We start from the raw sequence: 55,463 nt of genomic DNA on the forward strand, positions 1-55,463 counted from the left end.
GTAGAGCACTGTCATGGTTGGGGGTCTATTGCTGATTACCCCGCCATAGCAAACTCCGAATACCGAAGAGTGCAATCACGGGAGACAGACATCGGGTGCTAACGTCCGGTGTCAAGAGGGAAACAACCCAGACCGCCAGCTAAGGTCCCCAAGATTGGCTAAGTGGGAAACGAAGTGGGAAGGCTAAAACAGTCAGGAGGTTGGCTTAGAAGCAGCCACCCTTTAAAGAAAGCGTAATAGCTCACTGATCGAGTCGTCCTGCGCGGAAGATGTAACGGGGCTAAGCCAGTCACCGAAGCTGCGGGCGCACCTTGTGTGCGCGGTAGGAGAGCGTTCCGTAAGCCTGTGAAGGTGTCTTGTAAAGGATGCTGGAGGTATCGGAAGTGCGAATGCTGACATGAGTAGCGATAAAGGGGGTGAAAGGCCCCCTCGCCGTAAGCCCAAGGTTTCCTACGCAACGTTCATCGGCGTAGGGTGAGTCGGCCCCTAAGGCGAGGCAGAGATGCGTAGCTGATGGGAAGCAGGTTAATATTCCTGCACCGTCGTATGATGCGATGGGGGGACGGATCGCGGAAGGTTGTCCGGGTGTTGGAAGTCCCGGTCCCTGCATTGGAGAAGGCGCTTAGGCAAATCCGGGCGCGTAATTCAAGGATGTGGGGCGAGCGGCCTAGTGCTGCGAAGCAATCGGAAGGGGTCCCAAGAAAAGCCTCTAAGCTTCAGTCATACGAGACCGTACCGCAAACCGACACAGGTGGGCGAGATGAGTATTCTAAGGCGCTTGAGAGAACTCGGGAGAAGGAACTCGGCAAATTGGTACCGTAACTTCGGGATAAGGTACGCCCTGGTAGCTTGACTGGCCTGCGCCAGAAGGGTGAAGGGGTTGCAATAAAATGGTGGCTGCGACTGTTTAATAAAAACACAGCACTCTGCAAACACGAAAGTGGACGTATAGGGTGTGACGCCTGCCCGGTGCCGGAAGATTAAATGATGGGGTGCAAGCTCTTGATTGAAGTCCCGGTAAACGGCGGCCGTAACTATAACGGTCCTAAGGTAGCGAAATTCCTTGTCGGGTAAGTTCCGACCTGCACGAATGGCGTAACGATGGCCACACTGTCTCCTCCCGAGACTCAGCGAAGTTGAAGTGTTTGTGATGATGCAATCTCCCCGCGGCTAGACGGAAAGACCCCATGAACCTTTACTGCAGCTTTGCATTGGACTTTGAACCGATCTGTGTAGGATAGGTGGGAGGCTTTGAAGCGAGGACGCCAGTTCTCGTGGAGCCGTCCTTGAAATACCACCCTGGTTTGTTTGAGGTTCTAACCTAGGCCCGTGAATCCGGGTCGGGGACAGTGCATGGTAGGCAGTTTGACTGGGGCGGTCTCCTCCCAAAGTGTAACGGAGGAGTTCGAAGGTACGCTTGGTACGGTCGGACATCGTACCTAAAGTGCAATGGCAAAAGCGTGCTTAACTGCGAGACCGACAAGTCGAGCAGGTGCGAAAGCAGGACATAGTGATCCGGTGGTTCTGAATGGAAGGGCCATCGCTCAACGGATAAAAGGTACTCTGGGGATAACAGGCTGATACCGCCCAAGAGTTCATATCGACGGCGGTGTTTGGCACCTCGATGTCGGCTCATCTCATCCTGGGGCTGTAGCCGGTCCCAAGGGTATGGCTGTTCGCCATTTAAAGAGGTACGTGAGCTGGGTTTAAAACGTCGTGAGACAGTTTGGTCCCTATCTGCCGTGGGCGTTGGAATCTTGACGGGGGCTGCTCCTAGTACGAGAGGACCGGAGTGGACGTACCGCTGGTGTACCTGTTGTCTCGCCAGAGGCATCGCAGGGTAGCTATGTACGGAAGAGATAACCGCTGAAAGCATCTAAGCGGGAAACTCGCCTGAAGATGAGGATTCCCTGGAGCCTCGAGCTCCTTGAAGGGTCGTTCAAGACCAGGACGTTGATAGGCTGGGTGTGGAAGCGCAGTAATGCGTTAAGCTAACCAGTACTAATTGCCCGTAAGGCTTGATCCTATAACCAGTGCGTTTAGCGCGTTCGACGCGCACCGCTGGTATCCGCATACGTGCCATACAGCACAACCCGACGCTACATCCCAATACGCCCGATTGGCCCAGCCAGTCCGGCAACCCTTTATGCCTGGTGACCATAGCAAGTCGGAACCACCCCTTCCCATCCCGAACAGGACCGTGAAACGACTTCGCGCCGATGATAGTGCGGACTACCCGTGTGAAAGTAGGTCATCGCCAGGCTCTCCTTTGAAAACGCCCCAGATCCTCAAGGTCTGGGGCGTTTTGCTTTGCGGCGGCGGAGACACCCGCTCCGCAGGTGCCTCGCTGTCCCTGCCCAGGTTGCTGAACCGGCATATCCTGGCCTCTGTAGAGGCATTCCAGGCCGTTCTGCGAGTCCCTATAGGGTGAGAGGACATCGTTTCCGATGTTCGCGAAGATGGTTCGCCACGGGCCGCCGCAGCCCGATGCCGCCGACGATCGAACAAGCCGTTTTCCTGCAAGGTAGCCGGAAAGCGCTTGACAGGCGGGGGCGATTACACCATAATCGCAAGTTCTCTGCGGAGAGGTGCCCGAGTGGCTAAAGGGGGCAGACTGTAAATCTGTTGGCTTACGCCTACGTTGGTTCGAATCCAACCCTCTCCACCAGAATGCAATGCAGCAGCAGTCCGGCAATGTCGGTGAAGTGAAGTAACCCGGGCGGGTGTAGCTCAATGGTAGAGCAGAAGCCTTCCAAGCTTACGACGAGGGTTCGATTCCCTTCACCCGCTCCAGCAGGATTGCTGCAACGCAGTCATCAAGTTTCGCCCATGTGGCTCAGTGGTAGAGCACTCCCTTGGTAAGGGAGAGGTCGGCAGTTCGATCCTGCCCATGGGCACCAAATACCGCACTGGCAATATCGCTACCGAGACAGGAGTCGCGAAATGGCAAAGGAAAAGTTCGAGCGGACCAAGCCGCACGTGAACGTTGGTACGATTGGTCACGTTGACCACGGCAAGACGACGCTGACGGCGGCGATTGCGACGGTGCTGGCTTCGAAGTTCGGCGGTGCCGCGAAGAAGTACGACGAAATCGATGCGGCGCCGGAAGAGAAGGCACGCGGTATTACCATCAACACCGCGCACGTCGAGTACGAGACGGCCAACCGCCACTACGCGCACGTTGACTGCCCGGGCCACGCCGACTACGTCAAGAACATGATCACGGGCGCCGCGCAGATGGACGGCGCGATCCTGGTGTGCTCGGCCGCTGACGGCCCGATGCCGCAGACGCGCGAACACATCCTGCTGGCCCGTCAGGTGGGCGTGCCGTACATCATCGTGTTCCTGAACAAGTGCGACATGGTGGACGACGCCGAGCTGCTCGAGCTGGTGGAAATGGAAGTGCGCGAGCTGCTGTCGAAGTACGAGTTCCCCGGCGACGACACCCCGATCATCAAGGGTTCGGCCAAGCTGGCGCTCGAAGGCGACAAGGGCGACCTGGGCGAAGAGGCGATCATGCGCCTGGCCGAGGCGCTGGACACCTACATCCCGACGCCGGAGCGCGCCGTGGACGGCACGTTCCTGATGCCGGTCGAAGACGTGTTCTCGATCTCGGGCCGCGGTACCGTGGTGACCGGCCGTATCGAGCGTGGCGTGATCAAGGTCGGCGAGGAAATCGAAATCGTCGGTATCCGCCCGACGGTCAAGACCACCTGCACCGGCGTGGAAATGTTCCGCAAGCTGCTGGACCAGGGCCAGGCTGGCGACAACGTCGGTCTGCTGCTGCGCGGCACCAAGCGTGAAGACGTCGAGCGCGGCCAGGTGCTGTGCAAGCCGGGTTCGATCAAGCCGCACACGCACTTCACCGGCGAGGTGTACATCCTGTCGAAGGACGAAGGCGGCCGTCACACCCCGTTCTTCAACAACTACCGTCCGCAGTTCTATTTCCGTACGACCGACGTGACCGGCTCGATCGAGCTGCCGAAGGACAAGGAAATGGTCATGCCGGGCGACAACGTGTCGATCACCGTCAAGCTGATCGCCCCGATCGCGATGGAAGAAGGCCTGCGCTTCGCCATCCGTGAAGGCGGCCGCACCGTCGGCGCCGGCGTCGTCGCCAAGATCCTGGACTAAGCAGTCACGACAGCAAGCGCGGCACCAACCGGCCGCGTTTGCCGCCAGTGGGGTTGGCTCCAGCCGACCCCAAAGTTGTTTTAGGGGTATAGCTCAACTGGCAGAGCGTCGGTCTCCAAAACCGAAGGTTGGGGGTTCGATTCCCTCTGCCCCTGCCAATTCAATCAGCCGCGTCGGGCGGATCCACAGAGGATCCATCGTGACGCGGCTTAGTCTCGTTTGCGAAACATGGCCAATCCCAACGTCGAAACCGTCAACACCTCCAGTGGCAAGTGGCTGCTGGGCGTGGCCGTGCTGCTCGTGGTGGCCGGCGTGATCGGTTTCTACGCGCTGGCACAACAGCCTGCCTACGTGCGCGGCGCCGCGCTGTTCGCGGGCATCGCGCTCGGCGTGATCGTCGCGCTGGTGTCCGCGCCGGGCAAGGAATTCGTGGGATTCGCCAGGGAATCGTACCGGGAAGTCCGCAAGGTGGTGTGGCCGACCCGCAAGGAAGCCGGACAGATGACGGGCCTGGTGTTCGTCTTCGTGGTCGTGATGGCGCTGTTCTTGTGGTCGGCCGACAAACTGATCGAGTGGGTGATCTTCTCCCTCGTGCTGGGCTGGAAATAAGGGAAAGGACATGACGGACGACGCAAAGCAGGAATCCACTCCTACGCAGCCGCCTTCGAAGAAGCGCTGGTACGTGGTCCACGCTTACTCCGGCATGGAGAAGAGCGTGCAGCGCGCACTGCAGGAACGCATCGAGCGCGCGGAGATGCAGGACAAGTTCGGACGCATCCTGGTGCCGTCCGAGGAAGTGATCGAAATGAAGGGCGGTCAGCGTTCGGTGACCGAGCGGCGCTTTTTCCCGGGCTACGTGCTCGTGGAAATGGAGATGACCGACGAGACGTGGCACCTGGTCAAGAACACCAGCAAGGTCACCGGTTTTGTCGGCGGCGCGCGCAACCGTCCGAGTCCGATTTCCCAGAAGGAAGTCGACAAGATCATGACGCAGATGCAGGAAGGCGTCGAAAAGCCGCGGCCCAAGACGCTGTTCGAGGTGGGCGAAATGGTGCGCGTCAAGGACGGCCCGTTCACCGACTTCAACGGCAACGTGGAAGAGGTCAATTACGAGAAGTCGCGCCTGCGCGTCTCGGTGACCATCTTCGGTCGTGCCACCCCGGTCGAGCTCGAGTTCGGCCAGGTCGAGAAGGTCTGATCGTCACAGGATTCGCAGGGTCGCGCCGTTTTCGGGCGGTGCGGCCGGCGACGCTCCGCAAGGGGCACAAGAGGAGCGTGAGGCCGGTCCCGCCGCAGGCGGACGGCGACAGCGCGTTACGACTCAACAGGACCGATTGCCCAAGGTGCAGCGGTCCGGATTGGAGTAAAGATGGCCAAGAAGATTATTGGCTTTATCAAGCTGCAGATCCCGGCTGGTAAAGCGAACCCCTCCCCGCCCGTGGGCCCGGCACTGGGTCAGCGCGGCCTGAACATCATGGAGTTCTGCAAGGCGTTCAACGCGCAGACCCAGGGTATGGAGCCCGGCCTGCCGGTGCCGGTGGTGATCACCGCCTACGCCGACAAGAGCTTCACCTTCGTGATGAAGTCGCCTCCGGCCACCGTGCTGATCAAGAAGGCTGCCGGCATCACCAAGGGTTCGGCCAAGCCGCACACCGACAAGGTTGGCAAGATCACCCGCGCCCAGGCTGAAGACATCGCCAAGGCCAAGAACGCCGACCTGACCGCCGCCGATCTGGACGCGGCAGTGCGCACCATCGCCGGCTCGGCCCGCTCGATGGGTATCACCGTGGAGGGTCTGTAAATGGCTAAGGTTTCGAAGCGCGTAGCGGCCAACAAGGCCAAGATCGAGCGCACCAAGTTCTACCCGATCGACGAGGCGCTGGGCCTGGTCAAGGAATGCGCGTCGGCCAAGTTCGACGAGTCGATCGACGTCGCCGTGCAGCTGGGCATCGACGCCAAGAAGTCGGACCAGGTGGTTCGTGGCTCGGTGGTGCTGCCCGCCGGTACCGGCAAGACCGTCCGCGTGGCGGTGTTCGCCCAGGGCGACAAGGCTGAAGCGGCCAAGGCCGCCGGCGCCGACGTGGTCGGCATGGAAGACCTGGCCGAACAAGTGAAGGCCGGCAACCTGAACTTCGACGTCGTGATCGCTTCGCCGGACACGATGCGCATCGTCGGTACGCTGGGCCAGATCCTGGGCCCGCGCGGCCTGATGCCGAACCCGAAGGTCGGTACCGTGACTCCCGACGTGGCCCAGGCAGTCAAGAACGCCAAGGCCGGTCAGGTCCAGTTCCGCGTCGACAAGGCCGGTATCATCCACGCGACCATCGGCCGCCGTTCGTTCGAGGACGCCGCGCTCAAGAGCAACCTGTCGGCGCTGATCGACGCGCTGGTCAAGGCCAAGCCGGCCACCAGCAAGGGTGTCTACCTGCGCAAGATCGCGGTCTCGTCGACCATGGGCGTGGGCGTTCGCGTCGACCAGGCTTCGCTGGCCGCCTAAGCGGTTGGCATCGCGCTGACCGGACCCGATAACACCGGTCGGCGAAAGCATTCGAGGTTCCGGCCCTGCGCCGGAACCGGTCCGCCACGGCGGGCCAGAGAAAGGCTTTGGGCAGTGGTGCCGGCGTCAGACGCCGGTCCCGCTGGTTATCAAAGACCGCTGGCGGTCATTGTTCGCGCGCAAGCTGCGGCATGGCCTTAATCGGTGGGACCGTACACGGCAGCAAGGTGACGGCAACCTGCCCGCCAGCGTAGATGGCGAACCCGAAGGTTGGAATGGTCCGGGGCGAGACCCCCGGGTGATTCGGGCCAATCGGACGCCGTTCGTTTGGACTGATGCAAGGTCCTCCGTCGCCGGAGTACCACGCATCGTTTTGGAGCTTAACCGTGCCACTCAATATTGAAGATAAGAAGGCCGTCGTTGCTGAGGTGTCGGCGCAAGTCGCCAAAGCCCAGACCATCGTCGTGGCCGAATATCGCGGCATCACGGTTGGCGATCTGACCAAGCTGCGTGCCACCGCCCGCGAGCAAGGCGTCTACCTGCGCGTTCTGAAGAACACGCTGGCCCGCCGCGCCGTGGAAGGTACGCCGTTTGCCGCGCTCGCGGAGCAACTGACCGGTCCGCTGATCTACGGGATTTCCGAAGATGCAGTGGCCTCGGCCAAGGTTCTGAACGACTTCGCCAAGACCAACGACAAGCTGGTCCTGCGCGCCGGTTCGTTCGACGGCAAGGTGCTCGACGTCAACGCCGTCAAGGCGCTGGCCTCGATCCCGAGCCGCGACCAACTGATTGCTCAGCTGCTTGGCGTCATGCAAGCGCCGGTGTCGGGCTTTGCCCGCCTGCTGGCCGCGCTGGCCGAGAAGAAGAGCGAAGGTGCCCCCGCCGAGGAAGGCGCCGCGGCCTAAGGTCAGGCTCGTCCCGATCGCAATACCGATACCGAATCAAATCTAGGAGTATTTCCAAATGGCAATCACCAAAGACGACATCCTCGAAGCCGTTGGCGCGATGTCCGTGATGGAACTGAACGACCTGGTCAAGGCGTTCGAAGAGAAGTTTGGCGTGTCCGCCGCTGCGATGGCCGTGGCCGCCGCTCCGGGCGCTGCTGGCGCTGGCGCCGCTGCTGAAGAGAAGACCGAATTCAACGTCGTGCTGGCCGAAGTCGGCGCGAACAAGGTCGGCGTCATCAAGGCAGTTCGCGAAATCACCGGCCTGGGCCTGAAGGAAGCCAAGGACCTGGTCGATGGCGCACCGAAGCCCGTCAAGGAAGGCGTGGACAAGGCTACCGCCGACGAGGCCAAGAAGAAGCTGGAAGAAGCCGGCGCGAAGGTCGAAGTCAAGTAAGTGGTACTCGCGTGCCCTCCGGCACGCGAATGGGGCTGGCAAAGGGGAAATCCCGGCGCCAGCCTTTTTGCGCTTCTGTGATGTGTGTTTTATAGGACACCCCATAGCGCATGAAGTGATGCATTGCCTACTCGGCGCCGGGGTGAACCTCGGGGCCGCAGCAGAGGCCAAACATCAGTGGCACACTAAGCGGTTGCTGCTGATGTTTGTCTTCTGAACCGACTGCAGAAGACAAGTTTGGTCGGGTGTTCCCCGGACCGGCGCGCGTGGATGATGGCGCCGGTTCGCAGCGTGCGGACACCGTCAGCCAGAGGTTGGTAGCGGCCAACCGCCAAATCCCCTCCCAGTCGCTGAACACCTCAGGCGCCGGTCAGGTCCAGCCAGCCCTGCGATGATTCGGAGATCCCATGGCGTACAGCTTCACCGAAAAGAAGCGCATTCGCAAAAGCTTTGCGAAGCGCGCGACGGTTCACCAGGTTCCATTCCTGCTAGCCACCCAGATCGAATCGTACACCCAGTTCTTGCAAGCGGATACGCCACCCGCGCGTCGCAAGAGCGAAGGCCTGCAAGCGGCCTTCAACGCAATTTTCCCCATCGTCTCCCATAACGGGCTCGCCCGTATGGAGTTCGTGTCGTACCACCTGTCCAACCCGCCGTTCGACGTCAAGGAATGTCAGCAGCGCGGCCTGACCTTCCACTCGGCCCTGCGCGCCAAGGTTCGCCTGATCATCAACGATCGCGAGAATCCGGGCAAGGTCAAGGAGGTCAAGGAGCAGGAAGTCTACATGGGCGAGATCCCGCTGATGACCTCGACCGGCTCGTTCGTGATCAACGGCACCGAGCGCGTGATCGTCTCCCAGCTGCACCGTTCGCCGGGCGTGTTCTTCGAGCACGACAAGGGCAAGACGCACAGCTCGGGCAAGCTGCTGTTCTCGGCACGGATCATTCCGTACCGCGGCTCGTGGCTGGACTTCGAGTTCGACCCGAAGGACATCCTGTACTTCCGCGTCGACCGCCGCCGCAAGATGCCGGTGACGATCCTGCTCAAGTCGATCGGCCTGACGCCGGAACAGATCCTCGCGCACTTCTTCGTGTTCGACAACTTCACGCTGCAGGCCGAAGGCGCGCAGCTGGAGTTCGTGCCCGAGCGCCTGCGCGGCGAAGTCGCGCGCTTCGACATTGCCGACAAGAACGGCCGTGTCGTGGTCGAGAAGGACAAGCGGATCAACGCCAAGCACATCCGTGACCTGGAGTCCGCCGGCACCAAGCTGATCAGCGTGCCGGAAGACTATCTGCTGGGCCGCGTGCTGGCCAAGAACATCATCGACCCGGATACCGGCGAGGTGATTGCCAACGCCAACGACGAGCTGACCGAAACGCTGCTCGAGTCGCTGCGCGAAGCCGGCGTCAAGCAGATCCAGACGCTGTACACCAACGATCTGGATCAGGGTCCGTACATTTCGCAGACCCTGCGCACCGACGACACCGCCGACCAGACCGCGGCCCGTATCGCGATCTACCGGATGATGCGTCCGGGCGAGCCGCCCACCGAGGACGCCGTCGAAGCGCTGTTCCAGCGCCTGTTCTACAGCGAAGAGTCGTACGACCTGTCGCGCGTGGGCCGCATGAAGGTCAACAGCCGCCTGGGCCGCCCGAGCGGCGAGGGCAGCATGGTGCTGCAGGACGAGGACATCCTCGAGACCATCAAGATCCTGGTCAACCTGCGCAATGGCAAGGGCGAAGTCGACGACATCGACCACCTGGGCAACCGTCGCGTGCGTTGCGTCGGCGAACTGGCCGAGAACCAGTTCCGCGCCGGCCTGTCGCGCGTGGAGCGCGCCGTCAAGGAACGTCTGGGCCAGGCCGAGACCGAGAACCTGATGCCGCACGACCTGATCAACTCGAAGCCGATCTCGTCGGCGATCCGCGAGTTCTTCGGTTCGTCGCAGCTGTCGCAGTTCATGGACCAGACCAACCCGCTGTCCGAGATCACGCACAAGCGCCGCGTGTCCGCTCTGGGCCCGGGCGGCCTGACGCGCGAACGCGCGGGCTTCGAAGTCCGCGACGTGCACCCGACCCACTATGGCCGCGTGTGCCCGATCGAAACGCCGGAAGGTCCGAACATCGGTCTGATCAACTCGCTGGCACTGTACGCCCGCCTGAACGAGTACGGCTTCCTGGAAACGCCGTACCGCAAGGTCGAGAACGGCAAGCTGACCGACCAGGTCGACTACCTGTCGGCGATCGAGGAAGGCAAGTACGTGGTGGCGCAGGCCAACGCGACGGTCGATGCCGAAGGCAACCTGATCGACGAACTGGTGTCGGCGCGCGAAGGCAGCGAGCGCGAGACCCGCATGGTCACGCCGGACCGCGTGCAGTACATCGACGTGGCGCCGTCGCAGATCGTGTCGGCCGCGGCCTCGCTGGTGCCGTTCCTCGAGCACGATGACGCGAACCGTGCACTGATGGGCGCGAACATGCAGCGTCAGGCCGTGCCTTGCCTGCGTCCGGACAAGCCGCTGGTCGGCACCGGCATCGAGCGCACCGTCGCGGTCGACTCGGGCACCGCCGTGCAGGCGACCCGTGGCGGCGTGGTCGACTATGTCGACGCGAACCGTATCGTTATCCGTGTCAACGACGACGAAGCCGTGGCCGGCGAAGTCGGCGTGGACATCTACAACCTGATCAAGTACACGCGTTCGAACCAGAACACGAACATCAACCAGCGTCCGATGGTCAAGGTGGGCGACCACGTGGCCCGCGGCGATGTGATTGCCGACGGCGCCTCGACCGATCTGGGCGAGCTCGCGCTCGGCCAGAACATGCTGGTCGCGTTCATGCCCTGGAACGGCTACAACTTCGAAGATTCGATCCTGATCTCGGAACGGGTCGTTGCCGAAGACCGCTACACCTCGATCCACATCGAGGAGCTGTCGGTGGTCGCCCGCGACACCAAGCTCGGACCCGAGGAAATCACGCGCGACATCTCGAACCTGGCTGAAGCGCAACTGGCCCGTCTGGACGAGTCCGGCATCACCTACATCGGTGCCGAGGTCGAGGCCGGCGACGTGCTGGTCGGCAAGGTCACGCCCAAGGGCGAGACCCAGCTGACGCCGGAAGAGAAGCTGCTGCGCGCGATCTTCGGCGAGAAGGCGTCCGACGTGAAGGACACCTCGCTGCGCGTGCCCTCGGGCATGAGCGGCATCGTGATCGACGTGCAGGTGTTCACCCGTGAAGGCGTGACCCGCGACAAGCGCGCGCAGTCGATCATCGACGACGAACTGAAGCGCTACCGCCTGGACCTGAACGACCAGCTGCGTATCGTCGAGGGCGATGCCTTCCAGCGTCTGGAGCGCCTGCTGATCGACAAGACCGTCAACGGCGGTCCGAAGAAGCTGGCCAAGGGCGCGAAGCTGACCAAGGAGTACCTGGACGATCTGGACAAGTACCACTGGTTCGACATCCGTCCGGCCGACGAGGAAGTCGCGGCCCAGCTCGAGGCGGTCAAGGAAGCCATCGAGCAGAAGCGCCACGAGTTCGACCTGGCCTTCGAGGAAAAGCGCAAGAAGCTGACCCAGGGCGACGAGCTGCCCCCGGGCGTGATCAAGATGGTCAAGGTGTACCTGGCCGTCAAGCGCCGCCTGCAGCCTGGCGACAAGATGGCCGGCCGTCACGGCAACAAGGGCGTGGTGTCGAAGATCGTGCCGATCGAGGACATGCCCTACATGGCCGACGGCACGCCTGCCGACATCGTGCTGAACCCGCTCGGCGTGCCGTCGCGGATGAACGTGGGTCAGATTCTCGAGACCCACCTGGGCTGGGCCGCGCGCGGTCTGGGCCAGCGCATCGGCGACATGCTGAAGGCACAGGCCAAGGCGCAGGAACTGCGCGCCCTGCTCGCTCAGATCTACAACGAGAGCGGCAAGCCCGAAGACCTCGACAGCCTGACCGATGCCGAAGTGCTGGAGCTGGCGAACAACCTGAAGAAGGGCGTGCCCTTCGCGACCCCGGTGTTCGACGGCGCGCATGAAGCGGAAATCCGCCGCATGCTGGACCTGGCCTATCCGGACGACGTCGCCAAGGAGAAGGGCCTGACGGCGTCGAAGCAGCAGGTCACGCTGTACGACGGCCGCACCGGCGAGGCGTTCGAGCGTCCGGTCACGCTGGGTGTGATGCACATGCTGAAGCTGCACCACCTGGTCGACGACAAGATGCACGCCCGTTCGACCGGTCCGTACTCGCTCGTCACCCAGCAGCCGCTGGGCGGCAAGGCGCAGTTCGGCGGCCAGCGTTTCGGCGAGATGGAAGTGTGGGCGCTGGAAGCGTATGGCGCCTCCTACGTGCTGCAGGAAATGCTGACGGTCAAGTCCGACGACGTGAACGGCCGTACCAAGGTGTACGAGAACATCGTCAAGGGCGAGCACTCGATCGATGCCGGCATGCCGGAGTCGTTCAACGTGCTGGTGAAGGAAATCCGCTCGCTGGGTATCGATATCGACCTGGATCGCTATTGATCGACAGATCGAAACGGAGACGGCAGTGAAGCCGTCTCCGGCGGATTTCCCACAGGATGAATGCCGGCGGCCCGTTACCTCGGGCCGGCGGCGAAACAAGGAGTTGCAATGAAAGCATTGCTCGATCTCTTTAAGCAGGTACAGCAGGAAGAGCAGTTCGACGCGATCAAGATCGGGCTGGCCTCGCCCGAGAAGATCCGTTCGTGGTCGTACGGCGAAGTCAAGAAGCCGGAAACCATCAACTACCGCACGTTCAAGCCCGAGCGCGACGGTCTGTTCTGCGCCAAGATCTTCGGTCCGATCAAGGACTACGAGTGCCTGTGCGGCAAGTACAAGCGCCTGAAGCATCGCGGCGTGATCTGCGAGAAGTGCGGCGTCGAAGTGACACTGGCGAAGGTGCGCCGCGAGCGCATGGGCCATATCGAACTGGCCGCGCCGACCGCGCACATCTGGTTCCTGAAGTCGCTGCCGTCGCGTCTGGGCATGGTGCTCGACATGACGCTGCGCGACATCGAGCGCGTGCTGTATTTCGAAGCGTTCGTGGTGCTCGAGCCCGGCATGACCCCGCTCAAGAAGAGCCAGATCATGTCCGAGGACGACTACATCGCGAAGTGCGAGGAGTACGGCGAGGGCGAGTTCGTCGCGATGATGGGTGCCGAGGGCATCCGTGAGCTGCTGCGCGGCATCGACATCGAGAAGCAGATCGAACAGATCCGCGCCGAGCTGCAGGCCACCGGTTCCGAAGCCAAGATCAAGAAGTACGCCAAGCGCCTGAAGGTGCTCGAGGCCTTCCAGCGTTCGGGCATCAAGCCCGAGTGGATGATCCTCGAAGTGCTGCCGGTGCTGCCGCCCGAACTGCGTCCGCTGGTGCCGCTGGACGGCGGCCGCTTCGCGACCTCGGACCTGAACGACCTGTATCGCCGCGTGATCAACCGCAACAACCGGTTGAAGCGCCTGCTCGAGCTGAAGGCCCCCGAAATCATCGTCCGCAACGAAAAGCGCATGCTGCAGGAAGCGGTCGACTCGCTGCTGGACAACGGCCGTCGCGGCAAGGCGATGACCGGCGCCAACAAGCGCCCGCTGAAGTCGCTGGCCGAGATGATCAAGGGCAAGGGCGGTCGTTTCCGTCAGAACCTGCTGGGCAAGCGCGTCGACTACTCCGGCCGTTCGGTCATCGTGGTCGGTCCGACGCTGAAGCTGCACCAGTGCGGCCTGCCCAAACTGATGGCGCTGGAGCTGTTCAAGCCCTTCATCTTCCACAAGCTGGAAACGATGGGCATCGCCACCACGATCAAGGCGGCCAAGAAGGAAGTCGAGAGCCAGACGCCGGTCGTGTGGGACATCCTCGAAGAGGTGATCCGCGAGCACCCGGTGATGCTGAACCGCGCGCCGACGCTGCACCGCCTGGGCATCCAGGCCTTCGAACCGGTGCTGATCGAAGGCAAGGCGATCCAGCTGCATCCGCTGGTCTGCGCGGCGTTCAACGCCGACTTCGACGGCGACCAGATGGCCGTCCACGTGCCGCTGTCGCTGGAAGCGCAGATGGAAGCCCGCACGCTGATGCTGGCCTCCAACAACGTGCTGTTCCCGGCCAACGGCGATCCGTCGATCGTGCCGTCGCAGGACGTGGTGCTGGGCCTGTACTACACCACCCGCGACAAGATCAACGGCAAGGGCGAGGGCATGACCTTCGCCGACGTCAGCGAGGTGATCCGCGCCTACGAGAACAAGGAAGTCGAACTGGCTTCGCGCGTGAACGTGCGCATCACCGAGTATGAGCTGGTCGACAAGGACGCCGAGGGCGACGCGCGTTTCGCGCCGAAGGTCACGCTGCAGGCCACCACGGTCGGCCGCGCGATCCTGTCCGAGATCCTGCCGAAGGGCCTGCCGTTCTCGGTGCTGAACAAGCCGCTGAAGAAGAAGGAAATCTCGCGCCTGATCAACACCGCATTCCGCAAGTGCGGCCTGCGCGAGACGGTGATCTTCGCCGACAAGCTGCTGCAGTCGGGCTTCCGCCTGGCCACGCGCGCCGGTATCTCGATCGCGATCGACGACATGCTGGTGCCGCCGCAGAAGGAAAAGATCATCGCCGACGCCGCGGCCAAGGTGAAGGAATACGACAAGCAGTACATGTCGGGTCTGGTGACGGACCAGGAGCGCTACAACAACGTCGTGGACATCTGGGGCGCCGCCGGCGACCAGGTCGGCAAGGCGATGATGGAGCAGCTGCAGCACGAGGACGTGGTCGACCGCAACGGCAACACCGTCAAGCAGGAGTCGTTCAACTCCATCTACATGATGGCCGACTCGGGCGCACGGGGTTCCGCGGCGCAGATCCGTCAGCTGGCCGGTATGCGTGGCCTGATGGCCAAGCCGGACGGCTCGATCATCGAGACGCCGATTACCGCGAACTTCCGCGAAGGCCTGAACGTTCTGCAGTACTTCATCTCGACCCACGGCGCCCGTAAGGGCCTGGCCGATACCGCGCTGAAGACCGCGAACTCGGGTTACCTGACCCGTCGTCTGGTCGACGTGACGCAGGATCTGGTGGTGGTCGAGGAGGATTGCGGCACCACCAACGGCGTCGCGATGAAGGCGCTGGTCGAGGGCGGTGAAGTCATCGAAGCGCTGCGCGACCGTATCCTGGGCCGCGTGACGGTGTCGGACGTGGTCAACCCCGAGACGCAGGAAACCGCGATCGAGGCCGGCACGCTGCTGGACGAAGATCTGGTCGACCTGATCGACCAGATCGGTGTCGACGAGGTCAAGGTCCGTACCCCGCTGTCGTGCGACACGCGCTATGGCCTGTGCGCCAAGTGCTATGGCCGCGATCTGGGCCGCGGCACGCTGGTCAACACCGGCGAGGCGGTCGGCGTGATCGCCGCGCAGTCGATCGGCGAGCCGGGCACGCAGCTGACGATGCGGACGTTCCACATCGGTGGTGCGGCATCGCGCGCGGCGGTTGCCTCGAGCGTCGAAGCGAAGGCTACCGGCACGGTGCGCTTCACCGCGACGATGCGCTATGTGACCAACGCCAAGGGCGAACTGATCGTGATCTCGCGTTCGGGCGAGGCGCTGATCACCGACGACCACGGCCGCGAGCGCGAGCGCCACAAGATCCCGTACGGCGCCACGCTGCTGGTGCAGGACGGACAGGCGATCAAGGCGGGCACGCAGCTGGCGACGTGGGACGCGCTGACGCGCCCGATCGTGTCGGAGTACTCGGGCACGATCAAGTTCGAGAACGTCGAGGAAGGCGTGACCGTCGCCAAGCAGATGGACGAGGTCACCGGTCTGTCGACGCTGGTCGTGATCGACGCCAAGCGCCGTACGGCTGCCACCAAGGGCCTGCGCCCGCAGGTGAAGCTGCTCGACGCCAACGGCCAGGAAGTCAAGATTCCGGGCACGGACCACTCCGTGACCATCGGCTTCCAGGTCGGCGCGCTGATTACCGTCAAGGATGGTCAGCAGGTGCACGTCGGTGAAGTGCTGGCGCGTATCCCGACCGAGTCGCAGAAGACCCGCGACATTACCGGTGGTCTGCCGCGTGTGGCCGAGCTGTTCGAAGCGCGTTCGCCGAAGGACGCCGCCGTGCTGGCGGAAGTCACCGGTACCGTGTCGTTCGGCAAGGACACCAAGGGCAAGCAGCGTCTGGTCATCACCGACCTCGACGGCAATGCGCACGAGTTCCTGATCGCCAAGGAAAAGCAGGTGCTGGTCCACGACGGTCAGGTGGTGAACAAGGGCGAGATGATCGTCGAGGGTCCGGCGGATCCGCACGACATCCTGCGCCTGAAGGGCATCGAGGAGCTGGCGCACTACATCGTCGATGAAGTGCAGGACGTCTACCGTCTGCAGGGCGTGAAGATCAACGACAAGCACATCGAAGTGATCGTGCGTCAGATGCTGCGCCGCGTGCAGATCGTCGATGTCGGCGACACCAAGTTCATCCCGGGTGAACAGGTGGAGCGCTCGGAGTTGCTGGACGAAAACGACCGCGTGATCGCGGAAGGCAAGCGTCCGGCGACCTACGAGAACCTGCTGCTCGGTATCACCAAGGCGTCGCTGTCGACCGACAGCTTCATCTCGGCGGCATCGTTCCAGGAAACGACGCGCGTGCTGACCGAGGCCGCGATCATGGGCAAGACCGACGACCTGCGTGGTCTGAAGGAAAACGTGATCGTGGGTCGCCTGATCCCGGCCGGTACGGGCCTGGCCTACCACCGCGCCCGCAAGGCGCGCGAGGCGGCCGAGCGCGAACGCGCCCAGGCGATCTCCGACGAAGAGCAGTCGCTGTTCATGGAGCCGTCGGAGGTGCATGCCACCACCGAGAACGGCGGGGACAACCCGGCGGTCTGAGGCCGATGCGGTAACGCTGTAAAGCCGTAGCGAAAAGCCCGGTGCGAGAAATCGCACCGGGCTTTTTTTTCGCCGCTGTTCGGAGCCGGCGGCAGTACACGGCGTGCCGTCAGCGCCTCAGACGTAGGCGCGCGCTGCGACGGTGGCGGTGGCCGCGGTCGGCGACGTGGGTGCGGCGTCGCTGGAGGCGAAGCCGCCCGGCTTCTCCAGCGTTTTCATGATCAGATCGGACAGCATGCCGAATTCACGCGAACCCAGCTTCTGGCCATATTGCTTCAGGAAGGCGTCGATCGGCACGCCGGCATTGCGCAGCGACTTGATCTCCGAGTCGCTGAGCGTCACGGTTTCGTAGTTGCCGCTCTGCTGCGACAGCCTGGCCAGTTCATTGGCCTGTTCGCGATAGAACGTGGCGGCGGCGAACAGATCCAGGTCGCCGCTGGCGCCGATGCCGGCGCTGAGGGACACGGCCTGGGCGGCGCCGCCGACTTCCGGCGTCTGCGTTGATGCGGCGAGCGGCTGGACCGGGTGTTGGGGAGGGGAAACGGGGGATACAAGCATGGTAACGCTCCAGGAAACTCCAAAAGACTGCGATGGTTCTGATCGTCGTCATCGTTGCTTGCACAACGATTGGACGAGGCAGATGTTCGTCGCCACGAGACGGCGCTGTCTTGCGGTTTCCGAAGCCGACTTGGGGTTCTCGAATCGTTCGCCGTATGTCACGCAAGCCCGAGACGAAATTCGCAAATCGGCGGCGTCCGAGTGTGATACGGCGAAGGCCTGATTCCGCGCGCCGCACCCGCGTGGCAGCCCGGGGGCCCCGCATCGAGCCAGCCGTGACGCCACGCCGGCGACGGCCGGCGTCGTTACGATTCGAAGGGATCGCCAGCCGGTGCGGTGGTATGGTTACGCCTTTCCGATACGTTGCCCGTTTCCCGCTGTTCCTATGTCTGCTGCCCTGGCGATACTCAAGGATGTCTTCGGCTATCACGCCTTCCGTGGCCGCCAGGCGGAAATCATCGAACACGTCGCCGAGGGCGGCGATTGCCTGGTGCTGATGCCGACCGGCGGCGGCAAGTCGCTGTGCTATCAGATTCCCGCGCTGCTGCGCCAGCGCGCCGGCCATGGCGTTGGCATCGTGGTATCGCCGCTGATCGCGCTGATGCAGGACCAGGTTGCGGCGCTGACAGAAGCGGGCGTGCGCGCCGCGGTGCTCAATTCCACGCTGACCGGCGCGGAGGCATCGGCGGTCGAGCGCGACCTGCTGGCCGGCCGCCTCGAGATCCTGTACGTCGCGCCGGAACGGCTGATGACGCCGCGCTTCCAGGATCTGCTCGATCGCACCCGCGTCGGCCTGTTCGCGATCGACGAGGCGCACTGCGTGTCGCAGTGGGGCCACGACTTCCGGCCGGAATACATCCAGCTGTCGGTACTGCACGAGCGCTTCCCGCAGGTGCCGCGCATCGCGCTGACCGCGACGGCCGACGACGTGACGCGGCAGGAGATCGTCGAGCGCCTGGCGCTGCACGACGCCCGCGTCTTCCTGTCGAGCTTCGATCGTCCCAATATCCGCTATCGCATCGTCGAGAAGGACAACGCGCGCCAGCAGCTGCTGGCCTTCATCAAGGCCGAGCACATGGCCGCGGACGGCACCCACGACAGCGGCATCGTCTACTGCCTGTCGCGCCGCAAGGTCGAGGAGACCGCCGACTGGCTGCGGGGCCACGGCATCAACGCGCTGCCTTACCACGCCGGCATGGATGCGGCCGTGAGGCAGCAGCACCAGGCGCGCTTTCGCGACGAGGAAGGGCTGGTGATGGTCGCGACGATCGCCTTCGGCATGGGCATCGACAAGCCGGACGTCCGCTTCGTCGCCCACCTCGACCTGCCCAAGAGCATGGAGGGGTATTACCAGGAGACCGGCCGGGCCGGCCGCGATGGCCTGCCGGCCAATGCCTGGATGGCCTATGGGCTGGGCGACGTCGTGCAGCAGAAGCGGATGATCGACGAGTCGGAGGCCGACGAGACCCACAAGCGCGTGTCGTCGGCCAAGCTCGACGCGCTGCTGGGCCTGTGCGAGACCGCCGGCTGCCGCCGCGTGCGCATCCTCGCGTATTTCGGCGAATCCAGCGAGCCCTGCGGCAACTGCGACACCTGCCTGGAGCCGCCGGCGACCTGGGACGGCACGCGCGAGGCGCAGATGGCGCTGTCCTGCGTCTATCGGACCGCGCAGGCGAGCCGCGTGCACTTCGGCGCCACCCATCTGATCGACGTGCTGCGCGGCAACGCGACCGAGAAGATCCGGCAATGGGGCCACGACAAGGTGTCGACCTTCGGCATCGGCGCCGACCGGTCGGTGTCGGAGTGGCATGCGATCTTCCGGCAGCTGATCGCGCACGGCCTGCTGGTGATCGACCACGGCGGCCACGGAGCCCTGCTGCTGGGCGAATCGGCGCGGGCGGTGCTCAAGGGCGAGACCAGCATCACGCTGCGCCGCCAGGTCAGCAAGCCGGCGCGCGGCGAGCGCGGCGAACGGGGAGGGGCCGGGCGTGGCAACCGCGTGGACCATACCGCCCAGATGGATGAGCAGCAGCTGGCCAACTGGGAGGCGCTGCGCCGCTGGCGCACCGAGACGGCGCGCGAGCATGGCGTGCCGGCCTATGTGATCTTCCACGATGCGACGCTGGCCGAACTGGCGCGCAGCGCGCCCGACAGCATGGCGGAGCTGGCCGAGGTGCCGGGCATCGGCGCGGCCAAGCTGGAACGCTATGGCGACGAATTGCTGGAAGTGCTGCAGAAGGCATAGTCAGCGGGGCGACACGCGGGTGGAGCGCCGCAATGCGGCGCCTGCCGTCGCGCCGACATGTTCGCGCAGGTAAACCGCTTGACCGTTGATCGGTGCGCTGCTAGCATGCCGGATTCGAGTTTTTGGCTTCGGATTTCGCTCGCGCGTCGTTCGGCACCCGGTGTCCGACGATCGTCCCGGCAGTTCAGTCAGTCCTGACTGATTTCGCCAGCGGGATCCCAGGCGAGCTCGCGCTCTTTGGCAAGTCTGGTTGTTCACACAGTCCCGTCCCAGAGCGTTCTGCTCGCCTGCTCCCGCCCAAAACCCGTCCTACCGTTTCGTCGATCGTCGTCGCGCTTGCGGGCGTGCCGCCGATTCGTCGTCGAAGCGGTGTTTTTTTGTAAAACCAAGCTGGATTGAACAATGCCAACTATCAACCAACTGGTTCGCAAGCCGCGCGTCTCTGAAGTCGTCAAGAGCAAGAGCCCGGCGCTTGAGAACTGCCCCCAACGCCGTGGCGTGTGCACCCGTGTGTACACCACCACGCCGAAGAAGCCGAACTCGGCACTGCGTAAGGTCGCCAAGGTGCGTCTGACCAACGGTTTCGAGGTCATCTCGTATATCGGCGGTGAAGGCCACAACCTGCAGGAACACTCGGTCGTGCTGATCCGCGGTGGTCGTGTCAAGGACTTGCCGGGTGTGCGTTACCACATCGTGCGCGGTTCGCTCGACCTGCAAGGCGTCAAGGACCGCAAGCAAGCGCGTTCGAAGTACGGCGCGAAGCGTCCGAAGGCTGCGTAAGCCTGCAACACAAGCGATGGTGGCTGGCGCCCAGCGTCATGTTGCTGTCAACAAGCGGCGGTACAACGGCCCATTTGCTGCGCCGTGCCGTCGAGTAAGTGGTCCACCCGGCGAATTTGCCGCGCCCGGAGCGCAGGAAGGCAAGCTAGTTGGTGGCCGGAGCGCGGAAGACCCCGCACTCAACTGAATCCAAAGGAAAGAAGATGCCACGTCGTCGTGAAGTCCCCAAGCGGGAAATCCTGCCTGATCCGAAGTTCGGTAACGTCGAAGTTGCCAAGTTCATGAACGTGCTGATGCTGGACGGCAAGAAGTCGGTTGCCGAGCGCATCGTTTATGGCGCATTCGACCAGATCGAAAAGAAGGCAGGCAAGGCCCCCATCGAGGTGTTCTCCGTTGCGATCAACAACGTGAAGCCGGTGGTGGAAGTGAAGAGCCGCCGCGTCGGTGGCGCCAACTATCAGGTTCCGGTCGAAGTCCGTCCGTCGCGTCGTTTGGCATTGGCGATGCGCTGGCTGCGCGAGGCCGCGAAAAAACGCAGCGAGAAGTCGATGGCGCTGCGCCTGGCAGGTGAGCTGCTCGAAGCCGCGGAAGGCCGTGGTGGCGCGATGAAGAAGCGCGACGAAGTGCACCGCATGGCCGAAGCCAACAAGGCGTTCTCGCACTTCCGCTTCTAAAGCGCGCGGGATTCGCAGTTGGTTGCCGGGCGGGCTGTGTTTTTACACATCTCGCCCGTTTGTGTTAGGGGCGTAGGCGAAGAGATGCCGGCGCCTCACTGACGAATTAGAGGATTAAAGTGGCTCGTAAGACTCCCATCGAGCGTTACCGCAATATCGGTATCTCGGCTCACATTGACGCGGGTAAAACCACCACCACCGAGCGCATCCTGTTCTACACCGGTGTGAACCACAAGATCGGTGAAGTGCACGATGGCGCCGCCACGATGGACTGGATGGAGCAGGAACAGGAGCGTGGCATCACGATCACCTCGGCTGCGACCACCGCCTTCTGGAAGGGCATGGCCGGCAACTACCCCGAGCACCGCTTCAACATCATCGACACCCCGGGCCACGTGGACTTCACCATCGAGGTGGAGCGTTCCATGCGCGTGCTGGACGGCGCCTGCATGGTGTACTGCGCCGTGGGCGGCGTGCAGCCGCAGTCCGAAACCGTCTGGCGTCAGGCCAACAAGTACGGCGTGCCGCGTCTGGCGTTCGTCAACAAGATGGACCGTACCGGCGCCAACTTCTTCAAGGTCTACGAGCAGCTGAAGACCCGCCTGAAGGCCAACCCGGTGCCCGTGGTGGTGCCGATCGGCGCTGAAGACGGCTTCCAGGGCGTGATCGACCTGCTGGAAATGAAGGCGATCATCTGGGACGAAGCCAGCCAGGGCGTGAAGTTCGAATACAAGGACATCCCGGCCGAGCTGCAGGCGACCGCTGACGAATGGCGCGAGAAGATGGTCGAGTCCGCCGCCGAAGCCAGCGAAGAGCTGATGGAAAAGTACCTGGGCGGCGAAGAGCTGACCCGCGAAGAGATCGTCAAGGCGCTGCGTGACCGTACCATCGCCTGCGAAATCCAGCCGATGCTGTGCGGCACCGCGTTCAAGAACAAGGGCGTGCAGCGCATGCTCGACGCCGTGATCGACTTCCTGCCGTCGCCGGTCGATATTCCGCCGGTCAAGGGCGTGGACGAAAGCGACGACGAGAAGAAGCTCGAGCGCAAGGCCGACGACAACGAGAAGTTCTCGGCGCTGGCGTTCAAGATCATGACCGACCCGTTCGTTGGCCAGCTGATCTTCTTCCGCGTCTACTCGGGCAAGATCAATTCGGGCGACACCGTGTACAACCCGGTGAAGCAGAAGAAGGAGCGTCTGGGCCGTATTCTGCAGATGCACGCCAACCAGCGCGAAGAAATCAAGGAAGTGCTGGCTGGCGACATCGCCGCCGCGGTGGGCCTGAAGGATGCCACCACCGGCGACACGCTGTGCGATCCGTCGGCACCGATCGTGCTCGAGCGCATGGTGTTCCCGGAGCCGGTGATCTCGCAGGCGGTCGAGCCGAAGACCAAGGCCGACCAGGAAAAGATGGGCATCGCCCTGAACCGCCTGGCCGCCGAAGATCCGTCGTTCCGCGTGCGTACCGATGAAGAATCGGGCCAGACCATCATTTCGGGCATGGGCGAGCTCCACCTCGAAATCCTGGTCGACCGCATGAAGCGCGAATTCGGCGTGGAAGCCAACATCGGCGCGCCGCAGGTGGCCTACCGCGAAACCATCCGCAAGAAGGCCGAGGACGTCGAAGGCAAGTTCGTCAAGCAGTCGGGCGGCCGCGGCCAGTACGGCCACGCCGTGATCACGCTGGAACCGCAGGAGCCGGGCAAGGGCTTCGAGTTCATCGACGCCATCAAGGGCGGTGTGATTCCTCGCGAATACATCCCCGCTGTCGAGAAGGGCATCGTCGACACGCTGCAGTCGGGTGTCCTGGCGGGCTTCCCGGTGGTGGACGTGAAGGTCACGCTGACGTTCGGTTCGTATCACGACGTGGACTCGAACGAAAACGCGTTCCGCATGGCCGGCTCGATGGCTTTCAAGGAAGCCATGCGCAAGGCCAGCCCGGTTCTGCTCGAGCCGATGATGGCCGTGGAAGTGGAAACGCCGGAAGACTACACCGGTACCGTGATGGGCGACCTGTCGTCCCGCCGCGGCATCGTGCAGGGCATGGACGACATGGTGGGCGGCGGCAAGATCATCAAGGCCGAAGTCCCGCTGTCGGAAATGTTCGGTTATTCGACCGCGCTGCGCTCGGCCACGCAAGGCCGCGCCACCTACACCATGGAATTCAAGCACTACGCCGAGGCGCCGAAGAACATCGCCGAAGCAGTGATGGCGACCAAGGGCAAGTAACCAAGCTGTATGCCGCCTCGCCCGCGAGGGCGCGGCGGCGTGATGAATCGACAAGACTGCAGTCCATTAGGAGCTGAAAAAAATGGCAAAGGAAAAGTTCGAGCGGACCAAGCCGCACGTGAACGTTGGTACGATTGGTCACGTTGACCACGGCAAGACGACGCTGACGGCGGCGATTGCGACGGTGCTGGCTTCGAAGTTCGGCGGTGCCGCGAAGAAGTACGACGAAATCGATGCGGCGCCGGAAGAGAAGGCACGCGGTATTACCATCAACACCGCGCACGTCGAGTACGAGACGGCCAACCGCCACTACGCGCACGTTGACTGCCCGGGCCACGCCGACTACGTCAAGAACATGATCACGGGCGCCGCGCAGATGGACGGCGCGATCCTGGTGTGCTCGGCCGCTGACGGCCCGATGCCGCAGACGCGCGAACACATCCTGCTGGCCCGTCAGGTGGGCGTGCCGTACATCATCGTGTTCCTGAACAAGTGCGACATGGTGGACGACGCCGAGCTGCTCGAGCTGGTGGAAATGGAAGTGCGCGAGCTGCTGTCGAAGTACGAGTTCCCCGGCGACGACACCCCGATCATCAAGGGTTCGGCCAAGCTGGCGCTCGAAGGCGACAAGGGCGACCTGGGCGAAGAGGCGATCATGCGCCTGGCCGAGGCGCTGGACACCTACATCCCGACGCCGGAGCGCGCCGTGGACGGCACGTTCCTGATGCCGGTCGAAGACGTGTTCTCGATCTCGGGCCGCGGTACCGTGGTGACCGGCCGTATCGAGCGTGGCGTGATCAAGGTCGGCGAGGAAATCGAAATCGTCGGTATCCGCCCGACGGTCAAGACCACCTGCACCGGCGTGGAAATGTTCCGCAAGCTGCTGGACCAGGGCCAGGCTGGCGACAACGTCGGTCTGCTGCTGCGCGGCACCAAGCGTGAAGACGTCGAGCGCGGCCAGGTGCTGTGCAAGCCGGGTTCGATCAAGCCGCACACGCACTTCACCGGCGAGGTGTACATCCTGTCGAAGGACGAAGGCGGCCGTCACACCCCGTTCTTCAACAACTACCGTCCGCAGTTCTATTTCCGTACGACCGACGTGACCGGCTCGATCGAGCTGCCGAAGGACAAGGAAATGGTCATGCCGGGCGACAACGTGTCGATCACCGTCAAGCTGATCGCCCCGATCGCGATGGAAGAGGGCCTGCGCTTCGCCATCCGTGAAGGCGGCCGCACCGTCGGCGCCGGCGTCGTCGCCAAGATCCTGGACTAAGCCAGGCTGTCGGGACGGGCGGCCTCCGCCCGTCCCTGCTATCACCGGGCCGGTGACGGCCCATCGCTCTTTTAAGGAAAAATCATGCAGAACCAGAAGATCCGTATCCGCCTGAAGGCTTTCGACTATCGCCTGATCGACCAGTCGGCCGCCGAAATCGTGGATACCGCCAAGCGCACCGGCGCGATCGTCAAGGGCCCGGTTCCCCTGCCGACCCGCATCGAGCGCTTCGACATCCTGCGTTCGCCGCACGTCAACAAGACCAGCCGCGATCAATTCGAGATCCGCACCCATCAGCGTCTGCTGGACATCGTCGACCCGTCGGAAAAGACCGTCGACGCGCTGATGAAGCTGGACCTGCCGGCTGGCGTGGACGTCGAGATCAAGGTGTAATCGATCCGACGAGACCGGCCGCGCCTGCGGCCGCTCTGCAGTGGAACGGCGAACGCGAGTTCGCCGTTTTCCTTTTTCGGTGTCGAAACGCCGAAATAGCGACGTATGAACCACGTTGCAACAGCAAATCCCCCGTTTGCTGAACGCCTTGCCAGATTGCAGTTGCCCTTTCCAGGGGGCTGCGATATAGTGTAAGGCTACCCATCCATCTATGGGTATTGGGCTGGCCGTTTTGGCCGCGCGCCGTCTCTTTTGCGCAAGCCCCCGACACCAGAAACACTCAACACGTTTCGTGTATCAATCAGCCCCGGCCAATCGCAGCCGGGAATGGAGCAAACCATGAGCCTTGGCCTTGTAGGTCGCAAGGTTGGCATGACCCGTATTTTCACGGACGACGGTGAAGCGATTCCCGTGACCGTGATCGAGGTCGGCGACAACCGCGTGACGCAAATCAAGACGGACGAGACCGACGGTTATACCGCGGTGCAAGTCACCTTCGGCGCCCGGCGCGCAAGCCGCGTCACCAAGCCGCTGGCGGGTCATCTCGCCAAAGCCGGCGTGGAAGCGGGCGAAGTCATCAAAGAATTCCGCGTGGATGCAGCCAAGGCTGCCGAGCTGCAAGCCGGCGGCACGCTGTCGGTCGACCTGTTCGCGGTCGGCCAGAAGATCGACGTGCAGGGCGTGACGATCGGTAAGGGCTACGCCGGTACCATCAAGCGCTACCACTTCGCGTCGGGCCGTGCCACCCACGGTAACTCGCGTTCGCACAACGTGCCGGGTTCGATCGGTATGGCGCAGGATCCGGGCCGTGTGTTCCCGGGCAAGCGCATGACCGGCCACCTCGGTGACGTCACGCGTACCGTCCAAAACCTGGTCATCGCCAAGATCGACGCAGAGCGCAAGCTGCTGCTGGTCAAGGGCGCGATCCCGGGTTCGAAGGGCGGCAAAGTCATCGTTACCCCGGCCGTCAAGGCCAAAGCTGCGGCTTAAGGAGCGGACACATGGAACTTAAGCTCCTCCAGGACAACGGTCAGATCGGTGCGGGCGTCGCTGCCTCGCCCGAAGTCTTCGGCCGCGATTACAACGAAGCTCTGGTTCACCAGATCGTCGTCGCTTACCAGGCCAACGCGCGTAGCGGCAACCGGAAGCAGAAGGACCGCGAAGAGGTCAAGCACACAACGAAGAAGCCGTGGCGTCAGAAGGGTACGGGCCGTGCTCGTGCCGGTATGTCCTCGTCGCCGCTGTGGCGCGGGGGCGGCCGTATCTTCCCGAACTCGCCGGAAGAGAACTTCAGCCAGAAGGTCAACAAGAAGATGTTCCGTGCCGGCATGCGCTCGATCTATTCGCAGCTGGCCCGGGAAGGTCGTATCAACGTGGTGGAGGGTTTCTCCGTCGACGCGCCCAAGACCAAGCTGCTGGCCGACAAGTTCAAGGCCATGGGTCTGGACTCGGTGCTGATCATCACCGACAACCTCGACGAAAACCTCTACCTGGCATCGCGCAACCTGCCGCACGTGGCGGTTGTCGAGCCGCGCCACGCCGATCCGCTGTCGCTCGTGCACTACAAGAAGGTGCTGGTGACCAAGGCGGCCGTCGCGCAGATCGAGGAGTTGCTCAAATGACGCAAGTAGCCAAGAACGATCATCGTTTGATGCAGGTGCTGCTCGCGCCGGTGGTTTCCGAAAAGGCAACCCTGGTCGCCGACAAGAACGAACAAGTGGTGTTCGAAGTCGCTCGCGACGCCAACAAGGCGGAAGTGAAGGCGGCGGTCGAACTGCTGTTCAAGGTCGAGGTGCAGTCCGTTCAGATCCTGAACCAGAAGGGCAAGCAAAAGCGTTTCGGTCGCTTCATGGGTCGTCGCAACCATGTGAAGAAGGCCTACGTGTCGCTGAAGCCGGGTCAGGAAATCAATTTTGAAGCGGAGGCCAAGTAATCATGGCACTCGTCAAGACCAAGCCGACTTCCCCGGGTCGTCGCTCGATGGTGAAGGTTGTCAACCGCAACCTGCACAAGGGCGATCCGTACGCGCCGCTGCTGGAAAAGCAATTCCAGAAGTCGGGCCGTAACAACAATGGCCACATCACCACCCGTCACAAGGGCGGTGGCCACAAGCATCACTACCGTGTGATCGACTTCAAGCGCAACGACAAGGACGGCATTCCCGCCAAGGTCGAGCGCCTGGAATACGATCCGAACCGCAGCGCCAACATCGCGCTGGTGCTGTTCGCCGACGGCGAGCGCCGCTACATCATCGCCACCAAGGGCATGGTTGCCGGCCAGCAGCTGATGAACGGCTCGGAAGCCCCGATCAAGGCTGGCAACAACCTGCCGATCCGCAACATCCCGGTCGGTACCACGATCAACAACGTGGAAATGCTGCCGGGCAAGGGCGCCCAGATCGCGCGTGCCGCCGGCGGTTCCGCCGTGCTGCTGGCTCGCGAAGGCGTCTACGCCCAGGTGCGCCTGCGCTCCGGTGAAGTGCGCCGCGTGCATATCGAATGCCGCGCCACCATCGGTGAAGTGGGCAACGAAGAGCACAGCCTGCGCGTGATCGGCAAGGCCGGCGCGACCCGCTGGCGCGGTATTCGCCCGACCGTCCGCGGCGTGGTGATGAACCCGATCGACCACCCGCACGGTGGTGGTGAAGGCCGTACCGCTGCTGGTCGCGATCCTGTGTCGCCGTGGGGCACCCCGACCAAGGGTTACCGCACCCGCAGCAACAAGCGCACTGCCAGCATGATCGTGCAGCGCCGCCACAAGCGTTAATCGGTAGGTAGGAGCTAAACACATGACTCGTTCTGCAAAAAAGGGTCCTTTCTGTGACGCCCACCTGCTGAAGAAGGTGGAAACGGCTGTCAGCGGCAAGGACAAGAAACCCATCAAGACGTGGTCGCGCCGCTCGACCATTCTGCCGGAGTTCATCGGCCTGACGATCGCCGTCCACAACGGCCGTCAACACGTGCCGGTGTACGTCACGGAAAACATGGTTGGCCACAAGCTCGGTGAATTTGCGCTGACGCGCACGTTCAAGGGCCACGCGGCTGACAAGAAAGCGAAGAGGTAAGGTGCCATCATGGAAGTGAAAGCGATTCATCGCGGTGCCCGCATCTCCGCCCAGAAGACGCGCCTGGTCGCTGACCAGATCCGTGGTCTGCCGATCGAGCGCGCGCTCAACATCCTGACGTTCAGCCCGAAAAAGGCTGCCGGGATCGTGAAGAAGGTGGTCGAATCGGCCATCGCCAACGCCGAGCACAATGAAGGCGCCGACATCGACGAGCTGAAGGTCAAATCGATCTACGTCGACAAGGCAACCTCGCTCAAGCGCTTCACCGCACGGGCAAAGGGCCGCGGCAACCGCATCGAGAAACAAACCTGTCACATCACTGTGACGCTCGGCAACTAAGGAGTCACGATGGGACAGAAGATTCATCCGACTGGCTTCCGTCTGGCCGTCAGCCGTAACTGGGCTTCGCGTTGGTACGCCAACAACACGAAGTTCGCCGGCATGCTGAAGGAAGACATCGAAGTTCGCGACTTTCTGAAGAAGAAGCTCAAGAACGCTTCGGTGGGCCGCGTCGTCATCGAGCGCCCCGCCCGCAATGCCCGTCTCACCATCTACAGCTCGCGTCCGGGCGTGGTGATCGGCAAGAAGGGCGAGGACATCGAACTGCTGAAGGCCGAGCTGCAGCGTCGCATGGGCGTGCCCGTGCACGTGAACATCGAGGAAATCCGCAAGCCGGAAACCGATGCCCAGCTGATCGCCGACTCGATCACCCAGCAGCTCGAGCGCCGCATCATGTTCCGCCGCGCGATGAAGCGTGCGATGCAGAACGCGATGCGCCTGGGCGCCCAGGGCATCAAGATCATGAGCTCGGGCCGTCTGAACGGTATCGAAATCGCACGTACCGAGTGGTACCGCGAGGGCCGCGTGCCCCTGCACACCCTGCGTGCCGACATCGACTACGGCTTCTCCGAAGCGGAAACCACCTACGGCATCATCGGTGTCAAGGTGTGGGTCTACAAGGGTGATCACCTCGGCCGCAACGACGCGCCGGTGGTGGAAGAGCCGCAAGACGAACGTCGTCGTCGCCCGGGTCGTCCGGACGGTCGCCGTCGTGACGGTGAAGGCCGTCCGGGTGGCAACCGCCGCGGTGGCGCAGGTGCCGGTCGCCGCGCTGCGCCTGGCGCAGACGCGAAGAGTGGAGAATAACGATGCTGCAACCGAAGCGCAGAAAATATCGCAAGGAGCAGAAAGGCCGCAACACGGGTAAGGCTACCCGTGGCAACGCCGTGTCTTTCGGCGAATTCGGCCTGAAGGCAATGGGCCGCGGGCGTCTGACGGCTCGTCAGATCGAGTCGGCACGTCGTGCGATGACCCGCCACATCAAGCGTGGCGGCCGCATCTGGATCCGGATCTTCCCGGACAAGCCGATCTCGAAGAAGCCTGCCGAAGTCCGTATGGGTAACGGCAAGGGCAATCCGGAGTACTACGTGGCTGAAATCCAGCCGGGCAAGATGCTGTACGAAATGGATGGCGTGAGCGAAGAGCTGGCGCGTGAGGCGTTCCGCCTCGCGGCCGCCAAGCTGCCGATCGCGACCAATTTCGTGGTGCGCCAGGTCGGGACGTAAGGAGAGCAGGAATGAAAGCATCCGAACTTCGCGGCAAGGACGCCGCAGGCCTGAACCAGGAGCTCTCCGAGCTCCTGAAGGCCCAATTTAGCCTGCGCATGCAAAAGGCCACCCAACAGCTGCAGAACACCAGCCAGCTGAAGAAGGTGCGCAAGGACATCGCGCGGGTGCATACCGTGCTGAACGAAAAGGCGAACTCGAAATGACTGAAACTGCAAAAACGGAATCGTCGCTTCGCCGTACGCTGGTCGGCCGCGTGGTAAGCGACAAGATGGACAAGACCGTGACGGTCCTGGTCGAAAACCGTGTCAAGCACCCGCTGTATGGCAAGTACGTGCTGCGCTCGAAGAAGTACAAGGCGCATGACGAAGCCAACCAGTACAAGGAAGGCGACAAGGTCGAGATCCAGGAAGGCCGTCCGATCTCGCGGACCAAGTCCTGGGTCGTTTCCCGGCTGGTCGAAGCAGCGCGCGTCATCTAAGAACCAACAGGTTCCAGGCTGACTTGCAGGTCCAGGATTATGTGCTATAATCCTGGACTTCCGCTTTATTGCGGCCGTCTCTTGTAACACCACCCGGGCGGTCCGTTAAAGCGAACCCCAGGCCTGGCGGCTCCTGACAGTCACACCGTTCAGACCGCCTGGCACACCGACTTCAAGTTGATCAACCCAAACGGTGACTGGCGCAATGCCGGTGGCCGACGGGACCAAGACTGACCGGCGGGCGTACCTTTTTCGTGGGCCCGGTGGATTAAGTTGGGAAGACAAACACCATGATTCAGACAGAAAGCCGGCTCGAAGTGGCCGATAACACGGGTGCGCGCGAAGTGCTGTGCATCAAAGTGCTGGGTGGGTCCAAGCGCCGCTATGCGAGCGTAGGCGACATCATCAAGGTGACCGTCAAGGACGCAGCGCCGCGCGGTCGCGTGAAGAAGGGCGACATCTACAACGCCGTCGTGGTCCGCACCGCCAAGGGCGTGCGCCGCGCGGACGGTTCGCTCGTCAAGTTCGACGGCAATGCCGCTGTCCTGCTGAACAACAAGCTCGAGCCGATCGGCACCCGTATCTTCGGGCCGGTGACTCGTGAACTCCGTACCGAGCGTTTCATGAAGATCGTGTCGCTCGCACCGGAAGTGCTGTAAGGAGCCGCCATGAACAAGATTCGCAAAGGCGACGAGGTCATCGTCCTGACCGGCAAGGACAAGGGCAAGCGCGGCAAGGTCCAGGCCGTGCTGGGCGACAAGGTCGCCGTCGAGGGCGTGAACGTCGCGAAGAAGCACGCACGTCCGAACCCGATGCTGGGCACGACCGGCGGCGTGATCGACAAGGTCATGCCCCTGCATATTTCCAACGTTGCGCTCGTGGATGCCAATGGCAAGCCGTCGCGCGTCGGCATCAAGCTGGTGGAAGGCAAGCGCGTGCGCGTGCTGAAGACCACCGGCGCCGTCGTCGCCGCTTGATTCTGGGCACGGATAGGAGTTGAGCATGGCAGCACGTCTGCAAGAGCAGTACAAAGAACAGGTCGTTCCGGCCCTGATGAAGAAGTTCGGCTACAAGTCGGTCATGGAGGTGCCCCGCATCACCAAGATCACGCTGAACATGGGTCTGGGCGAAGCCATCAATGACAAGAAGGTCATCGAGCTGGCAGTGGGCGACCTGACCAAGATCGCTGGTCAGAAGCCGGTCGTGACGAAGGCCCGCAAGGCCATCGCCGGCTTCAAGATTCGCCAGGGCTATCCCATCGGTGCGATGGTGACCCTGCGTGGCGAACGGATGTGGGAATTCCTGGACCGTTTCGTCACCGTGGCCCTGCCGCGCGTGCGCGATTTCCGTGGTGTGTCCGGCAAGTCGTTCGACGGCCGTGGCAACTACAACATCGGTGTGAAAGAGCAGATCATCTTCCCCGAAATCGAGTACGACAAGATCGACGCGCTGCGCGGTCTGAACATCAGCATCACGACGACGGCGAAGAATGACGAGGAAGCCAAGGAGCTCCTCGCGGCATTCAAGTTCCCGTTCCGCAATTAAGGGGTAACCGTGGCTAAATTGGCTCTGATTGAACGTGAGAAGAAGCGCGCCAAGCTCGTGGCGAAGTACGCCGAGAAGCGCGCTGCCCTCAAGGCCATCATCGACGACCAAGCGAAGTCGGAAGAAGAGCGTTACGAAGCGCGCCTGGAGCTGCAACAGCTGCCGCGCAACGCCAATCCGACCCGCCAGCGCAATCGCTGCGCGATCACCGGTCGTCCCCGCGGTACCTTCCGCAAGTTTGGCCTGGCGCGTAACAAGATCCGCGAGATCGCCTTCAAGGGCGAAATTCCGGGTCTGACGAAAGCCAGCTGGTAATTACGCACAGGCTACAGGAGAAACAGTATGAGCATGAGCGATCCTATCGCCGATATGCTGACGCGCATCCGCAACGCCCAGGGCGTGCAGAAGGCGTCGGTTGTCATGCCGTCGTCGAAGCTGAAAGTGGCGATCGCCAAGGTCCTGAAGGACGAAGGCTATATCGACGACTACGCTGTCGCCGAGGAAGGCGGCAAGGCACAACTGACCATCGGTCTGAAGTACTACGCCGGCCGTCCGGTGATCGAGCGCATCGAACGCGTGTCGAAGCCCGGTCTGCGCGTGTACAAGGGCCGCAGCGAAATCCCGCAAGTGATGAACGGCCTGGGCGTCGCGATCATCTCGACCCCCAAGGGTCTGATGACCGATCGCGCGGCACGTGCCACCGGCGTGGGCGGCGAAGTCATCTGCTACGTCGCGTAAGGAGTAACCATGTCCCGTGTAGGTAAGGCTCCCATCGCGCTGCCGAAAGGCGCGGAAGTGAATGTGGCGGCCGGCGTGCTCACCGTCAAGGGCCCGCTCGGTACGCTGTCCCAGCCGATTCACAAGCTGGTCAAGGCCAACGTCGAGAACGAGACGCTGACCTTCTCGCCGGCCGACGAATCGAGCGAAGCAAACGCTCTGCAGGGCACCATGCGTGCTCTGGCGGCCAATATGGTCAAGGGCGTGACCACCGGTTTCGAGCGCAAGCTGACCCTGGTTGGCGTGGGTTACCGCGCCCAGGTGCAAGGCGCTGCGCTGAAGCTCCAGCTTGGTTTCTCGCACGACGTGATCCATGAGATGCCGGAAGGCGTGAAGGCGGAAACGCCGACGCAGACCGAGATCATCATCAAGGGTGCGGACAAGCAGAAAGTCGGTCAGGTTGCCGCGGAAGTCCGCGCGTACCGTCCGCCCGAGCCCTACAAGGGCAAGGGTGTTCGCTACGCAGACGAGCGCGTCATCCTGAAGGAAACCAAGAAGAAGTAAGGGGTGCAGTGATGAACAAGAAAGACGCTCGTTTGCGCCGTGCACGTCAGACCCGCGCCAAGATTGCCGAGCTGAAGGTCAATCGTCTGACTGTGTTCCGTACGAATTCGCATATTTACGCTCAGGTCTACTCGCCGTGCGGCACCCAGGTGGTGGCGTCGGCTTCGACCGTCGAAGCAGAAGTGCGCAAGGAACTGACCGGCAGCGGTGCCACCACCGCTGCTGCCACCGTGATCGGCAAGCGCATCGCCGAGAAGGCGAAGGCCGCCGGCGTGGAAACCGTGGCGTTCGATCGCGCCGGCTTCCGCTTCCACGGTCGCGTGAAGGCCCTGGCTGACGCTGCCCGCGAAGCCGGCCTCAAGTTCTAAGCGCTTAAGAGAGATACGTCATGGCAAAGATGCAAGCAAAAGTCCAGCAGGACGAACGCGACGACGGCCTCCGCGAGAAGATGATCTCGGTCAACCGCGTCACCAAGGTGGTGAAGGGTGGCCGGATTCTCGGTTTCGCTGCGCTGACCGTGGTCGGTGACGGCGATGGCCGCATCGGCATGGGCAAGGGCAAGGCGAAGGAAGTGCCGGTGGCCGTGCAGAAGGCAATGGACGAAGCCCGTCGCAAGATGGTCAAGGTCCCGCTGAAGAACGGCACGCTGCAGCACGAAGTCGTTGGCAAGCACGGCGCCGCCAAGGTGCTGATGATGCCGGCCAAGGAAGGTACCGGCGTGATCGCCGGCGGCCCGATGCGCGCGATCTTCGAGGTGATGGGCGTGACCAACGTCGTCACCAAGTCGCACGGCTCGACCAACCCGTACAACATGGTTCGCGCCACGCTGGACGGTCTGCAGAAGATGAGCACGCCGGGCGAAATCGCCGCCAAGCGTGGCAAGTCTGTCGAAGACATCCTCGGTTAAGGCAGGTGAACGAAATGTCGCAGAAAACCGTAAAAGTGCAACTCGTGCGCAGCCTGATCGGCACGCGCGAGGATCATCGCGCCACCGTCCGTGGTCTTGGCCTGCGCCGCCTCAACTCGGTGTCGGAACTGCAGGATACGCCGGCCGTGCGCGGCATGATCAACAAGGTCTCGTACCTGGTGAAGGTCATCGGCTGAGCCTGGGCAAACGGAGAGCAATATGCAACTGAACAACCTGAAACCGGCCGCCGGTTCGAAGCACGCCAAGCGTCGCGTCGGCCGCGGTATCGGCTCCGGCCTGGGCAAGACCGCCGGTCGCGGTCATAAGGGTCAGAAGTCGCGTTCGGGCGGCTTCCACAAGGTGGGCTTCGAAGGCGGCCAGATGCCGCTGTACCGTCGTCTGCCGAAGCGCGGCTTCACGTCGCTGACCAAGGCGTTCACCGCCGAAGTCACGCTGCGTGATCTGGAGCGCCTGGAAGCGGCCGAAGTCGACCTGCTGGTTCTGAAGCAGGCTGGCCTGGTCAGCGACCTGGTCAAGAGCGCCAAGGTCATCAAGGCCGGCGAGCTGACCCGCAAGGTGACGATCAAGGGTCTGGGTGCCACCGCTGGCGCCAAGGCAGCGATCGAAGCCGCGGGCGGTCAGATCGCGGAGTAAGTAAGCAGATTTCGCAGCATAGGCGAGTCACAAGTCGGAGCATCGTTTGGCCACGGCGAAACCCAATGCAAGCGCACAGGCCAGGAACACGGCGAAGTACGGCGACCTCAAGCGCCGGCTGATGTTCCTGGTGCTGGCCCTGATCGTCTACCGCATCGGTGCGCATATTCCGGTGCCGGGGATCGATCCGGAGCAACTGGCGCAGCTGTTCCAGAGTCAGTCGGGTGGCATCCTCGGGATGTTCAACCTGTTCTCGGGAGGCGCGCTGTCGCGCTTCACCGTGTTCGCGCTCGGCATCATGCCGTACATCTCGGCGTCGATCATCATGCAGCTGCTGACGATCGTGCTGCCGCAGCTGGAATCGCTGAAGAAGGAAGGGCAGGCCGGACAGCGGAAGATCACCCAGTACACCCGCTACGGGACCGTGCTGCTGGCGACCTTCCAGGCGTTCTCGATCGCGGTCGCGCTCGAGTCGCAACCGGGCCTGGTGATCGACCCCGGCATGATGTTCCGCGCTACCGCGGTGATCACGCTGGTGACCGGCACGATGTTCCTGATGTGGCTGGGTGAGCAGATCACCGAGCGCGGACTGGGCAACGGCATCTCGATCATCATCTTCGGCGGTATCGCGGCGGGCTTGCCCAATGCGATCGGCGGGCTGTTCGAACTGGTTCGCACCGGCTCGATGAGCATCATCGCGGCGATCTTCATCGTGGCGATCGTGATCGCGGTGACGTTCGCGGTGGTGTTCGTCGAACGCGGCCAGCGCAAGATCCTGGTGAACTATGCCAAGCGTCAGGTCGGCAACAAGGTGTACGGCGGCCAGTCGTCGCACCTGCCGCTGAAGCTGAACATGGCAGGGGTGATTCCGCCGATCTTCGCATCGTCGATCATCCTGTTCCCGGCGACGATCGCGGGCTGGTTCACGTCGGATTCGACCGGCACCGTGGGCAGGTTCATCAAGGACCTGGCCGCGACGTTGTCGCCCGGCCAACCGGTGTACATCCTGCTCTATGCTGCGGCAATCGTGTTCTTCTGCTTCTTCTATACGGCGTTGGTTTACAACAGCCGGGAAGTGGCGGACAACCTGAAGAAAAGCGGTGCCTTCATTCCGGGCATCCGTCCTGGCGAGCAGACGACGCGCTATATCGACAAGATTCTGGTGCGACTGACGCTGGCTGGTGCGATCTACATCACACTGGTCTGCCTGTTGCCGGAATTCCTGGTGCTGCGCTGGAACGTGCCGTTCTATTTCGGCGGAACTTCGCTGCTGATCATCGTGGTCGTCACGATGGACTTCATGGCCCAGGTTCAGTCCTATGTCATGTCGCAGCAGTACGAGTCGTTGCTGAAGAAGGCCAATTTCAAAGGTAACCTGACTTTGCGCTGAGCCGGGTCAGGACAGGCTAGGTATGGCTAAAGACGACGTCATCCAGATGCAGGGTGAGGTAATCGAAAACCTGCCCAATGCGACCTTCAGGGTGAAGCTGGAAAATGGCCATGTCGTACTGGGCCATATCTCCGGGAAGATGCGGATGCACTACATCCGTATCCTGCCGGGGGACAAAGTTACGGTCGAATTGACGCCATACGATCTGTCACGCGCGCGCATCGTCTTCCGGACGAAGTGAGCCGAAACAGGAATTGAAGGAAGAGGAAAATCATGAAAGTGCTGGCTTCTGTTAAGCGCATTTGCCGCAACTGCAAAGTTATCAAGCGCAACGGTGTCGTGCGCGTGATCTGCTCGTCGGATCCCCGCCACAAGCAACGCCAAGGCTAATCGTAAAGAGGATTGACGAATGGCACGTATCGCAGGGGTTAACATCCCGAATCACAAGCATACCGAGATCGGCCTGACGGCGATTTACGGTATCGGCCGCTCGCGCGCTCGCAAGATTTGCGAGGCCACTGGCGTTCCTTTTGACAAGAAGGTCAAGGATCTGACCGACGCCGACCTGGAAAAGCTTCGTGACGAAGTGGGCAAGGTCACGGTCGAGGGTGACCTGCGTCGTGAAACCACGATGAACATCAAGCGTCTGATGGACCTTGGTTGCTATCGTGGCCTGCGTCACCGCCGCGGCCTGCCGCTGCGTGGCCAGCGCACCCGCACCAACGCCCGTACCCGCAAGGGTCCGCGTAAGGCCGGCGTGGCTCTGAAGAAGTAACGCCCAAGGCAGAGGAAGATAACTAATGGCAAAAGGTCCGAATAACGCCGCCCAGCGCGCGCGTAAGAAGGTCAAGAAGAACGTCGCCGACGGCATCGCGCACGTCCACGCCTCGTTCAACAACACGATCATCACGATCACCGACCGTCAGGGCAACGCCCTGTCGTGGGCGACCTCGGGTGGCCAGGGCTTCAAGGGTTCGCGCAAGTCGACCCCGTTCGCAGCCCAGGTTGCTGCCGAGAACGCCGGCCGCGTGGCGCAAGACCAGGGCATCAAGAACCTGGAAGTGCGCATCAAGGGCCCGGGTCCGGGTCGTGAGTCGGCCGTGCGTGCGCTGAACGCACTGGGCATCAAGATCGCGGTGATCGAAGATGTCACGCCGGTGCCGCACAACGGCTGCCGTCCGCCGAAGCGCCGCCGTATCTAAGCGCCAGGCATTGCCGGACCCGCGCCGGATTTTCCGGGCGCGGGTTCTGTCGTTCTTGTTGTGATAGAATGCCGCGTTTTGTCGGCGAGGCATCCGCGTCAGCGGCTGCTGCCGGACAGATCGTCGGAATTCAGTGCGAATTCATCGTGTGGCGCGCAGCCGGCCGGCCGCGCGCGTTGGATAAGCCCACCGTTCGCCGTCGCCGCCCTCCGGGCGGATGCAGCAGGCGGACTCGCGGCGCGTCGATCCTGGCGCCGCGATCGAATCAGTAAGGAAGATAAAGTGGCACGTTATACCGGCCCGAAGGCCAAACTTTCCCGCCGTGAAGGCACCGACCTGTTCCTGAAGAGCGCGCGCCGCTCGCTCGCCGACAAGTGCAAGCTGGACAGCAAGCCGGGCCAGCATGGCCGTACCTCGGGCGCCCGTACCTCCGACTACGGCACCCAGCTGCGTGAAAAGCAGAAGGTCAAGCGCATCTACGGCGTGCTCGAGCGCCAGTTCCGCCGCTACTTTGCCGAGGCCGACCGCCGCAAGGGCAATACCGGCGAGAACCTGCTCCAGCTGCTGGAAACGCGCCTGGACAACGTCGTGTACCGGATGGGCTTCGGCTCGACCCGCGCCGAAGCGCGCCAGCTGGTGTCGCACAAGGCGATCCTGGTCAACGGCCAGACCCTGAACGTGCCGTCGGCGCAGATCAAGGTGGGTGACGTCGTGTCGATCCGCGAGCAGTCGAAGAAGCAGGCTCGCATCGCCGAGTCGCTGTCGCTGGCCGAGCAGTCGGGCTTCCCGAGCTGGGTGGCCGTCGATCCGAAGAAGTTCGAAGGCACGTTCAAGCAAGTGCCGGATCGCGCCGATATCTCGGGCGACATCAACGAGAGCCTGATCGTCGAATTGTATTCGCGTTAATCGCCCGGACCCGTTCGCCTACAACGGCCGCGGCTTGCGATTTCTCGTCGAGCTCCATCTTCAGCCCGGCGCGCTTCGGCGCGCCGGGCTTATTGCCCATCGTACGATGGGTTTTTTCGGGTTCCAAAACTCAGCCTTATCGGTGTAACGAGCCGAGGGTATTGAAAAGGACAACCTAATGCAAACAGCACTCCTCAAGCCAAAAATCATCGCCGTCGAGCCGCTGGGCGATCATCACGCCAAAGTCGTGATGGAGCCGTTCGAGCGCGGCTACGGCCATACGCTCGGTAACGCCCTGCGTCGCGTGCTGCTGTCGTCGATGGTCGGCTATGCCCCGACCGAAGTGACGATCGCTGGGGTGGTCCACGAATATTCCACCATCGACGGCGTGCAGGAAGACGTCGTCAACCTGCTGCTGAACCTGAAGGGCGTCGTCTTCAAGCTGCACAACCGCGACGAAGTCACGGTGTCGCTGCGCAAGGAAGGCGAAGGCGTGGTGACGGCCGCCGATATCGAGCTGCCGCACGATGTCGAGATCATCAACCCCGGCCACGTGATCGCCCATCTGTCGGCCGGCGGCAAGCTGGACATGCAGATCAAGGTCGAACAGGGCCGCGGCTATGTGCCGGGCAACGTTCGCAAGTTCGGCGACGAGTCGAGCAAGGTGATCGGCCGCATCGTGCTGGACGCCTCGTTCTCGCCGGTGCGCCGCGTCTCGTACGCGGTCGAGTCGGCCCGTGTCGAGCAGCGTACCGACCTGGACAAGCTGGTGATGAACATCGAAACCGACGGCGTGATCTCGCCCGAGGAAGCGATCCGTCAATCGGCGCGTATCCTGGTCGATCAGCTGTCCGTGTTCGCCGCGCTGGAAGGCACCGAGTCGTCGGCGGAAGCCGCTTCGAGCCGCGCGCCGCAGATCGATCCGATCCTGCTGCGTCCGGTCGACGATCTGGAGCTGACGGTGCGCTCGGCCAACTGCCTGAAGGCCGAGAACATCTACTACATCGGCGACCTGATCCAGCGTACCGAGAACGAACTGCTGAAGACCCCGAACCTGGGTCGCAAGTCGCTCAACGAAATCAAGGAAGTCCTCGCTTCGCGTGGCCTGACGCTCGGCATGAAGCTCGAGAACTGGCCGCCCGCTGGCCTGGAGAAGTAATCTGCGCGGCGGGCGCCAGCCGGCGTCCGCCGCCAGTCCCTGCCGTATTGGCCAGCGATGGCCAGGCGGCGCAAACCGACTACCGGCCCGCGCCGGCGCGCTCCCGAAGGAATGCGCTGGCGATAGAAGAGCTGGTCAAACACTGATCTAGAAAGGAATCATCATGCGTCACCGTCATGGTTTGCGGAAACTGAACCGCACCTCGTCGCACCGTCTCGCGATGCTGCGCAACATGTCCAACTCGCTGTTCCAGCACGAGCTGATCAAGACCACGCTGCCGAAGGCCAAGGAACTGCGCAAGGTCGTCGAGCCGCTGATCACGCTGGCCAAGAAGGACACCGTTGCCAACCGCCGTCTGGCTTTCGCCCGCCTGCGCGACCGCGACATGGTCACCAAGCTGTTCAACGAACTGGGCCCGCGCTACGCCACCCGTCCGGGCGGCTACACCCGCATCCTGAAGTTCGGCTTCCGTCAGGGCGACAACGCGCCGATGGCGCTGGTCGAGCTGGTCGATCGTCCCGAAGTGACCGAGGCCCCGGCCGAGGAAGCTGCGGAGTAAGACCTTCGCCCCTTCGCCGATCCGGCCGCCGATTTGTCGCGGCGGGCGCCACCGGCGCTGCGGATGGGCGAACCGCTTACAATCGAGCCAGGCAATCGCCTGGCTCTTTTGTTTTTGGGCCACCGCTTTTGAGTCGGCGTCATGCAGGAGCGATTTCGATGGACGCATCGCAGGTACTGGTCGTGATCACCACGCTGCCGGACGAGGACAGCGCAGCCGCGCTGACCCGCGCGCTGCTGGAAGCGCGGGTCGCTGCGTGCGTGAACCGTATGCCGGCCTGCGAGTCGCAGTACTGGTGGCAGGGGACGATCGAGACCGCGCGCGAACTGCCGCTGCTGATCAAGACCACGCGGGCCTGCTACGACGCGCTCGAAGCGGCGATCCGCCACCACCATCCCTACGACGTGCCCGAGATCGTCGCGCTGCCCGTGCAGGCGGGGCTGCCGGCCTATCTCGACTGGGTCGTCCAGCAGACCGCGACGCCGGGCGGCAACGGCAACGCGCGCCGGGGCAACGACGCGGCATAACGAAACACAGCAGGTAACCGACGATGGGCAGCACCTTGGGGGCGATGGACGGGGTCATGCGGCGGGGCGCGCCGCGCAGCGCAGGTCGGCGGGGCTGGCGAGGTTGGCAAGGCTGGCAATGGCTGGCCGCGATCGCGCTGGCGCTGCTGACGGCCTGGCTGTGTCTCGGCGCCGGCCTGGCGCGCGCCGCCGACCAGGACGATTTCCTGCCGCCCGAGCAGGCCTTCCGCTTCGCCGCCCGCGCCATCGACGCGCGCACCGTCGAAGTCCGCTTCGATGTCGCGCCGGGCTACTACATGTACCGCGAGCGCTTCGCCTTCGCCGCGCAGCCGGCGCAGGTCAAGCTCGGCGCGCCCGATCTGCCGGCCGGCAAGGTCAAGTTCGACGAGACGTTCGGCAAGGAGATGGAGACCTACCGCGACACGGTGACGATCCGCGTGCCGGTCGAGTCCGCGCCCGCGGACGGCAAATGGACGCTGGTCGTAACCTCGCAGGGCTGCGCCGACAAGGGCCTGTGCTATCCGCCGATGGAGAGCGTCTACGAAGTCGGCGGCGCCGGCATCGGCGCGTTGCTCGGCGGCCGCTCGAATGCGGCGTCGACCAATGCCACGTCGCCCATCGCGGCCGCCACGCCGCTGTCGGCCGGCACCGGGAGCACGGGGCCGAGTGCCGCGGTACAAGCCGATATCGGCAAGGCCGTCGACGACAGCGGCCGCATCGCCGCGACGCTGGCCGGCGGCCATCTGCTGACGATCGTCGCGCTGTTCTTCGGTCTCGGCCTGCTGCTGACCTTCACCCCCTGCGTGCTGCCGATGGTGCCGATCCTGTCGTCGATCGTGGTCGGCGAACATCTGCACCGCGGCCGCGCCTTCGTCGTGTCGCTGGCCTATGTGCTCGGCATGGCGGTCGTCTACACCGCGGTCGGCGTCGCCGCCGGGCTGATCGGCGAAGGGCTCGCGGCGACGTTGCAAACGCCCTGGGTACTGGCGCTGTTCGCCGCGCTGATGGTGGCGCTGGCGTTGTCGATGTTCGGCCTGTATGAACTGCAGCTTCCGCAGCGCTGGCAGACGCGGCTGGCCGATTCAGCCAATCGCCGACCCGGCGGCCAGATCGCGGGCGCCGCGGCGATGGGCGCGATCTCCGCGCTGATCGTCGGTCCCTGCGTGACCGCGCCGCTGGCCGGCGCGCTGGCCTATATCGCGCAGAGCGGCGATGCGTGGACGGGCGGCACCGCACTGTTCTCGATGGCGATCGGCATGGGCGTACCGCTGCTGCTGGTCGGCGTCGGTGCCGGCAATCTGCTGCCGCGCGCGGGCCGGTGGATGGAGGCGACCAAACGCGTGTTCGGCTTCCTGCTGCTCGGTGTCGCACTGTGGATGGTCGGACCGGTGCTGCCTGCCTGGCTGTCGATGCTGGGCTGGGCGACGCTGCTGCTGGTTGGCGCGGTGTTCCTGCGCGCGTTCGACGGGCTGGGCGCGGAGCCGCATCCGGTGGCGCGGCTGGGCAAGGGGTTGGGCGTGCTGTCCGCGCTGGCCGGCGCAATCCTGCTGGTGGGCCTGGCCTCGGGCAGCCGCAATCCGCTGCAGCCGCTGTCGCATCTGGTGGCGGGTGCCCGCGACGGTGCGCCGGCGGCCCAGGCGGTACGCTTCGAACGGGTCCGCTCGGTGGCCGACCTCGACGCCCGCATCGCGCAGGCCAGCGCCGCCGGCAAGCCGGTGCTGCTGGACTTCTATGCGGACTGGTGCGTCAGCTGCAAGGAGATGGAGCGCTTCACCTTCAGCGATCCGCGCGTGCAGGCGCGGCTGGCCGACGTGGTGATGCTGCAGGCCGACGTGACCGCCAACAACGCCGACGACAAGGCGCTGCTGAAGCGCTTCGGCCTGTTCGGGCCGCCGGGCATCATCCTGTTCGGCGACGACGGGCGCGAGCTGCCGGTGCGAGTGATCGGCTATCAGGCGGCGGGACGGTTCCTGGCCAGCCTGGAGCGCGCGTTCGGCCCGGCGGGCGCCTGACGCCGGCCTGGCACGAACCCGGCACAGATATTCGGGCCCGGCCGCCGGCCCGGAATCACTCCCGCCACAACCAGCGGCCGACCGCCCACATCGCCGCGATTCCCACCACCACCGCGCCCATCAGCCCGATCGACCACCAGAAGCCGCCGGGCTCCTGCAGCCATGGCATCCGTTCGAAGTTCATGCCGAAGATGCCGGTGATCAGCGTCAGCGGCATGAACAGCGCGGTGATCATCGTCAGCATCCGCATCGTGCGGTTGGTCCGGTGCGCGACCGCCGAGAAGTGGATCTGCACCGCGGACTCGATCGAATCCTCGAGCCGTCGGGCATGCGCCAGCACGCGCAGGATGTGTTCCATCACGTCGTTGATGCGCACCAGCAGCACCTCGTCGCGCTCGTTGGCGATGCCGCCGCCCGGGTCGCTGTAGGTGTTGTCGAGCAGGCTGTCGCGGAATTCCTGCAGCGCGTCGCGCTGCTCCTCGCACAGATGTTCCAGCCGGCGCAACTGGATGCGCGCATCGAGCAGGCCCTCCCAGCTGGAGAAGCCGCTGCGCGCGTTCAGCAGCGCGCGCTGCCAGCGGTCGAGCTGGCGCGTCAGCGGCGCGCGCAGGTCGAGATAGCGGTCGACCATCGCATTGAGCAGCCGCAGCATCAGGTCCTCGGGACGCGTCGGCGGACGGATGCCGTGTACCAGCGCCGTGCCGCCGTTTGCCCGGATCTCCGGCCGCGGCGCGCGGCTCAACTCGAGCAGCCGCTGGCGGACCTGCTCGATCGTGCGCGACTGGCCAGGCCGCACGGTGGCCAGCACGTGGTCGAACACGAAGAAGGTCACCGGCTGCGTGTCGATGCGCGCCAGTGCCGGCAGGAAGCCGGGCGGGTGGCGGCGCGGCTTTGCTGCCGCGGTGCCCGTACCGGCGTTGGCCCCCGCCGCAGTTTCCGCGCCGCTGCCATTCCCCTTGGCGACAACCGGTGCCGGTCCCTCGCTGCCGGCTTCCGCAATCAGGCGGCTGGTCTCGAACGTCAGCTTGCGGAAGATCACCATGTCGTAGGCATGCGTCGTGTCGAAGAACGACGGATGCGCGGCATTGGTGGCGTCGGCCAGATGCAGGTCCAGCACCGGCGCGCCGGTCAGCGTCTGCAACTGGTCGCGCCAGGCCGCCGGCGCCGCGCTGACTTCAGCGAGGGTGCAGTCGACCCACACGAAGCGGGGCGCGGCCTGTTCGGCGAGGAAGGCACGCGCGGCCTCGAGCGAGTCGAGCGGATGGACCTGGCTGGCGGAAAAACCGAGCAGCTGCATGCGCGACCGATCAGCGCGCCAGCAGGCGGGCGGCGTCGAGCGCGAAATAGGTCAGGATGCCGTCGGCTCCGGCGCGGCGGAACGCCAGCAGCGATTCCATCATGACCTTGTCGTGGTCGAGCCAGCCGTTCTGCGCGGCCGCCTTCAGCATCGCGTACTCGCCGCTGACCTGGTAGACGTAGGTCGGGAAGCGGAATTCGTCCTTGACCCGGCGGACGATGTCCAGATACGGCATGCCCGGCTTGACCATCACCATGTCGGCGCCTTCCATGATGTCCTGCGCGACCTCGCGCAACGCCTCGTCGGTATTGGCCGGGTCCATCTGGTAGGTCATCTTGTTGCCCTTGCCCAGATTGGCGGCCGAGCCGACCGCGTCGCGGAACGGGCCGTAGAACGCCGATGCGTACTTGGCCGAGTACGCCATGATGCGCGTGTGGATGTGGCCCGCCTCTTCGAGCGCATTGCGCACCGCGCCGATGCGGCCGTCCATCATGTCGGATGGCGCGACGATGTCGACGCCGGCCGCGGCCTGCGTCAGCGCCTGCCGCACCAGGATCTCGACCGTTTCTTCGTTCAGCACGTAGCCGTCGGCATCGAGCACGCCGTCCTGGCCGTGGCTGGTGTACGGGTCGAGCGCGACATCGGTCAGCACGCCCAGTTCGGGGAAGCGGTCCTTCAGCGCGCGCACGGCGCGCGGAATCAGCCCGTCGTCGCGCGTCGCCTCGATGCCGTCGGGCGTCTTCAGCGACGGATCGATGACCGGGAACAGTGCGATCACCGGAACGCCCAGCTGCACGCATTGCTCGGCGACCGGCAGCAGCAGGTCGACCGACACGCGCTCGACGCCGGGCATCGACGCGACGCTCTGGCGCTGGCCCTGTCCGTCGAGCACGAACACGGGATAGATCAGGTTGTCCGGCGACAGCCGGTGCTCGCGCATCAGGCGGCGCGAGAAGTCGTCGCGGCGCATGCGGCGGGGGCGGAATTCGGGGAAGGTGGACATGGTGAGATCGTCAGTCAGGGGACGGCGGAGCGCAGCGGCCCACGATACATGGGCGATCGCGGCGTCACGGCGAAGGGACCGGATGTGGCAGGGGCTTGGCCTGCCGGGCGGCGGCGTCCCGCGTCCAATAAAAAACTAAACTTTTGTGCGTGCCCGCTATCATACTCGCGGACCCTTTGCGTTGCGCCGCGTGCGTGGCGCGAGGTCCCCCGCTACTCCTCCCTGAGCGGGTACCCGCCTCGCGGCGGGAATATTCCCCCCCGTTGCTTGCAGCGGGGTTTTTTTTGCGCGCTCGCCTACGACGGGGTGTCGCCGCCGCCGGACGCTGGATCGGGCCCGGTCTGCGGCGCCGCATTGGCTGCGGGCGGCGCAGCGCCTGCGGGCTGCGCCTCGGGCAGCCCCAGCCATCCGGCGATATGGCGCTGCGCCTCCTCGATGCCGCGGCGCTTCAGGCTCGAGAACAGCTGTGCGGTCAGCAACGGGGGGTTCTCCAGCTGGGCCGCATAGTCGGCCAGCACGCGGCGCGTCTCGCGCAGCGCCAGCGCGTTCTCGCTGCTGGTCAGCTTGTCGGCCTTGGTCAGCAGCACGTGGATCGGCTTGCCGGTCGGCAGGAACCACTCGACCATCTGGCAATCGAGGTCGGTGAAGGGCCGGCGTGCATCCATCATGATCACCAGCCCGGCCAGCTGTTGCCGCGCCTGCACGTAGTCGCTCAGCAGCGACTGCCAGTGGTACTTGGCCGAACCGGACACCTGCGCATAGCCATAGCCGGGAAGGTCGACCAGGAAGGCCAGCGGATCGGGCGCCTTGACCGGCGCGACCGCGAAGAAATTGATGTGCTGCGTGCGGCCGGGGGTCTTCGACGAGAACGCCAGCCGCTTCTGATTGCACAGCACATTGATGGCGGTCGACTTGCCCGCGTTGGACCGTCCGGCAAAGGCGACCTCGGGCACCGCGGTGGCCGGCAGGTCGCGCAGATGGTTGACGGTGGTGAAGAAGCGGGCCTGGTGTAGAAGGGACATGAGGAGAGGGAGGGTCGGGACGCCCGCGCGGGGTGCGCCAAGCGTCTATCCGGGAAGCGATTTATTGTACAATACCGCGGTTAACGGCCTCCCGGCCGGGTGGCGTTCGACGTTCTTTTGGCCTTGTTGGCGGCCGGCATGACCTGAGTGCATCGGGTGATGAACGGCCGGCAGTGGTCTGCCAACGGGTCTGTCCCGTCTTTTCGCCCAATGCGCGTCCTCACCGCAGGCCGGAGGCTGACCGGCACGCGATAACGAATTCAAAACAATTCAGACAAGGTGTGCGAATGAATGGCATTGCGAAACTTGTGGCTGTCGTAGCACTGGCCTTGCCGGCAACGGTCTTCACGGGTCTGGCCTCGGCCGCCGAGCAGGCCCCCGCCAAGGCGGACCCGGCCAAGGGCGAGACGCTCTACACGCAGGGCGCGCCGGATCGCAATGTTCCCGCCTGCCTGAGCTGTCACGGCGCCAACGGCAACAGCGGCGCCGCGGTCAATCCGAAACTGGCCGCGCAGCATCCCGAATACGCCCACAAGCAGCTGGCCGACTTCAAGGCCAAGGTCCGCAACAACCCGATCATGACACCGATCGCGGCGCAGCTGACCGATCAGGAGATGCGCGACGTCGGCGCCTATCTGGCGCGCCAGACCCAGAAGCCGGCCTCCGCGAAGAACAAGGACACCATCGAGCTGGGCCAGAAGATCTATCGCGCCGGCATCGCCAACAAGGGCGTGCCCGCCTGCGCGGCCTGCCATGGCCCGGCCGGCGCCGGCATTCCGGCGCAGTATCCGCGCATCGGCGGCCAGTTCTCCGAATACACCGAGGCGCAGCTGGTGGCCTTCCGCCAGGGCGGCCGCAAGAACAACGCGGTGATGGCCGAGGTCGCGGCGCGCATGTCCGACGCCGAGATCAAGGCGGTGGCCGACTACGTCGCCGGCCTGCGCTGAGCCCACCGGTAGCCCCGGGCCGGCCGGCCCTCGCCGGCGCGGCGCGGGGGCGCAACCAAACGAGCCGGCGATAATCGAAGAGGGTGGCCTGCGCGAGCGAGCCTCCCTCTTTGTCTTTTGCGCCCCGCGCCTCCTGCCTTACCTGCCATGCCGACCGCTTCCACTTCGGGCCTGCGCCTGAAGACCCCCCACCGCCTGCTGCGCGATACCGTCGAGCTGGTCTCGTCGATGCGCTTCGCGATCGCGCTGCTGTCGGTGATCTCGATCGCCAGCGTGATCGGCACCGTGCTCAAGCAGAACGAGCCGTACGCCAACTACGTCAACCAGTTCGGGCCGTTCTGGGCCGAGCTGTTCCATGCGCTGTCGCTGCAGAAGGTCTACAGCTCGTGGTGGTTCCTGCTGATCCTGGCCTTCCTGGTGATTTCCACCTCGCTGTGCCTGGTGCGCAATGCGCCGAAGATGGTTGGCGACATGCGCTCGTGGAAGGACCATGTGCGCGAGCGCAGCCTGCGTGCCTTCCACCACCGCGTCGAGTTCGATGCCGCCCCAGCGCGCGCAGGGGCGGTGCAGCGCCTCGGTGCGCTGCTGGCCAACCGCGGCTATCGCGTGCGCCAGGTCGAGCATGACGGCGCCACGCTGCTGGCGGCCAAGGCCGGCGCCGCCAACAAGCTCGGCTATATCCTCGCGCACGCGGCCATCGTGGTGATCTGCATCGGCGGGCTGCTCGATGGCGACATGCTGATTCGCGCGCAGATGTGGTTCGGCGGCAAGACGCCGATCACCGGCAACGCGGTGATCAACGAGATCCCGCCGCAGCATCGGCTCTCCAGCAGCAATCCGGGCTTTCGCGGCAACGCCTTCGTGCCCGAGGGCGCCACCGTGTCGACCGCGATCCTGAACATCGCCGATGGCGCGCTGGTGCAGGACCTGCCGTTCACGCTGACGCTGAAGAAATTCATCATCGAGCATTACTCGACCGGCATGCCCAAGCTGTTCGCCTCCGACGTGGTCGTTACCGACCGCGCGACCGGCAAGCAGACCGCGGCCACCATCAAGGTCAACGAGCCGCTGATCGTCGACGGCATCGCGATCTACCAGTCCAGCTTCGAGGACGGCGGCTCGCGCCTGAAGTTCGTCGGCTATCCGATGCAGGGCAGCTCGGCGAAGACCTTCGCGTTCGCGGGCACCGTCGGCAACAGCGCGCCGCTGAAGGGCACCGGCAGCGACGTCGATGCGCAGGGCCTGGCGGTCGAGTTCAGCGACTTCCGGCTGATGAACATCGAGAACGTGACCGATGCGTCGGGCAAGACCGATGCGCGCGGCGTGGCGACGCGCTCGCTGAACGAGCGCATCGAGGCGCGCCTGGGCGCGGCCGCCAATCCCGAGCGCGAGAAGCAGCTGCGCAATGTCGGTCCGTCCGTGCAGTACAAGCTGCGCGACCGCAACGGTCAGGCGCGCGAATTCCACAACTACATGGTGCCGGTGCAGCTCGACGGCCAGACGGTGTTCCTGGCCGGCACGCGCGATACGCCGAACGAGCCGTTCCGCTATCTGCGCATTCCGGCCGACGAGCAGGGCAGCGTGGCCGACTGGATGCGGCTGCGCGCGGCGCTGCAGGACAGCGCGCTGCGCGGCGAGGCCGCGCGCCGCTTCGCGCTGGCGTCGATGCCGGGCGACGACAAGGGCGAGGTGCGTGCGCAGCTGGCCGAGAGCGCGCGCCGTGCGCTGGATCTGTTCGCCGGCGCCGCGCGCCACGATGCCGATGCGCCGCCGGGCGGCTTTGCCGCGATCGCCGCCTTCCTCGAGCGCTCGGTACCGCAGGCCGAGCAGCAGAAGGCGGCCGATGTGCTGCTGAAGATCCTGAACGGCTCGATGTGGGAACTGTGGCAGCTCGCGCGCGAACGCGCGGACCTGCCGGTGGTCGCCAACAGCGCGCAGAGCGGCGCCTTCCTGCAGCAGGCGATCAACGCGCTGTCGGACAGTTTTTTCTACGCGGCGCCGGTATTCCTGCAGCTGGACGACTTCCAGGAGGTCAAGGCCAGCGTGTTCCAGATGACCCGTGCGCCGGGCAAGAACATCGTGTATCTTGGCTGCCTGCTGCTGGTGCTGGGCGTGTTCGCGATGCTCTATATCCGCGAGCGCCGGGTGTGGGTCTGGGTGAAGGATGCGCAGCCGTATGCTGCTCCGGATGCCGCGCCGAGCGACGGCGCGCAACGGGCCGCCGGCAGCCATGTGCTGATGGCAATGTCGACCCAGCGGCGCACCCTGGACTTCGAGAAGGAATTCGCCGCGCTGCGCGAGGACGTGCAGCGTGCCGCGGCGGCCGCGCAGGAATCGCCGCCGGCGGCACCGGCGACACGGTAGGGATTTCGTCATGTCTTCCAATTCTTCCAAGCTGCACGGCCCCGCCGACCCCACGGCGAACCCGGGCCAGATCCCGGCGGCAGCGGACACCTCGTATCTGGAGCCTTCGTTCCTGCGCCGCCTGTCGTGGCTCGACTGGCTGTACGCGCTGCTGCTGGTGGTCGGCGCCGGCGTCGGCCTGGCGCGCTATGGCCAGTGGATGGACGGCTACGACAAGGCGGTGCTGATCGGCGCGGTGCCGACCTTCGCGCTGCTGGGCTGGCACTGGAAGCCGGTGCGCGCGCTGATGGCGGGCCTGGCCGTGCTGGCACTGCTTGCCGTGCAGCTGTACCAGGGCGAACTGGCGCGGGCCGAGCAGGCCTTCCTGCTGAAGTACCTGCTGTCGAGCCAGTCCGCGATCCTGTGGATGTGCGCACTGGTGTTCCTGTCGACGCTGTTCTACTGGGGCGGCCTGCTGGCCCGCTCGCAGACCGGCTACGGCATCGGCCACAAGCTCGCCTGGGCGGCAGTGGTGCTGGGCTTTACCGGCATGCTGGTGCGCTGGTACGAGTCCTATCTGATCGGCCCCGATATCGGCCATATCCCGGTGTCGAACCTGTACGAAGTGTTCGTGCTGTTCGTGCTGATCACGACGCTGTTCCACCTGTACTACGAGGGCCGCTACCGCACCGGCGCGCTGGGCCCGTTCGTGATGCTGGTGGTGTCGGCGGCCGTCGGCTTCCTGCTGTGGTACACGGTCAGCCGCGATGCGCACGAGATCCAGCCGCTGGTGCCGGCACTGCAGAGCTGGTGGATGAAGATCCATGTGCCGGCCAATTTCATCGGCTACGGCACCTTCGCGCTGGCCGCGATGGTCGCGGTGGCCTATCTGCTGAAGCAGCGCGGCATCCTGGCCGAGCGCCTGCCCGCGCTGGAGCTGCTCGACGACGTCATGTACAAGGCGATCGCGGTCGGCTTCGCCTTCTTCACGATCGCCACGATTCTCGGCGCGCTGTGGGCGGCGGAGGCCTGGGGCGGCTACTGGAGCTGGGACCCGAAGGAAACCTGGGCGCTGATCGTCTGGCTGAACTACGCCGCCTGGCTGCACATGCGGCTGATCAAGGGCCTGCGCGGCGCGATGGCGGCCTGGTGGGCGCTGATCGGCCTCTTGATCACGACCTTTGCCTTCCTGGGCGTCAACATGTTCCTGTCCGGGCTGCACAGCTACGGCGAGCTGTGATCTACAGCGCGCTTTGCCGGCGTGGAAGCGAGGAAACCTGCCCTTTTGGGCAGGTTTTTTTATGGGAAAGGGAATAAAACGGCGCCTGACGGTGTTTACTGGGAAACACGGCGCCGGTGGGCGGCGCCGCCTTTTCCTGGAGACAGACATCATGACCCTCTCGCGCCTTACTGCTTCCGGTCGTCTTGCGCTTCCCGTGGCCGCCACCGTCACCATTGCCGCCGTTCTGCTGACCGCCTGTTCCGGCATGGGCATGGGCTCGGGCAGCAGCAGCGCCAGCGCCAGCAGCACGGCCAGCTCTACCGGCAACATGCCGCCGACCGTCAAGGTCAGCAACGGCGTGCTGACCGATCCCCAGGGCCTGACGCTGTACACCTTCGACCGCGATACCGCGGGCAGCGGCAAGAGCGTCTGCAACGGACAATGCGCGGTCAACTGGCCGCCGCTGCTGGCCCAGCCCGGGACCTCGGCCACCGGCCAGTACACGATCATCACGCGCGACGACGGCAGCCGCCAGTGGGCCTATCGCGGCAAGCCGCTGTACCGCTTTGCCAAGGACACCAAGCCGGGCGACCGCACCGGCGACAAGGTGATGAACGTGTGGCACATCGCCACGCCGTAAGGCACCGTCAGGCGCCGTGAGGCGTCGTGAGGCGTCGGCCACGGGCGGCGTGGCCCGTCGCACCAAACACCGGCCAGCCGGTCCAAGTTGAGCCGGCCCGGCACGGCCCTGCGGGGCCGCCCGGCGCGCCGGCGCTCCGCCAAGCAAGGAACGACGATGTGGATTCCCTCTCCGAAATGGCTGCGCGGCGACGACATTCCGCCCAGCGAGATCACGCCGCCCGAGGCGTTCGCCGCGCGCCGCCGCTGGCTGGCGATGGTCGCCGCCGGCGCGGCCGGCAGCGCGCTGGCGCCGTGGGCCACGCGCCAGGCGCTGGCGCAGCAGCCGGGCCGCGGACAGAAACTGGCCGCCACGCCCAACCCCGCCTATGTGGTGACCGACAAGCGCACGCCCTACGAGGACGTCACCACCTACAACAACTTCTACGAGTTCGGCACCGACAAGTCCGACCCTTCCCGCAATGCCGGCACGCTGCGGCCACGGCCGTGGCAGGTCAAGGTCGAAGGGCTGGTGCGGCAGCCCAGGACGTATGACATCGACGGCCTGATGAAGATGGCCGCGATGGAAGAGCGCGTCTACCGGCTGCGCTGCGTCGAGGGCTGGTCGATGGTGATTCCGTGGATCGGCTTCCCGCTGGCCGAGCTGATCCGTCGCGCCGAACCGCTCGGCAGCGCCAAGTACGTCGAGTTCGTGACGCTGGCCGACAAGAAGCAGATGCCGGGACTGGGCAGCCCGGTGCTGGATTGGCCGTATCGCGAGGGGCTGCGCCTGGACGAGGCCATGCATCCGCTGACGCTGCTGACGTTCGGCCTGTACGGCGAGGTGCTGCCAAACCAGAACGGCGCACCGGTGCGCATCGTGGTGCCATGGAAGTACGGCTTCAAGAGCGCGAAGTCGATCGTCGCGATCCGCTTCGTCGACAAGCAGCCCGCCACCAGCTGGAACCTGGCCGCCCCGCAGGAGTACGGCTTCTATTCGAACGTCAATCCGGAAGTCGACCATCCGCGCTGGAGCCAGGCCACCGAGCGCCGCATCGGCGACGACAAGGGCGGCGGCTTCGCGGCGCTGTTCGCGCCCAAGCGCAAGACGCTGCCGTTCAATGGCTATGCGCAGCAGGTCGCCTCGCTGTATCAGGGCATGGATCTGCGCAAGTTCTTCTGACCGCTTTTCCTTGCACCGCATGCCTTCCACCGAGACGACGCCGGCCGCCCCGCGCACCGCCGGGCCGGCGGCCGCGCGCCGGGGCGGCGCCATGCCCGGCACCTTGCCGCCGGCGCGGCTGCGCGCGCTGAAGGCGCTGATCTGGGTGCTGGCGCTGCTGCCGTTCGCACGGCTGGCCTATCTTGGCGCGACCGGCCAGTACGGCGCCAATCCGCTGGAATTCGTCACGCGCTCGACCGGCACCTGGACGCTGGTGATGCTGTGCGCGACGTTGGCCGTGACGCCGCTGCGCCGTCTGAGCGGCTGGAACTGGCTGCTGCGGATACGGCGATTGCTGGGCCTGTTCGCCTTCTTCTACGGCACGCTGCACTTCCTGCTGTGGCTCGGCGTGGACCGCGGCTTCGACCTGGCCTACATGGCCAAGGACGTGTTCAAGCGTCCGTTCATCACGATGGGGTTTGCCGCGTTCGTGCTGATGGTGCCGCTGGCCGCGACCTCGACGCATGCGATGGTGCGGCGGCTGGGAGGGCGGCGCTGGCAGGCCCTGCACCGCAGCATCTATGCGATCGCGGTGCTGGCGATCCTGCACTACTGGTGGCACAAGGCCGGCAAGAACGACTTCGGCGAGGTGTCGATCTACGCCGCGGTGGTGGCGGCGTTGCTCGGCGCGCGGCTGTGGTGGTGGTGGCGCGGGACGGCCCGCGCCGCGCCCGCGCCGGGCGAGTCGTCGCGGACTTAGCGCGGCAGCAGGTTCTCGTCGCGGAACAGGTCCTCGACGCGCTCGCGGGCCCGCACCAGATGCACCGCCTCGCCGTCGACCATCACCTCGGCCGCGCGCGGACGCGTGTTGTAGTTCGAGCTCATCACGAAGCCATAGGCGCCGGCCGACATTACCGCCAGCAGATCGCCCGGCGCCACCGCCAGCGCGCGATCGCGTCCCAGCCAGTCGCCCGATTCGCAGACCGGGCCGACCACGTCATAGGTCACCGGTTGTCCCGGGTTTGCCAATCCCGCCGGCGCCACCGGTTCGATCCGATGAAAGGCCTCGTACATCGCCGGGCGCGCCAGATCGTTCATTGCCGCGTCGACGATGCAGAAGTTCTTGGCCTCGCCCGGCTTCAGGAATTCGACGCGCGTCAGCAGCACGCCGGCATTGCCGACCAGCGAGCGGCCGGGCTCGAACAGGACTTCCCGATGGCCGTGCCCGCGCTGCGCCACGCGCTCGAGCAGCGTGCGCGCAAAGCCGGTGATATCGGGCGGCGTCTCGTCGTCATAGGTGATGCCCAGCCCGCCGCCGACATCGATATGCGACAGCACGATGCCGTCGCGCTCGAGTGCCTCGACCACGTCGAGCACCTTGTCCAGCGCCTCCAGATAGGGCGACACCTCGGTGATCTGCGAGCCGATATGGCAATCGATGCCGGTGCTCTCCAGGTGCGGCAGCGCGGCGGCGGCACGGTAGGTCGGCAGCACGTCGTCGAAGGCGATGCCGAACTTGTTGCCCTTCAATCCGGTGGAGATATACGGATGGGTGCGCGCGTCGACGTCCGGATTGATCCGCAGCGATACGCGCGCGCGCTTGCCGACGCGGCCCGCGACCGCATTCAGGCGATCGAGCTCGGGGATCGATTCGACGTTGAAGCACAGCACGTCGTGCGCCAGCGCCAGCTCCATCTCGGCTTCCGACTTGCCGACGCCCGAGAACACGACCTTGCGCGGATCGGCGCCCACCGCCAGCACGCGCTGCAGTTCGCCGCCGGAGACGATGTCGAAGCCGGCGCCGAGTTGCGCGAACACCTGCAGCACGGCGAGATTCGAATTGGCCTTCATCGCGTATTGCACCCGCGCGCGATGGCCCGCGCAGGCGGCGGCGTAGGCCTGGTAGGCGGCGGTCAGCGCCGCGCGCGAATAGACATAGGTCGGCGTGCCGAACTGCTCGGCGATACGGGCGAGCGGCACCTGTTCGACGGCAAGGGCGCCGTCGCGGCGATGGAAAAATGCGGTCATGTTATCGAGCGGCAGGAGCGGACGCGGGCGCGGCGGACGATGGCGATGAAGACGACGAAGACGTGCGGGCCGGCGCCGTGCGCGCCGGCATTGGCGCGGCGTCCGGCTGCGACAGGCCGGGATCGGGGACGCTCGGTTGCACCGGCGCGGGTGGGCGCTGCGGCATCACCAGCGGGCCGCGAATGCCGCATCCGCCGAGCAGGGGCATCGCTAGGCCGGCGGCAAACGCCGCTACAATCGCAACACGACGCAACATCGGGTCGTCCTTGGAAACAGGGGTCGAACGGGAGGCGGACCGGGACAGCGCGGCCGGGCAACGGTGCCCGCGGGCACTCGGGCCGGCATCTGATTGGCCCGCAGAACAATGCATCAGCCCGGAACGAGTCCCGCAGGGACCGGCCGTGGCTGGCGGTCTTGGAGTGTAGCATGTCCCTTTTGAGCGAAAGCGAGTTCCTGGCGCTGGCGACCGGCGAGCTCGATCGGCTGGAAAGCGCGATCGAGCAGGCCGCCGATGCGGCCGACGCCGATATCGAGATCAACCGCAGCGGCAATGTGATGGAGCTCGAGTTCGAGGACGGCTCGAAGATCATCATCAACAGCCAGGCGCCGATGCAGGAGTTGTGGGTCGCGGCGCGCGCCGGTGGCTTTCACTTCCGCCGCGACGGCGAACGCTGGGTCGACACGCGCGAAGGCACCGAGCTGTACCAGGCGCTGTCGCGCTATCTGAGCCAGCAGGCCGGCACCGCCTTGACGCTGGGCTGACCCCCGCACGCACGCCGACGAACGCTTGACCACCACCGCCCGCGTTCGCGAGGACGACGGTCCCGGTCAGTAAAAAGGCCAGCCCAAATCGGGCTGGCCTTTTTGTCGTGCGATCGGCCTGGGCCGTCGGCGCGGCCGCATCAGCCGCCGCCGAACATCTCCAGGATCCGGCGCTTTTCCTGCTCGAGGTCTGCCGCCGACGGCGCGGCGGGATCGGGCGCCTTGCCCGGCCACGGATCGCCCAGGCCCACCGAGGCCACGCCGGCGCCGCCGGCATTCTCTTCCAGCGTCCAGTCGCCGGCCACCATCACCACGCCTTCCGGCGGCTGGCGATCCGGGCTCTCGGGCACGCCCTTGAGCATCTTCGACATGTAGCTGATCCAGATCGGCAGCGACAGGCCGCCGCCGGTCTCGCGCACGCCCAGGCTCTTGGGCTGGTCGTAGCCCATCCAGGCCACCGCCACCAGCTTCGGCGTATAGCCGGCGAACCAGGCATCGACCGCATCGTTGGTGGTACCGGTCTTGCCGGCGAGGTCGTTGCGGCCCAGCCGCTGCTTGGCCGTGTACGCGGTGCCGGTGCGCACCACGTCGCGCAGCATGCTGTCGGCGATGAAGGCCGTGCGCGCGTCCAGCACCCGTACCGCGTCCTCCCCGGCGCGCTGCGGCTTGGTCTCCGACAGCACGTTGCCGCGCGCGTCGACCACGCGCTGGATCAGGTAGGGGTTGATGCGATAGCCGCCGTTGGCGAACACCGAATAGGCGCCCGCCATCTGCAGCGGCGTCACGCTGCCCGAGCCCAGCGCCATCGGCA

58 protein-coding genes, 4 tRNA genes and 2 rRNA genes (2 of these 64 only partly in view) are annotated in these 55,463 nt (G+C 64.5%); 58 read left to right on the forward strand and 6 right to left on the reverse strand.

Annotated features, from left to right (window positions below):
* The 15 genes from FOB47_RS00605 to rpoC form a co-directional block, all read left to right on the forward strand.
* A 23S ribosomal RNA gene (locus FOB47_RS00605) occupies positions 1–2,026 on the forward strand (it extends 854 nt beyond the left edge of the window).
* A 123-nt stretch (positions 2,027–2,149) separates the two neighbouring features.
* Positions 2,150–2,263 (forward strand): 5S ribosomal RNA (gene rrf, locus FOB47_RS00610).
* A gap of 319 nt (positions 2,264–2,582) precedes the next feature.
* Positions 2,583–2,668 (forward strand) — tRNA-Tyr (locus FOB47_RS00615).
* Positions 2,669–2,719: 51 nt separating this feature from the next.
* Positions 2,720–2,793: transfer RNA gene (locus FOB47_RS00620), tRNA-Gly, on the forward strand.
* Between the two features lie 32 nt (positions 2,794–2,825).
* Positions 2,826–2,900, forward strand: a tRNA-Thr gene (locus FOB47_RS00625).
* A gap of 43 nt (positions 2,901–2,943) precedes the next feature.
* Positions 2,944–4,134, forward strand: a complete 1,191-nt coding sequence (gene tuf, locus FOB47_RS00630; RefSeq protein WP_053822680.1) for an elongation factor Tu — start codon at positions 2,944–2,946, stop codon at positions 4,132–4,134.
* 82 nt (positions 4,135–4,216) lie between these two features.
* Positions 4,217–4,292, forward strand: a tRNA-Trp gene (locus FOB47_RS00635).
* 70 nt (positions 4,293–4,362) lie between these two features.
* Entirely contained in the window at positions 4,363–4,743 is a 381-nt protein-coding gene (gene secE, locus FOB47_RS00640; RefSeq protein WP_174779672.1) for a preprotein translocase subunit SecE, read from the forward strand.
* A gap of 10 nt (positions 4,744–4,753) precedes the next feature.
* Positions 4,754–5,332 (forward strand): transcription termination/antitermination protein NusG, encoded by a 579-nt coding sequence (gene nusG / locus FOB47_RS00645; protein WP_006576494.1) that lies wholly within the window; start codon positions 4,754–4,756, stop codon positions 5,330–5,332.
* A 171-nt stretch (positions 5,333–5,503) separates the two neighbouring features.
* The gene (gene rplK, locus FOB47_RS00650) at positions 5,504–5,935 is read left to right on the forward strand and encodes a 50S ribosomal protein L11 (protein ID WP_053822688.1); all 432 of its coding nucleotides are present in this window, start codon (positions 5,504–5,506) and stop codon (positions 5,933–5,935) included.
* Positions 5,936–6,631 carry a 50S ribosomal protein L1 gene (gene rplA / locus FOB47_RS00655; protein ID WP_053822687.1) on the forward strand — a complete coding sequence of 232 codons (696 nt, stop codon included), beginning with the start codon at positions 5,936–5,938 and terminating at the stop codon, positions 6,629–6,631.
* 386 nt (positions 6,632–7,017) lie between these two features.
* Positions 7,018–7,536: a 50S ribosomal protein L10 gene (gene rplJ / locus FOB47_RS00660; RefSeq protein ID WP_023264956.1), complete on the forward strand. Its 519-nt coding sequence runs from the start codon at positions 7,018–7,020 to the stop codon at positions 7,534–7,536.
* A gap of 58 nt (positions 7,537–7,594) precedes the next feature.
* A complete protein-coding gene (rplL, locus tag FOB47_RS00665; RefSeq protein WP_053822686.1) occupies positions 7,595–7,972 on the forward strand; it encodes a 50S ribosomal protein L7/L12 in 378 nt (125 codons plus the stop codon).
* 407 nt (positions 7,973–8,379) lie between these two features.
* Positions 8,380–12,486 carry a DNA-directed RNA polymerase subunit beta gene (rpoB, locus tag FOB47_RS00670; protein ID WP_174779673.1) on the forward strand — a complete coding sequence of 1,369 codons (4,107 nt, stop codon included), beginning with the start codon at positions 8,380–8,382 and terminating at the stop codon, positions 12,484–12,486.
* A 108-nt stretch (positions 12,487–12,594) separates the two neighbouring features.
* The gene (gene rpoC / locus FOB47_RS00675) at positions 12,595–16,845 is read left to right on the forward strand and encodes a DNA-directed RNA polymerase subunit beta' (protein WP_053822684.1); all 4,251 of its coding nucleotides are present in this window, start codon (positions 12,595–12,597) and stop codon (positions 16,843–16,845) included.
* A 117-nt stretch (positions 16,846–16,962) separates the two neighbouring features.
* Here the strand turns inward: rpoC and FOB47_RS00680 are convergent, their stop codons facing one another.
* Complete coding sequence (locus FOB47_RS00680) at positions 16,963–17,403, reverse strand: hypothetical protein (RefSeq protein WP_174779674.1); 441 nt, start codon at positions 17,401–17,403, stop codon at positions 16,963–16,965.
* 385 nt (positions 17,404–17,788) lie between these two features.
* On the opposite strand from FOB47_RS00680, the gene recQ reads away from it, so the two are divergent.
* The 36 genes from recQ to dsbD all read left to right on the forward strand — a co-directional run bounded on the left by recQ (position 17,789) and on the right by dsbD (position 42,248).
* On the forward strand, positions 17,789–19,648 hold the full coding sequence (gene recQ, locus FOB47_RS00685) for a DNA helicase RecQ (protein WP_174779675.1): 1,860 nt from the start codon (positions 17,789–17,791) through the stop codon (positions 19,646–19,648).
* 402 nt (positions 19,649–20,050) lie between these two features.
* Positions 20,051–20,428, forward strand: a complete 378-nt coding sequence (gene rpsL, locus FOB47_RS00690) for a 30S ribosomal protein S12 (protein ID WP_010810460.1) — start codon at positions 20,051–20,053, stop codon at positions 20,426–20,428.
* Positions 20,429–20,631: 203 nt separating this feature from the next.
* Positions 20,632–21,102: a 30S ribosomal protein S7 gene (rpsG, locus tag FOB47_RS00695; protein ID WP_006576502.1), complete on the forward strand. Its 471-nt coding sequence runs from the start codon at positions 20,632–20,634 to the stop codon at positions 21,100–21,102.
* 119 nt (positions 21,103–21,221) lie between these two features.
* Positions 21,222–23,330 carry an elongation factor G gene (gene fusA / locus FOB47_RS00700; RefSeq protein ID WP_053822681.1) on the forward strand — a complete coding sequence of 703 codons (2,109 nt, stop codon included), beginning with the start codon at positions 21,222–21,224 and terminating at the stop codon, positions 23,328–23,330.
* A gap of 82 nt (positions 23,331–23,412) precedes the next feature.
* Positions 23,413–24,603, forward strand: a complete 1,191-nt coding sequence (gene tuf / locus FOB47_RS00705; RefSeq protein WP_053822680.1) for an elongation factor Tu — start codon at positions 23,413–23,415, stop codon at positions 24,601–24,603.
* A gap of 84 nt (positions 24,604–24,687) precedes the next feature.
* The gene (rpsJ, locus tag FOB47_RS00710) at positions 24,688–24,996 is read left to right on the forward strand and encodes a 30S ribosomal protein S10 (protein ID WP_006576248.1); all 309 of its coding nucleotides are present in this window, start codon (positions 24,688–24,690) and stop codon (positions 24,994–24,996) included.
* 339 nt (positions 24,997–25,335) lie between these two features.
* Complete coding sequence (rplC, locus tag FOB47_RS00715) at positions 25,336–25,986, forward strand: 50S ribosomal protein L3 (protein WP_006576247.1); 651 nt, start codon at positions 25,336–25,338, stop codon at positions 25,984–25,986.
* Between the two features lie 11 nt (positions 25,987–25,997).
* Positions 25,998–26,618: a 50S ribosomal protein L4 gene (gene rplD / locus FOB47_RS00720; protein ID WP_053822679.1), complete on the forward strand. Its 621-nt coding sequence runs from the start codon at positions 25,998–26,000 to the stop codon at positions 26,616–26,618.
* Positions 26,615–26,929 (forward strand): 50S ribosomal protein L23, encoded by a 315-nt coding sequence (rplW, locus tag FOB47_RS00725; protein WP_006576245.1) that lies wholly within the window; start codon positions 26,615–26,617, stop codon positions 26,927–26,929. The genes rplD and rplW overlap by 4 nt, the downstream gene beginning before the upstream one ends.
* A 2-nt stretch (positions 26,930–26,931) precedes the next feature.
* Complete coding sequence (gene rplB, locus FOB47_RS00730) at positions 26,932–27,762, forward strand: 50S ribosomal protein L2 (protein WP_023264852.1); 831 nt, start codon at positions 26,932–26,934, stop codon at positions 27,760–27,762.
* A 22-nt stretch (positions 27,763–27,784) separates the two neighbouring features.
* Positions 27,785–28,060: a 30S ribosomal protein S19 gene (rpsS, locus tag FOB47_RS00735; protein ID WP_006576244.1), complete on the forward strand. Its 276-nt coding sequence runs from the start codon at positions 27,785–27,787 to the stop codon at positions 28,058–28,060.
* Between the two features lie 9 nt (positions 28,061–28,069).
* Entirely contained in the window at positions 28,070–28,399 is a 330-nt protein-coding gene (rplV, locus tag FOB47_RS00740) for a 50S ribosomal protein L22 (protein ID WP_006576243.1), read from the forward strand.
* 9 nt (positions 28,400–28,408) lie between these two features.
* Entirely contained in the window at positions 28,409–29,206 is a 798-nt protein-coding gene (gene rpsC, locus FOB47_RS00745) for a 30S ribosomal protein S3 (RefSeq protein ID WP_023264853.1), read from the forward strand.
* A gap of 2 nt (positions 29,207–29,208) precedes the next feature.
* A complete protein-coding gene (gene rplP / locus FOB47_RS00750) occupies positions 29,209–29,625 on the forward strand; it encodes a 50S ribosomal protein L16 (RefSeq protein ID WP_006576240.1) in 417 nt (138 codons plus the stop codon).
* Positions 29,626–29,636: 11 nt separating this feature from the next.
* Positions 29,637–29,831, forward strand: a complete 195-nt coding sequence (gene rpmC / locus FOB47_RS00755; protein ID WP_006576239.1) for a 50S ribosomal protein L29 — start codon at positions 29,637–29,639, stop codon at positions 29,829–29,831.
* A complete protein-coding gene (rpsQ, locus tag FOB47_RS00760) occupies positions 29,828–30,106 on the forward strand; it encodes a 30S ribosomal protein S17 (protein ID WP_006576238.1) in 279 nt (92 codons plus the stop codon). Before rpmC ends, rpsQ begins: the two co-directional genes overlap by 4 nt.
* 290 nt (positions 30,107–30,396) lie before the next feature.
* On the forward strand, positions 30,397–30,765 hold the full coding sequence (rplN, locus tag FOB47_RS00765) for a 50S ribosomal protein L14 (RefSeq protein WP_006576237.1): 369 nt from the start codon (positions 30,397–30,399) through the stop codon (positions 30,763–30,765).
* 9 nt (positions 30,766–30,774) lie between these two features.
* A complete protein-coding gene (rplX, locus tag FOB47_RS00770) occupies positions 30,775–31,083 on the forward strand; it encodes a 50S ribosomal protein L24 (RefSeq protein WP_006576236.1) in 309 nt (102 codons plus the stop codon).
* A gap of 25 nt (positions 31,084–31,108) precedes the next feature.
* On the forward strand, positions 31,109–31,651 hold the full coding sequence (gene rplE / locus FOB47_RS00775) for a 50S ribosomal protein L5 (protein WP_006576235.1): 543 nt from the start codon (positions 31,109–31,111) through the stop codon (positions 31,649–31,651).
* A 9-nt stretch (positions 31,652–31,660) separates the two neighbouring features.
* Positions 31,661–31,966 carry a 30S ribosomal protein S14 gene (rpsN, locus tag FOB47_RS00780; protein ID WP_053822678.1) on the forward strand — a complete coding sequence of 102 codons (306 nt, stop codon included), beginning with the start codon at positions 31,661–31,663 and terminating at the stop codon, positions 31,964–31,966.
* A 27-nt stretch (positions 31,967–31,993) separates the two neighbouring features.
* Positions 31,994–32,389, forward strand: a complete 396-nt coding sequence (gene rpsH, locus FOB47_RS00785; protein ID WP_006576233.1) for a 30S ribosomal protein S8 — start codon at positions 31,994–31,996, stop codon at positions 32,387–32,389.
* Between the two features lie 9 nt (positions 32,390–32,398).
* The gene (rplF, locus tag FOB47_RS00790; protein ID WP_053822677.1) at positions 32,399–32,932 is read left to right on the forward strand and encodes a 50S ribosomal protein L6; all 534 of its coding nucleotides are present in this window, start codon (positions 32,399–32,401) and stop codon (positions 32,930–32,932) included.
* A gap of 11 nt (positions 32,933–32,943) precedes the next feature.
* Positions 32,944–33,300: a 50S ribosomal protein L18 gene (gene rplR, locus FOB47_RS00795; protein ID WP_053822676.1), complete on the forward strand. Its 357-nt coding sequence runs from the start codon at positions 32,944–32,946 to the stop codon at positions 33,298–33,300.
* A 20-nt stretch (positions 33,301–33,320) separates the two neighbouring features.
* Positions 33,321–33,839, forward strand: coding sequence for a 30S ribosomal protein S5 (gene rpsE, locus FOB47_RS00800; protein WP_006576230.1), 519 nt, complete (start codon positions 33,321–33,323; stop codon positions 33,837–33,839).
* 14 nt (positions 33,840–33,853) lie between these two features.
* Positions 33,854–34,036: a 50S ribosomal protein L30 gene (gene rpmD / locus FOB47_RS00805; protein ID WP_006576229.1), complete on the forward strand. Its 183-nt coding sequence runs from the start codon at positions 33,854–33,856 to the stop codon at positions 34,034–34,036.
* 22 nt (positions 34,037–34,058) lie between these two features.
* On the forward strand, positions 34,059–34,493 hold the full coding sequence (gene rplO / locus FOB47_RS00810) for a 50S ribosomal protein L15 (RefSeq protein WP_006576228.1): 435 nt from the start codon (positions 34,059–34,061) through the stop codon (positions 34,491–34,493).
* A 46-nt stretch (positions 34,494–34,539) separates the two neighbouring features.
* Positions 34,540–35,883: a preprotein translocase subunit SecY gene (secY, locus tag FOB47_RS00815; RefSeq protein WP_023264856.1), complete on the forward strand. Its 1,344-nt coding sequence runs from the start codon at positions 34,540–34,542 to the stop codon at positions 35,881–35,883.
* 22 nt (positions 35,884–35,905) lie between these two features.
* Positions 35,906–36,124 (forward strand): translation initiation factor IF-1, encoded by a 219-nt coding sequence (infA, locus tag FOB47_RS00820; RefSeq protein WP_006577442.1) that lies wholly within the window; start codon positions 35,906–35,908, stop codon positions 36,122–36,124.
* Positions 36,125–36,156: 32 nt separating this feature from the next.
* Complete coding sequence (gene rpmJ / locus FOB47_RS00825; RefSeq protein WP_006160433.1) at positions 36,157–36,273, forward strand: 50S ribosomal protein L36; 117 nt, start codon at positions 36,157–36,159, stop codon at positions 36,271–36,273.
* Positions 36,274–36,292: 19 nt separating this feature from the next.
* Entirely contained in the window at positions 36,293–36,658 is a 366-nt protein-coding gene (rpsM, locus tag FOB47_RS00830) for a 30S ribosomal protein S13 (protein ID WP_006577443.1), read from the forward strand.
* 25 nt (positions 36,659–36,683) lie between these two features.
* A complete protein-coding gene (rpsK, locus tag FOB47_RS00835; protein ID WP_023264857.1) occupies positions 36,684–37,085 on the forward strand; it encodes a 30S ribosomal protein S11 in 402 nt (133 codons plus the stop codon).
* Between the two features lie 282 nt (positions 37,086–37,367).
* Entirely contained in the window at positions 37,368–37,991 is a 624-nt protein-coding gene (rpsD, locus tag FOB47_RS00840) for a 30S ribosomal protein S4 (protein ID WP_053822675.1), read from the forward strand.
* 178 nt (positions 37,992–38,169) lie between these two features.
* Positions 38,170–39,150 (forward strand): DNA-directed RNA polymerase subunit alpha, encoded by a 981-nt coding sequence (locus FOB47_RS00845; RefSeq protein ID WP_006577445.1) that lies wholly within the window; start codon positions 38,170–38,172, stop codon positions 39,148–39,150.
* A gap of 163 nt (positions 39,151–39,313) precedes the next feature.
* Positions 39,314–39,709: a 50S ribosomal protein L17 gene (rplQ, locus tag FOB47_RS00850; protein ID WP_006577446.1), complete on the forward strand. Its 396-nt coding sequence runs from the start codon at positions 39,314–39,316 to the stop codon at positions 39,707–39,709.
* Positions 39,710–39,867: 158 nt separating this feature from the next.
* On the forward strand, positions 39,868–40,236 hold the full coding sequence (cutA, locus tag FOB47_RS00855; protein WP_174779676.1) for a divalent-cation tolerance protein CutA: 369 nt from the start codon (positions 39,868–39,870) through the stop codon (positions 40,234–40,236).
* 56 nt (positions 40,237–40,292) lie between these two features.
* Positions 40,293–42,248, forward strand: a complete 1,956-nt coding sequence (dsbD, locus tag FOB47_RS00860) for a protein-disulfide reductase DsbD (RefSeq protein WP_174780803.1) — start codon at positions 40,293–40,295, stop codon at positions 42,246–42,248.
* A 55-nt stretch (positions 42,249–42,303) separates the two neighbouring features.
* Here dsbD and FOB47_RS00865 read toward each other — a convergent pair whose 3' ends face one another.
* From FOB47_RS00865 to yihA, 3 genes are all read right to left on the reverse strand, one after another.
* Positions 42,304–43,545, reverse strand: a complete 1,242-nt coding sequence (locus FOB47_RS00865) for a magnesium transporter CorA family protein (RefSeq protein ID WP_174779677.1) — start codon at positions 43,543–43,545, stop codon at positions 42,304–42,306.
* Positions 43,546–43,555: 10 nt separating this feature from the next.
* Complete coding sequence (gene hemB, locus FOB47_RS00870; RefSeq protein ID WP_053822672.1) at positions 43,556–44,548, reverse strand: porphobilinogen synthase; 993 nt, start codon at positions 44,546–44,548, stop codon at positions 43,556–43,558.
* 296 nt (positions 44,549–44,844) lie between these two features.
* Complete coding sequence (gene yihA / locus FOB47_RS00875) at positions 44,845–45,570, reverse strand: ribosome biogenesis GTP-binding protein YihA/YsxC (RefSeq protein ID WP_174779678.1); 726 nt, start codon at positions 45,568–45,570, stop codon at positions 44,845–44,847.
* Between the two features lie 287 nt (positions 45,571–45,857).
* Between yihA and FOB47_RS00880 the strand changes: the two genes are divergently transcribed.
* From FOB47_RS00880 to msrQ, 6 genes are all read left to right on the forward strand, one after another.
* Positions 45,858–46,517, forward strand: coding sequence for a c-type cytochrome (locus tag FOB47_RS00880; protein ID WP_151023389.1), 660 nt, complete (start codon positions 45,858–45,860; stop codon positions 46,515–46,517).
* 147 nt (positions 46,518–46,664) lie between these two features.
* Complete coding sequence (locus FOB47_RS00885; protein WP_053822670.1) at positions 46,665–48,881, forward strand: cytochrome c biogenesis protein ResB; 2,217 nt, start codon at positions 46,665–46,667, stop codon at positions 48,879–48,881.
* A gap of 10 nt (positions 48,882–48,891) precedes the next feature.
* Positions 48,892–50,100, forward strand: a complete 1,209-nt coding sequence (gene ccsB, locus FOB47_RS00890) for a c-type cytochrome biogenesis protein CcsB (RefSeq protein WP_244959245.1) — start codon at positions 48,892–48,894, stop codon at positions 50,098–50,100.
* A 151-nt stretch (positions 50,101–50,251) separates the two neighbouring features.
* Complete coding sequence (locus FOB47_RS00895) at positions 50,252–50,722, forward strand: COG4315 family predicted lipoprotein (protein WP_053822668.1); 471 nt, start codon at positions 50,252–50,254, stop codon at positions 50,720–50,722.
* Positions 50,723–50,878: 156 nt separating this feature from the next.
* On the forward strand, positions 50,879–51,883 hold the full coding sequence (gene msrP, locus FOB47_RS00900; RefSeq protein ID WP_174779679.1) for a protein-methionine-sulfoxide reductase catalytic subunit MsrP: 1,005 nt from the start codon (positions 50,879–50,881) through the stop codon (positions 51,881–51,883).
* A gap of 91 nt (positions 51,884–51,974) precedes the next feature.
* On the forward strand, positions 51,975–52,622 hold the full coding sequence (gene msrQ / locus FOB47_RS00905) for a protein-methionine-sulfoxide reductase heme-binding subunit MsrQ (protein WP_244959299.1): 648 nt from the start codon (positions 51,975–51,977) through the stop codon (positions 52,620–52,622).
* Here msrQ and lysA read toward each other — a convergent pair.
* A complete protein-coding gene (gene lysA / locus FOB47_RS00910) occupies positions 52,619–53,890 on the reverse strand; it encodes a diaminopimelate decarboxylase (protein ID WP_174779681.1) in 1,272 nt (423 codons plus the stop codon). The genes msrQ and lysA overlap by 4 nt on opposite strands.
* Positions 53,891–54,316: 426 nt before the next feature.
* Here lysA and cyaY point away from each other — a divergent pair, with 426 nt between their 5' ends.
* Positions 54,317–54,652, forward strand: coding sequence for an iron donor protein CyaY (gene cyaY, locus FOB47_RS00915; RefSeq protein ID WP_053822666.1), 336 nt, complete (start codon positions 54,317–54,319; stop codon positions 54,650–54,652).
* Between the two features lie 140 nt (positions 54,653–54,792).
* Here the strand turns inward: cyaY and FOB47_RS00920 are convergent, their stop codons facing one another.
* Positions 54,793–55,463, reverse strand: partial view of a penicillin-binding protein 1A gene (locus FOB47_RS00920; RefSeq protein ID WP_174779682.1) — the final stretch only. The gene runs 1,708 nt beyond the window's last position; 671 of the gene's 2,379 nt are visible here — the last part of the coding sequence; its start codon lies off the right edge, out of view; the stop codon is at positions 54,793–54,795.

The organism is Cupriavidus gilardii, assembly GCF_013347325.1.
Classification (GTDB): domain Bacteria; phylum Pseudomonadota; class Gammaproteobacteria; order Burkholderiales; family Burkholderiaceae; genus Cupriavidus; species Cupriavidus gilardii.

What these genes read in the sequence shown, in the direction of transcription:
- FOB47_RS00865 (WP_174779677.1), bottom strand. Translation starts at nt 43,545, where the DNA reads ATGCAGCTGCTCGGTTTTTCCGCCAGCCAGGTCCATCCGCTCGACTCG.
- FOB47_RS00880 (WP_151023389.1), top strand. Translation starts at nt 45,858, where the DNA reads ATGAATGGCATTGCGAAACTTGTGGCTGTCGTAGCACTGGCCTTGCCG.
- rplX (WP_006576236.1), top strand. Translation starts at nt 30,775, where the DNA reads ATGAACAAGATTCGCAAAGGCGACGAGGTCATCGTCCTGACCGGCAAG.
- rpsQ (WP_006576238.1), top strand. Translation starts at nt 29,828, where the DNA reads ATGACTGAAACTGCAAAAACGGAATCGTCGCTTCGCCGTACGCTGGTC.
- rpoC (WP_053822684.1), top strand. Translation starts at nt 12,595, where the DNA reads ATGAAAGCATTGCTCGATCTCTTTAAGCAGGTACAGCAGGAAGAGCAG.
- rpsK (WP_023264857.1), top strand. Translation starts at nt 36,684, where the DNA reads ATGGCAAAAGGTCCGAATAACGCCGCCCAGCGCGCGCGTAAGAAGGTC.
- tuf (WP_053822680.1), top strand. Translation starts at nt 23,413, where the DNA reads ATGGCAAAGGAAAAGTTCGAGCGGACCAAGCCGCACGTGAACGTTGGT.
- rplQ (WP_006577446.1), top strand. Translation starts at nt 39,314, where the DNA reads ATGCGTCACCGTCATGGTTTGCGGAAACTGAACCGCACCTCGTCGCAC.
- rplF (WP_053822677.1), top strand. Translation starts at nt 32,399, where the DNA reads ATGTCCCGTGTAGGTAAGGCTCCCATCGCGCTGCCGAAAGGCGCGGAA.
- rpsE (WP_006576230.1), top strand. Translation starts at nt 33,321, where the DNA reads ATGGCAAAGATGCAAGCAAAAGTCCAGCAGGACGAACGCGACGACGGC.
- cutA (WP_174779676.1), top strand. Translation starts at nt 39,868, where the DNA reads ATGGACGCATCGCAGGTACTGGTCGTGATCACCACGCTGCCGGACGAG.
- rpmC (WP_006576239.1), top strand. Translation starts at nt 29,637, where the DNA reads ATGAAAGCATCCGAACTTCGCGGCAAGGACGCCGCAGGCCTGAACCAG.
- ccsB (WP_244959245.1), top strand. Translation starts at nt 48,892, where the DNA reads ATGTCTTCCAATTCTTCCAAGCTGCACGGCCCCGCCGACCCCACGGCG.
- rplC (WP_006576247.1), top strand. Translation starts at nt 25,336, where the DNA reads ATGAGCCTTGGCCTTGTAGGTCGCAAGGTTGGCATGACCCGTATTTTC.
- rpsC (WP_023264853.1), top strand. Translation starts at nt 28,409, where the DNA reads ATGGGACAGAAGATTCATCCGACTGGCTTCCGTCTGGCCGTCAGCCGT.
- rplL (WP_053822686.1), top strand. Translation starts at nt 7,595, where the DNA reads ATGGCAATCACCAAAGACGACATCCTCGAAGCCGTTGGCGCGATGTCC.
- FOB47_RS00885 (WP_053822670.1), top strand. Translation starts at nt 46,665, where the DNA reads ATGCCGACCGCTTCCACTTCGGGCCTGCGCCTGAAGACCCCCCACCGC.
- cyaY (WP_053822666.1), top strand. Translation starts at nt 54,317, where the DNA reads ATGTCCCTTTTGAGCGAAAGCGAGTTCCTGGCGCTGGCGACCGGCGAG.
- nusG (WP_006576494.1), top strand. Translation starts at nt 4,754, where the DNA reads ATGACGGACGACGCAAAGCAGGAATCCACTCCTACGCAGCCGCCTTCG.
- rplA (WP_053822687.1), top strand. Translation starts at nt 5,936, where the DNA reads ATGGCTAAGGTTTCGAAGCGCGTAGCGGCCAACAAGGCCAAGATCGAG.
- FOB47_RS00845 (WP_006577445.1), top strand. Translation starts at nt 38,170, where the DNA reads ATGCAAACAGCACTCCTCAAGCCAAAAATCATCGCCGTCGAGCCGCTG.
- rplP (WP_006576240.1), top strand. Translation starts at nt 29,209, where the DNA reads ATGCTGCAACCGAAGCGCAGAAAATATCGCAAGGAGCAGAAAGGCCGC.
- rplW (WP_006576245.1), top strand. Translation starts at nt 26,615, where the DNA reads ATGACGCAAGTAGCCAAGAACGATCATCGTTTGATGCAGGTGCTGCTC.
- lysA (WP_174779681.1), bottom strand. Translation starts at nt 53,890, where the DNA reads ATGACCGCATTTTTCCATCGCCGCGACGGCGCCCTTGCCGTCGAACAG.
- rplE (WP_006576235.1), top strand. Translation starts at nt 31,109, where the DNA reads ATGGCAGCACGTCTGCAAGAGCAGTACAAAGAACAGGTCGTTCCGGCC.
- rpmJ (WP_006160433.1), top strand. Translation starts at nt 36,157, where the DNA reads ATGAAAGTGCTGGCTTCTGTTAAGCGCATTTGCCGCAACTGCAAAGTT.
- rpsH (WP_006576233.1), top strand. Translation starts at nt 31,994, where the DNA reads ATGAGCATGAGCGATCCTATCGCCGATATGCTGACGCGCATCCGCAAC.
- hemB (WP_053822672.1), bottom strand. Translation starts at nt 44,548, where the DNA reads ATGTCCACCTTCCCCGAATTCCGCCCCCGCCGCATGCGCCGCGACGAC.
- rpmD (WP_006576229.1), top strand. Translation starts at nt 33,854, where the DNA reads ATGTCGCAGAAAACCGTAAAAGTGCAACTCGTGCGCAGCCTGATCGGC.
- rplO (WP_006576228.1), top strand. Translation starts at nt 34,059, where the DNA reads ATGCAACTGAACAACCTGAAACCGGCCGCCGGTTCGAAGCACGCCAAG.
- rpsL (WP_010810460.1), top strand. Translation starts at nt 20,051, where the DNA reads ATGCCAACTATCAACCAACTGGTTCGCAAGCCGCGCGTCTCTGAAGTC.
- msrP (WP_174779679.1), top strand. Translation starts at nt 50,879, where the DNA reads ATGTGGATTCCCTCTCCGAAATGGCTGCGCGGCGACGACATTCCGCCC.
- recQ (WP_174779675.1), top strand. Translation starts at nt 17,789, where the DNA reads ATGTCTGCTGCCCTGGCGATACTCAAGGATGTCTTCGGCTATCACGCC.
- rplD (WP_053822679.1), top strand. Translation starts at nt 25,998, where the DNA reads ATGGAACTTAAGCTCCTCCAGGACAACGGTCAGATCGGTGCGGGCGTC.
- infA (WP_006577442.1), top strand. Translation starts at nt 35,906, where the DNA reads ATGGCTAAAGACGACGTCATCCAGATGCAGGGTGAGGTAATCGAAAAC.
- rplV (WP_006576243.1), top strand. Translation starts at nt 28,070, where the DNA reads ATGGAAGTGAAAGCGATTCATCGCGGTGCCCGCATCTCCGCCCAGAAG.
- tuf (WP_053822680.1), top strand. Translation starts at nt 2,944, where the DNA reads ATGGCAAAGGAAAAGTTCGAGCGGACCAAGCCGCACGTGAACGTTGGT.
- yihA (WP_174779678.1), bottom strand. Translation starts at nt 45,570, where the DNA reads ATGTCCCTTCTACACCAGGCCCGCTTCTTCACCACCGTCAACCATCTG.
- FOB47_RS00680 (WP_174779674.1), bottom strand. Translation starts at nt 17,403, where the DNA reads ATGCTTGTATCCCCCGTTTCCCCTCCCCAACACCCGGTCCAGCCGCTC.
- rplK (WP_053822688.1), top strand. Translation starts at nt 5,504, where the DNA reads ATGGCCAAGAAGATTATTGGCTTTATCAAGCTGCAGATCCCGGCTGGT.
- rpsG (WP_006576502.1), top strand. Translation starts at nt 20,632, where the DNA reads ATGCCACGTCGTCGTGAAGTCCCCAAGCGGGAAATCCTGCCTGATCCG.
- rpsJ (WP_006576248.1), top strand. Translation starts at nt 24,688, where the DNA reads ATGCAGAACCAGAAGATCCGTATCCGCCTGAAGGCTTTCGACTATCGC.
- rplN (WP_006576237.1), top strand. Translation starts at nt 30,397, where the DNA reads ATGATTCAGACAGAAAGCCGGCTCGAAGTGGCCGATAACACGGGTGCG.
- msrQ (WP_244959299.1), top strand. Translation starts at nt 51,975, where the DNA reads ATGCCCGGCACCTTGCCGCCGGCGCGGCTGCGCGCGCTGAAGGCGCTG.
- rplR (WP_053822676.1), top strand. Translation starts at nt 32,944, where the DNA reads ATGAACAAGAAAGACGCTCGTTTGCGCCGTGCACGTCAGACCCGCGCC.
- rpsM (WP_006577443.1), top strand. Translation starts at nt 36,293, where the DNA reads ATGGCACGTATCGCAGGGGTTAACATCCCGAATCACAAGCATACCGAG.
- secE (WP_174779672.1), top strand. Translation starts at nt 4,363, where the DNA reads ATGGCCAATCCCAACGTCGAAACCGTCAACACCTCCAGTGGCAAGTGG.
- rpoB (WP_174779673.1), top strand. Translation starts at nt 8,380, where the DNA reads ATGGCGTACAGCTTCACCGAAAAGAAGCGCATTCGCAAAAGCTTTGCG.
- FOB47_RS00895 (WP_053822668.1), top strand. Translation starts at nt 50,252, where the DNA reads ATGACCCTCTCGCGCCTTACTGCTTCCGGTCGTCTTGCGCTTCCCGTG.
- rpsS (WP_006576244.1), top strand. Translation starts at nt 27,785, where the DNA reads ATGACTCGTTCTGCAAAAAAGGGTCCTTTCTGTGACGCCCACCTGCTG.
- dsbD (WP_174780803.1), top strand. Translation starts at nt 40,293, where the DNA reads ATGCGGCGGGGCGCGCCGCGCAGCGCAGGTCGGCGGGGCTGGCGAGGT.
- rplB (WP_023264852.1), top strand. Translation starts at nt 26,932, where the DNA reads ATGGCACTCGTCAAGACCAAGCCGACTTCCCCGGGTCGTCGCTCGATG.